Raw genomic sequence first — 57671 nt, 5'->3', positions numbered from 1 at the left:
CGAACGGCCAAGTACGTTGGCTTTCGTGAGGATTGTCGGCGACCACGCAAGCCATTCCTTCTTCAATGAGAATCAGCCGGCCGAATGTTAAACGCAGCTGAGCTGCAAGCTTTGCCGCCAGAGGTCAGTAGCCTGTCCTTCGGCGGCATCAGCTTGGCTTGCGAGCCCTGCGGGAAACCTACAGCTGGCTTGCGCGACAAGCGGCGGATAGTCGGCTTGTCATGCTCGACCCCGACATCCGCGCGGATTTCATAAGCGATGCCGCGCGTTGTCGATCAGACGCTGCGGACCAAAGCATCACGGGGATCAGGTTAATGGTAGGATCGGCACTTCTGCCATGCCAAGGCAGCATAACCGTGCAATCAGGTCCTCAATACTCTGCCGGCACCGCATATACTTCTGCAGACGGATCCGCAAGGAATGAGCGCACCGTCGGCGGCAGGCTGCGCGACGATAGCGGCAGAGGTCCACATCGCAAGAGAAGTTCACGCAGGTCCGGCTCGGCGCCGACATGTCGCCAGATCATCCGTGAGGCATAGGGCAGGTTTTCCCTTCGCCACGAAATCCCCATTGTCGTTCCGCGCAAATAGACACGCTGGTACTCGTCGAATGGCAGGAGGATCGTTTGTGACAACATGGAATTCGGGCCGACGACGCGCTCCGTAATGAATATGCGGTTTCGATAGAACGCCGCCAAACCCACATACTTCGAAAACTGCTGGATGCCGTTTCCAGGGTCCCGCAGACGCTCCATTGATTTAACATGCACCAGCCCGCCCTGCTCCATAAGGCGGCTGCACGAACAGACAACCATTCCAGGCCAGGACGGCGAGCGATGGTAGGTCTGGAAATAGCCGATATGGCGCCGGAGCGCGGTCAGATCTCCGGGGAACGCCTTTAAGAGTTCGGAATTTTGATTAAGGCCTAGGGTTGGTTTGCGAAGCCGCTCCCGAAAGAGTCTGGGAGCGAGACTAAAGTCGGCTGCGTCGAGATCGAAATATTTGGCGATGCGCGCCAGATTATGAGCAGAGGGTCTCGTCTGGCCGTTGATGTATCGATTGAATTGTTGCCGGTTAATATCGATCGCACGGCACAGATGCGAAATTGAACGCTGCGTGGCACAGGCAGCCTTGAGGTTGTCGGCCAGGTGAGGCATCGGCAGCTCCGTCTTGATACCGGCTAGCGTAAACTCGCTTAAAAATGCGTCAAGCCGCGAAATTGCGTGAGCCTGCCCGACCTCTAGGTTGCCTCTTACAAAACTGAAAAGAGGGAACTGTCATGACGCATCAAAAGGATCATTCTTTGCAGCTGAAAATCGACCGCCGCCACTTCCTCGGCGGCGCAGTCGCGCTGGGCGCTTTGCCGGCCCTCACTTCCGGTCTTCTGATGCCGCGCGATGCCCGCGCGCAGGAAGCGAAGCGCGGTGGTCATCTGAAACTCGGCCTCAAGGGCGGCGCCACCAGCGATGCGCTCGACCCCGCCACATACAGCGCTTCTGTCTTGTTCGTCATTGGCCGCCTTTGGGGCGATACGCTGGTCGAATCCGACCCCAAGACGGGTGCGCCCCTGCCGTCACTGGCGACTTCCTGGACGCCATCCGCGGACGCATCCGTCTGGACTTTCAAGATCAGGAACGACGTGCAGTTTCACGACGGCAGCAAGATGACCGTCGCCGACATCGTCGCGACACTGAAGCGCCATGCGGACAAGAAGTCGCAGTCCGGTGCACTCGGCCTGATGGCCTCGATCACCGGTATCGAAGAAAAGGCGGGCGAGCTTGTCCTGACGCTTTCGGAAGGCAATGCGGATCTGCCTCTCCTTCTCACCGACTATCATCTGATCATCCAACCCAAGGGTGGCGTCGGCAATTCTGCAGCCGCCATCGGCACCGGTCCTTACATTCTAAGGAACTTTGAACCCGGCGTTCGTGCTTCCTTTGAGAAGAACCCTGGGGATTGGCGCTCCGACCGAGGCTTTGTCGACAGCGTTGAAATCCTCGTCATCAACGACAACACCGCTCGCATTGCGGCGCTCGCCTCCGGCCAGGTCCATTTCGTCAACAATGTCGACCCGAAGACCGTCCCGATGCTGCAGCGGGCACCGACTGTCGATATCGTGCGGAACGCCGGCAAGGGCTTTTACTGCTTCCTGATGCATTGCGACGCGGCACCCTTCGACAACAACGACCTTCGCCTTGCGCTGAAATATGCCATCGACCGCCAGTCGATCCTGGACAAGGTGCTGGGCGGCTACGGAACGATCGGCAACGACTATCCAGTCAATTCTAATTACGCCCTTGCCCCGACCGACATCGAGCAGCGGCCGTATGATCCGGACAAGGCCGCCTTCCACTTCAAGAAATCGGGGCTCGACCGTCCGGTTCAATTGCTCACCTCCGATGCAGCCTTTCCAGGCGCCGTGGATGCGGCGATCCTATTCCAGCAAAGCGCGCGCAAGGCAGGCATCACGATCGACGTCAAGCGCGAGCCGGAAGACGGCTATTGGACCAACGTCTGGAACAAGCAGCCCTTCTGTGCCTCCTTCTGGGGCGGCCGCCCGACACAGGATTCGCGCTATTCCACCTCCTACCTTTCGACCGCGGAATGGAACGACACGCGTTTCAAGCGCCCTGACTTCGACAAGGTGGTGCTGCAGGCAAGGTCCGAGCTCGATGAGACCAAGCGAAAGGTACTTTATCGGCAATTGGCGCTAATGGTGCGAGACGATGGTGGTCTGATCCTGCCCGTCTTCAACGACTACATCATGGCTTCTTCGAAAACGCTGAAGGGATATGTGGACGACATCGGAAACGATATGTCGAACGGCTACATCGGCAGCCGCGTATGGTTTAGTGCCTAACTCCGCGATATATGAGCATGACGTCGCGCGGCTTCACCACCATCGAGAATGAATGGATCACGCTGAAGGACGGCACGCGGCTTGCGGCGCGCATCTGGATGCCCGACGGCGCCGAGCAGGATCCCGTTCCTGCCGTCTTCGAATTCCTGCCCTATCGCAAACGCGACGGCACCAGTCCTCGCGATCGAGTCGACCTATCCGGTGTTTGCGGCTGCCGGCATTGCCGGCGTGCGCGTCGATATCCGGGGATCGGGCGAATCCGACGGCGTCATCGACGGCGAATATACCGAGCGTGAGCTTGCCGATGCCTGCGAGCTGATCGCCTGGATCGCCGCGCAGCCCTGGTCGAACGGCGCGGTCGGCATGATGGGCATCTCCTGGGGCGGCTTCAACAGCCTGCAGGTCGCAGCCCTGCGCCCACCGGCGCTCAAAGCCGTCATCTCGATTGCCTCGACCGTCGACCGCTACAATGACGATATCCACTACAAGAACGGGTGCCATCTCTCCGCCCAGCTCTCATGGGCGGCGACGATGCTCGGCTACCAGTCGCGCCCGCCCGATCCGGCCCTTGTCGGCGAACGCTGGAAGGAGATGTGGATCGAGCGCCTGGCAGGCGAACCGTTTCTCATGGAGGAGTGGCTGAGCCATCAGCGGCGCGATGATTTCTGGCGGCACGGCTCGATCTCGGAGGATTTTTCCAGCGTCGAGATCCCTACGCTCGTCATTGCCGGCTGGGCCGACGGCTATCGCAATACGCCGCTGATGGCGGTCGAGGGTCTGGGCGAGAAGGCGAAGGCGCTGGTCGGCCCCTGGGTGCACAAATATCCGCACTTCGCATGGCCGAAACCGCGCATGGATTTCCATGCCGAAGCGATCGCCTGGTGGAGCAGATGGCTGCGCGGCGAGGACAATGGCATCGACCGGCTGCCGCAGGCGCGCGCCTATATTCTCGATGCTATCCGCCCGGCTCTCCGCCGCGACAGCGATCCGGGTTTCTGGGTGGCGAAGGACAGCTGGTCGCCGCCGAAGATGCATTGCTTCTATGTCGAGCAATTCGGCAGGCTGACGGAGGGCATGCCGATCCCGCATGCGCCGGAGCATCCCGTCTACCTGCGCTCGCCGCTCGACACGGGCACCGCCTCGGGCGAATGGTTCACGGTGAAGCCGGATGCGGAGCTGGCGATCGATCAGCGCCTCGACGATGCCGGCTCGCTGACCTTCCAGACCGCGCTGCTGGCTGAAGATCATGATTATCTCGGCCGCCCGGTCGTGACGCTGGCGCTCAGATGCGATGCCGAAACCGCCAATCTCTGCGCAAGGCTCGTCGACATCCATCCGGATGGCACGGCGACCCGCGTCTCCTTTGGCGTGCTCAATCTCGCTCATCGCAACGGCAATGCAGCGCCCGCACCGATGAGCAAGGGTGAACGCACGACTGTGAGCCTTACCCTGGATGCCTGCGGCTACCGCTTCCGCAAGGGGCACCGCATCCGCTTGTCGCTGTCGACGGCCTATTGGCCGATGGTCCTGCCGCCGCCGGAAGATCCGGGTCTGACGATTGACATCGCCTCCGTCGGCCTTGGCCTGCCTTTGCTTGGGACACATGAGCTCATCGATGTAAAACAGCCTGACGATCCCGATCCGCTGCCGAAATATATCGAACACGTGCCGGGCTCGACGAAGCGGCATGTCTTGCGCGATCTGTCGGCCGGCCTTACCCGCTATGAAATCCACGAGGATACCGGCCTTTTCGAACATCCTGGCACTGGCCTGTCGACGCGACAGCTTCGCGAGGAAACCTGGTCGATCGCGCGGGATGACCCGATGTCAATGTCCGGCATCTCGACATGGACATGTGACATGCAGCGTTCTGGCTGGTTCGTCCGCACGGTCGCGACGTCATCCATATTCTGTACGGCAAAGGACTGGATCATCAGCGCCTCGGTCATTGCCTATGAAGGCGAGACGGAAATTTTCAGGAAGATGTTCGAAGAGAAGCGCATCGCGCGCGACCTGATGTAGGTCAGCGCTGGCAGACAAATAACGTTGCCGCCGAGTGACACTCGGGTCCCATTGGTGTGTTTCGGCATGCAAATTTGGCTCTGACTTCACTTTTGATGAAATCAAGTGCTGGCCGATGTTGGTTTCACATAAGGAATCAGCACCATGGGTTATTCGCTGCGACCGTCGACGCTCGTTCCTCGCGGCTTTGTAGTCGACAATACAGCCGTTGATGACGAGGTAATGTTGATCGCAGTTCGGCCGGCGAGTAGAGCAAGCCCTTGCCCGGGAACAAGGTCGGAGCGAATCCACAGTTGATATCAACGACGCTTGGCTGACCTGCCCTTGGTGGGAAAGACCGTTCGGCTTGTCATTGAAGCGCGACGGTTCCACTGCGACGCTGTGCCGGAGGACGGGCTTCGTTCCTCATGCCGGCGGGTCCGTCTTCGTCTGGTTATGATAAGGTTTCGGATAGGTGCGGGAGCATTTCCTCTCGAAAGCTTGCTATGGCCAAGCTGACGCGCTCGACCTTCAGCCGCGAATATAATTTGGATACTGGGCTCGGATCACATCGATGATCGACAGCGTGCCCGAAAGATGTTTTCTGAGCGCCGCCGTTGCTGCTTCAGGCTTACCCGACGCGATGGCGTCGACGATTGCTTCATGGTCGGCGAGGACCGTCTGCATCTTGCCCGGCATCGGGAGGTTGAGGCGCCGCAACCGGTCGAGATGCACGCTCTGGCGCCGGACATTCGCCCAAAGCTGCAATATGCCCGCCTTCTCGTAGAGCTTCCGGTGAAAATCGCGGTCAATCTCGTCGAAAGTGTCATAGGTTTCCGGAGATCCAACCGCCTTCTGCCGCGCCAGGATCTCGCGCAGTTCCGCTGCCGTCTCAGCCGGCGTCTCCTCGGTCAGCCGCCGCACCGCCTCAAGCTCGATCGATAGTCGCAGAAACTGCGCCTGCCGCGCATGGTCGGTGTCGATCTTGGCGACCACCGTCGCATATTGCGGATAGACTTCGACTAGTCCTTCTTCCTGAAGCCGCATCAAGGCATCGCGCACAGGGGTCTGACTCACCCCGAATTCCAGCTGCAGCGAGGCGCGCGACAGGACCGTCCCCGGCGCAAGCTCCACCGTCAGTATCCTTGCTCGCAATATCTCGTGGATCTGCAGCGCCACCTGTCGTGACCGATCCAACTGGCTTTCCCGAACCATTCCGCTCATGTCCCTGCCCTGTTTTCGCGTCGTGCAAATCGACTAAATCACATTTTTTGGGTTGATGCACTGATGCATTAGTGCTTCAATGGCAAAATCCGCCTCGGGAAAGGCGGCAGAGGGCTGATGCCCGCATCCTTTGGGAGGACCAGATGCAAATTCTAAAACATTGTCTTGTGGCCGCGGCCGTGACGCTCGGCCTTGCCTCGGCGAGCCAGGCGCAGGAGAAGACCGCTATTTCCATTACCCGCCAGCCGGGCATCCTCTATCTCGCCAGCCATGTGATGGAGACGCAGAAGCTGATCGAAAAGCACGCGGCTGCCGATGGCGTGGCCGATGTGACTGTCGAATGGCGGACCTTCAGCGGCGGCGGCGCTCAGACCGATGCATTGCTTGCCGGCAACGTCGACATCGTCAATACGGGTACCGGCAACCTGCTTCTGCTCTGGGATCGCACCAGGGGAAAGGTGAAGGGGATCATCACCAGCTCCGCGCAGCCGGTAATCATGGTCAGCAATGATCCGCGCATCAAGTCGCTGAAGGACATTACGCCGTCCGACAAGATCGCCGTGCCGACGGTCGGTGTGTCGACCCAGGCGATCCTGCTGCAGATGGCGGCGGCGAAGATGTTCGGTGAGGACAAGGTCAAGACATTCGATTCCAACACCGTTCAGCTTGGACATCCGGACGCGGTTGCAGCAATCGCCAACCCGAACCACGAGGTGAAGAACCATTTCGCAGCGCCGCCTTTCCAATATATCGAACTGAAGCAGCAGGGCGTGCACAGGGTGACCGATTCCAAGGAGATCCTGGGAGGTGCGCTGACGCAAGCGACCTTCTTCACCACCACGACATTCGCCGACGCCAACCCGAAGATCGTCAAGGCGCTGCGCGAAGCGACGGAGGAAGCAGTCGCCTTCATCAAGAAGGACCCCAAGGCCGCCCTCGAAGCCTACAAGACGGTGTCGGGCGACAAGACCGGCCTCGATGATCTGCTCGCCATGCTGAAAGAGCCGGGCATGGACGAATGGCGTACCGACCCGCAGGGCACGATGAAATTTGCCGAGCACCTGCACAACATCGGTACGCTCAAGACCATGCCGAAGGCCTGGACCGACTATTACCTGCCCGACTCCGCCTATCTCCACGGCAATTGACGGCACCAGGGCGGCGGCGCTTTAGACCCGCCGCCCCCTCTTCAAGGAGTAATTCCAATGCTTCAGGCCATTGCCCGCACGGGCAACGAGACCGCACCGGCGGCCGAGAGAGAGCCCCTCCTCAAGGTCGACAATGTGACGCTGCGCTACAAGACCCCAAACCTGCTGGTCACCGCCACCGAGGGCGTCAGCTTTTCCGTCAGCCAATCCGACAGGTTCGTGCTGCTCGGACCGTCCGGCTGCGGCAAGTCAACGCTTCTCAAAGCCGTCGGCGGCTACATGACGCCGTCGGCAGGCTCGATCCATATCAACGGGCGCCAGGTGAAGTGTCCGGGCCCTGACCGCATGATGGTTTTCCAGGAGTTCGACCAGCTGATGCCCTGGAAAACGGTGCTTGAGAACGTCATGTTCCCGCTGCTGGTCGCCCGCAAGCTGCCGAAGGGGGAAGCGGAAGCATTGGCGCGCGAGTATATCGACAAGGTGAAGCTGACCCGCGCCGTCGACAGCTACCCCCACACGCTGTCCGGCGGCATGAAGCAGCGCGTCGCAATCGCCCGCGGCATGGCTATGCAGCCGGATATCCTCCTGATGGACGAGCCTTTCGCAGCGCTCGATGCCCTCACCCGCCGGCAGATGCAGGACGAGCTGCTCCAGCTTTGGGAAGACACCAAGTTCACCGTCATCTTCGTCACCCATTCGATTGCCGAAGCGATCAAGATCTCGAACCGGATCCTGCTCCTGTCGCCGCACCCGGGCAGGGTCAAGGCGGAAGTGGTGGATGTCGACAAGGTCAGCCACCAAGACGGCAACGCCGCAGCGCTCGAGCGTGACATCCATAACCTGCTGTTCTCCTCGGAACCCGGCCACAAGGAATAAAGCCATGTTGTCCGCAAACATCATTCTTGCGCCCGACGTCGAGGCCGCCAAACCCTACGACAACGTCAAACCGGTCGAACAGAGGCTCAGTACATTCGAAACGCTCTGGGGCATCGGCGCACTGCGCAAGACATTGCTGATCGTCATGCTGGCGATCGTCTGGCAGGTTTATGCCTCCTATCTCGACAATCCCCTTCTGTTCCCGACGCTCAGCGACACGATCATCACGCTGATCGACCGTTTCGCCGATGGCACGCTGCCAGCCCGCATCTGGACGACACTGCAGATCCTATTCATGGGATACGCGCTCGGCACGGTGCTCGCCGCACTCCTGACCGTGCTCGCCATCAACACCCGCATCGGCACGGATTTTCTCGAGACGATGACGGCGATGTTCAACCCGCTGCCGGCGATATCGCTGCTGCCGCTGGCGCTGATCTGGTTCGGCCTCGGCGCCTCCAGCCTCGTCTTCGTGCTTGTGCATTCGGTTCTCTGGGCGGTGGCGCTGAATACCCATTCCGGTTTCCTCGGGGTTTCTCGCACCTTGCGCATGGTCGGTGCGAACTACGGACTGACGGGCATTTCCTATGTGCTGCGGATCCTCGTGCCGGCCGCCTTCCCTTCCATCCTCACCGGCCTGAAGATCGGCTGGGCCTTCGCCTGGCGCACGCTGATTGCCGCCGAGCTCGTCTTCGGCGTCTCCTCGGGCCAGGGAGGCCTTGGCTGGTTCATCTTCGAGAACCGCAACCTTCTCGATATTCCGGCAGTCTTCGCCGGCCTCTTGACCGTGATCATCATCGGCCTGATCGTCGAAAACCTGGTCTTCCAGACGATCGAGCGCCACACCATCCAGAAATGGGGAATGAAGGAATAGCCGCGAAAACGGTTTTCCCCATCCCGAGAAGGTATCCTCATGACACACAGAAAAACGCCGGATACTCTGCGAAGCGCGCGATGGTTCGCGCCGGATGACCTGCGCAGCTTCGGCCACCGCTCGCGTATGATGCAGCTCGGTTATGCCGAGGAGGATTTTCGCGACAAGCCGATCATCGGCATCCTCAATACCTGGTCGGAGCTCAATACCTGCCACTCCCATTTCAAGGAGCGCGTGCAGGACGTGAAGCGCGGCGTCTCGCAGGCCGGCGGCTTTCCCGTTGAAATGCCGTCGCTGTCGGTCGACGAAAGCTTCACGAAGCCGACCTCCATGCTCTACCGCAACATGTTGGCGATGGAGACGGAGGAGACGATCCGTTCGCACCCGCTCGACGGCGTCGTGCTGATGGGCGGCTGCGACAAGACCACGCCCGGCCTCGTCATGGGGGGGCTGTCGGCCGGCGTGCCGATGATCTACCTGCCGGCCGGGCCGATGCTGCGCGGCAATTACGCCGGCAAAATCCTCGGCTCCGGCTCGGATGCCTGGAAATATTGGGACGAGCGCCGCGCCGGCAACATCACCGATGCCGAGTGGCTCGGCGTTCAAGGCGGCATCGCCCGCTCAGCCGGCACATGCATGACGATGGGCACCGCCAGCACCATGACCGCGATTGCCGATGCGATGGGCCTGACGCTGCCGGGCGCCTCGTCCATTCCTGCCGTCGATGCCAATCACCAGCGGATGTCGGCCGCCTGCGGCCGCCGCGCCGTCGAAATGGTCTGGGAGGATCTGACGCCCGAGCGGATCGTCACGGAAGCGGCATGCCGCAATGCTGCGATCGTCGCCATGGCCACCGGCTGTTCCACCAACGCCGTCGTCCATCTGATCGCGATGGCCAGGCGCGCCGGCATCAACCTGACGCTCGACGATCTCGACCTGCTGGGGCGGGTGACGCCGCTCATCGCCAACGTCCGCCCCTCGGGGAAGGACTATCTGATGGAGGATTTCTTCTACGCGGGCGGGTTGCGGGCGCTGATGAAACAGCTCGAGGACCGGCTGGACCTGACGGCCATGACCGTCACCGGAAGGACCATGGGCGAAAACCTCATCGGTGCCGAGGTCTATAACGACGATGTCATCCGGCCGCTTTCGAATCCGGTCTATCACGAGGGATCGCTCGCCGTCCTGCGCGGCAATCTCTGCCCGAACGGCGCCGTGATGAAACCTGCGGCCTGCGATCCGAGATTTCATGTGCATCAGGGGCCGGCGCTGGTCTTCGACAGCTATCCGGAAATGAAGAAGGCGATCGATGACGAAAATCTCGACGTCACGCCCGACCACGTCCTCGTGCTGCGCAATGCCGGGCCGCTCGGTGGTCCCGGTTTTCCGGAATGGGGCATGCTGCCGATCCCGAAGGCGCTGATCAAACAGGGGCATCGCGATATGCTGCGCATTTCCGACGCCCGCATGTCCGGCACCTCCTACGGCGCCTGCATTCTGCATGTATCGCCGGAGAGCTATATCGGCGGACCTCTGGCGCTGCTGAGAACCGGTGATATCGTCCGCCTCGATCTGCCCAACCGCCGGCTCGACATGCTGGTCGACGAGGCCGAACTCGTCCGGCGGCAAGATGCCTGGAAGGCGCCGGAGCCGCATTTCCAGCGGGGTTATGGCTGGATGTTTTCCCGCCATGTGACGCAGGCCGACCAGGGCTGTGACTTCGATTTTCTTGAAACGGGTTTCGGCAAAAGCGCCGGCGAACCGGATATTTATTGAGGAGGTATGAGAATGACCGATTACGTGCTGAGCGAGGCGACCCGCGCGAAGTTCAAGAAGATCTCCACCGCATCGATCGCCACCGCCCTCTTCAAGCGCGGCCTTCGAAACCAGTTCATCCAGGGGGTCGTGCCGGTGGCGCCCAAAGCCGAGGCGATGGTCGGACAGGCATTCACGCTGCGCTATATTCCCGCTCGCGAGGACCGCAATCCGATCACGGTTTTTCAAAACCCAAGTCACCCGCAAAGAGTCGCGATGGAAACCTGCCCTCCCGGGCAAGTGCTGGTGATGGATGCGCGTAAGGACGCAAGGGCGGCGACGGCGGGTTCCATCCTGATCACCCGGCTGGCGCTCCGCGGCGCGGCGGGCGTCGTCTCCGACGGCGGTTTTCGTGATGCCGAGGGGATCGGGGCGCTTGACATGCCGGCCTATTACGCCAAGCCATCGGCGCCGACCAATCTCACCTTGCACGAGGCGCTCGATATCAATGTGCCGATTTCCTGCGGCGATGTCGCCGTGTTTCCCGGTGACGTCCTCGTCGGCGACCGCGACGGCGTCATGGTCATCCCGTCCCATCTTGCTGATGAACTCGCGGATGAATGCACGAATATGGAAAGCTACGAGGACTTCGTCCTCGAGCAGGTCAAGGCTGGGGAAACGATCATCGGCCTTTACCCCTGTACCAAGGAAGAACATCAGCAGAAATACCAGGCCTGGCGAAAGGAAAACGGCCGCTGAATTAGCCGGGCGGGGCCGCGTTTCAATCGGCCCCGCCCCCGGGCTATTTTCCGTCGAGCCACTCCTGCAGCTCCGCCTCGGCCCGTTCGAGCGCGCTGTAATTCAGCAGTTTGCGTAACAACGCAACGGTCACGGCGCGGGCGCGCAGGTTGAAGCGGCCGTCTTCGTGGTCGTCGCCGGCCGCCTGATAAACGTCGAGCTTGTCATAGAGCTGCTGCAGCCGGTTCTGCACGCTGCGCAGCGACAGGCCACGGCGTTTGGCGATCGCACGGTCCGTCAGGCCGAGCGCGATATCGACGAGGATTTCGTATTCGGAATCGGTGAAGCCATTCGTCTGGCCGAGGCTCTTCTGCTGCAGGCCCCGCACTTCGCGGTCGATGACGCATTGGCTCTCGATGAAGATCGACCGCAGCGCAAGCTTCAGCCGCTCGTCGGACGCGGATTTCAGCACATAGCCATAGGCGGCGCCATCCGGCACGATGCGCGAAACGCCGCGCACATAAGCCTCGTCCGAATAGTTCGACCAGAACAGGATGCGTGTTTCCGGTCGCTCCTTCCAAATCGTACGCGCCGCCTCTATGCCGTTTCTATTGGCCATTTGCAGGTCCATGACGATATGCGCCGATTTATGGTCGCGGGCGAGCTTCTCGCCGGCCGTTCCATTCTCCGCCTCGATCACGGTATCGCATTCCGGCAGGGCCGCATTGACCGCCTCGTGCAGGTAGGACCGGTGCAGCGGGTCGTCCTCGACGATCAGAACCTTCATTTCGTCTTGCTCCTCAGTTTGGTTCGCCCGCCGGCCCATTTGGCGCTAGAGCATGATGCCGAAAAGTGTGAGCGGTTTTCGGACGACATCATGCTCTAACTCTCTAATTTAGAACAGGATTCAGATTTTAGACCGACCCGGCCTAAAATCATCCTGTTCTAGCGGCAGCACGACGCGGACCGCGGTTCCGCGGTTGTTGTGGCCGGGTCCCGTCGTGAAGCGCGCCGAGATCAGACGGGCGCGGGTCTTCATATTGTCGATGCCGCCGCCGATCCGTCCCCGGACCTTGGAGAGCCCTGTCCCGTCGTCGGAAATTTCGATCGACAGCTGTTCCTTGTCGGCCTCGAGCCGCACCATGATTGCCAGGGGCGCGGCATGGCGCACGGCATTATTGATCGCCTCCTGGGCGATCCGGAACAAGGCGACGCTGACGGTCGGTTCCAGCTGCTCCAGCGCGCCATTCGTCTCATCGGCCAGGCCCCATTCGATCGCCGATCCGGTGTCGCGCGTCGATCGGTCGAGATGATGCTCGATCGCCTGGGCGAGGCCGAAGAGCTGGAGAACGGAGGGTTTGGCCTGCTCGATGATCTGCCGCAGATCCTGCATGCAGTGCTGCAGCGATCGCGAAACTGGCTCCAGCGCCTCGGCCGTCACCTCGCCGTTTCGCGACAGCCGATCGATCCGGCGCGCAAGCCGCGTCAGGTCGGCAAGCGTCTGGTCGTGGAGGTCCATGCCGATCCTCTGACGCTCCTGCTCCAGCGCTTCTGTCAGTTTCAGGGCGCCTTGCCGCAGCCCCTCCTCACGGGCGCGGGCCTCCGCCTCCACGATCGCCGAGCGTTGCGCCTGTTCGGCCGTCTGCAGCGCGAAGAAATAGGGCGTCAGCAGATCGGCGATGATGCGGGCGCGCTCGATATCCTCCATCGTATAGACGCCCGCTTTGTGAGACGAGCAGGACAGCGCTGCAATGATCATGCCCTGCACCTTCATCGGGACATGCAGGCGGCTTCTCAGCGATTGTTCGACGATCGGCCGCTTGAACGCGCCCTCGAAATGGAAGCGCGGGTCCGTCATGGCATCGTCGGCAAGCAGAAAGTCGACCTCGCCCCACAGGAGCGAGCGAATGGGGCTGTTGACCACCGGCGCGCCGGCGATTTCGCCCCAGGCGGTCTCGATCCCGGTCTCATAGGCGGTGTGGTAATTGCCGCCCTCAAGCAGCACGCAGACGTCGAGATGATCGTGCGGGATGATGTGCGCGACCTCGGCCGCCACGGAGCGGATCGCCGAGCGGAAATCGAGCTGGCCGGCAAGCAGCCGGGAAATGCCGAGATAATGGTCGAACAGGGCTGCGGGTGCAAGTTGCAGCATTGTCAGTTCCTCCCCGTCACGACAGGCTCCTCAACCTGCCATGATCCTTTCCCAGTAAGCGCCGCGGAAACGCTGCCGTCTTGCGTAAACCCGCAGCTTGTTGCGCAAAACCCGCAAACGACTTGCCGCCTTGCCCCTGTACAGGCCTGCCGATCTCCCGCATCCTGCCCTTACTGAGAGGAGGAAGCTCAGTGCAAGAACAATTTTCACTCGGACCCTTGGGTCCAACGGGAGTGAAGCGATCGGCCGACCGGCGCGATCATGAGGGAGGAAGACATGACAATTCGTAAGATGCTTCTGGCATCGGCCGCTATTGCTTGCGCCGCGATGCCCGTTTCTGCCCTTGCCGACACTTCGGGCAAGAAGATCGCCCTTTCCAACAACTATGCCGGCAACTCATGGCGTCAGGCCATGCTGACGAGCTGGAGCAAGGTGACGGGCGAAGCCGTGAAATCAGGCGTCGTTGCCGCAGCCGATCCCTTCACCACCGCCGAAAACCAGGCGACGGAACAGGCGGCGCAAATCCAGAACATGATCCTGCAGGGCTATGATGCCATCGTCCTGAACGCCGCCTCGCCGACGGCGCTGAACGGTGCGGTCAAGGAAGCCTGCGACGCCGGCATAACCGTCGTTTCCTTCGACGGCATCGTCACCGAACCCTGCGCCTGGCGCATCGCGGTCAATTTCAAGGAAATGGGCCGTAGCGAGGTGGAATACCTGTCGAAGAAACTCCCGCAAGGGGGCAATCTGCTCGAGATCCGCGGCCTTGCGGGCGTCTTCGTCGATGACGAGATCTCGGCCGGCATCCACGAGGGCGTCAAGCAGTTCCCGCAGTTCAAGATTGTCGGCTCCGTGCATGGCGATTGGGCGCAGGACGTCGCGCAGAAGGCTGTTGCAGGCATCCTGCCGAGCCTGCCCGAAATCGTCGGTGTGGTGACGCAGGGTGGTGATGGCTATGGCGCTGCGCAGGCGATTGCCGCGACCGACCGGAAGATGCCGATCATCATCATGGGTAACCGCGAAGATGAATTGAAGTGGTGGAAAGAGCAGAAGGACGCCAAAGGCTACGAGACGATGTCCGTGTCGATCGCGCCCGGCGTCTCGACGCTTGCCTTCTGGGTGGCCCAGCAGATCCTCGACGGCAAGGAGGTCAAGAAAGATCTCGTTGTGCCCTTCCTGCGGATCGACCAGGACAACCTCGAAGCCAACCTCGCCAATACCCAGGCCGGTGGTGTCGCCAACGTTGAGTACACGCAGGCGGATGCGATCAAAGTCATCGAGTCGGCAAAATAATCTCCCGGCGAATGCCGCGCGGCCGCAAATGGCCGTGCGGCATTCCTTGCGATCAGGTGTGGCGGGCTAGCATGGATGACGTTTTGAAGGCGATGATCGCCGTCGAAGACGCCAAGGTGAGCTTCGGCGCCGTCCGGGCGCTCGATGGCGTCACGCTCCGCGTCATGCCGGGCGAATGCGTCGGCCTGGTCGGGCACAACGGCGCCGGCAAATCGACGATCGTCAGCGTGATCAATGGCGGGCTGACGCCGCATGAGGGAAGCGTGGCGAGTGATGGCGAGCGGCTGGAGCGTTACGGCATCAACGCCGCGCGCGCTCGCGGCGTGCGCTGCGTATTCCAGGAACTGTCCCTCTGCCCCAACCTCTCCATCGCGGAAAATACGCGCATCATGCACCGCCATCTCGGCGGTTTCGGCTGGCGCAGGCGGGCGGCGGGGATTATCGAGAAAAGCCTCGACGCCGTCTTTCCCGGCCACGGCATCGACAGCGGCCGCGCCGTCGGGGATCTTTCGATCGCCGAGCGGCAGATGGTCGAGATATCAATGGCCTTTTCCGATGCCGGTATTGCGCCGCGGCTGGTGATCCTCGATGAACCGACCTCGTCGCTCGACGCAAGCCTCGCCGGCCAGATGCTGGATCATGTCCGCCGCTTCGTCGCCGCCGGCGGCTCCGTCATCTTCATCTCGCATATCCTGCACGAGATCCTCGAAACCGCCGACCGCATCATCGTCATGAAGGACGGCCGCGTCGTTGCCGAACGTCCGGCGCGCGAATTTGACCATCATGGCCTTGTGGAGGCCATGGGCACCGTTGCGAGGGAAGACACCGGCGATCGCCCGGCGCGCGTACAGTCCGACGCCCCTCTCATTCTGTCGCATCAGACGGCAGGCCGGCCTTTCGCCGCCCGCAAGGGCGAAATCATCGGACTGGCGGGTCTGGCCGGCCACGGCCAGACCGAACTTCTCCTCGCCTTGCATGCCGCCCAGGCCGGCAACTGGCTGCCCGAACGCGATCCGCTCGTCACTTTCGTCGCCGGCGACCGCCGACTCAACGGTGTCTTCGAACTGTGGAGCGTCCTGCGCAATTTTTCGATCGCCTCGCTCGGCGATCTGTCGCGACGGGGGCTCATCCTCGCGGACGCAGAGCAGACGAAGGGCGCCGACTGGAAGCGGCGGATCGAAATCCGCACACCCGACATGGCGAACCCTATCCTGTCGCTTTCCGGAGGCAACCAGCAGAAGGTGCTGTTTGCGCGCGCGCTTTCGACGCATGCGCCGGTCGTTCTGATGGACGACCCGATGCGCGGTGTCGACGTCGGAACCAAGCAGGAAGTCTATGCTATCATTCGCGAGGAAGCCTCGCGCGGGCGCACTTTCATCTGGTATTCGACCGAGATGGACGAGGTTCGCCTCTGCGACCGCGTCTACGTCTTCCGCGAAGGCCGTATCACCGCGGAACTCGCCGGCGATGCCGTCAACGAGACGAACATCATCGCAGCCTCTTTCGAAGGGGTCGCCGCATGACATTCCGGCTCTCCTCGGACGCGATGCGTCTTGCCATTCCCGCCCTGTCGCTGACCCTGCTGCTTGGCTCCGTCTTCTGGCTGCAGCCGCGCGCCATGAGCTATGTCGGGCTCAACCTGCTGTTCAATCTGGCCGTGCCGATCGCGCTGGCAACGATCGCCCAGATGCTTGTCATGGCCGTCAACGATCTCGATTTGTCGATGGGCACCTTTGTCAGCTTCGTCGCCTGCGTCAGCGCCACGTTTCTGCGCGATACCCCTGTCATCGGAATCCTGATCCTCGCCGGCGCGATTGCGGCCTATGCGGCGCTCGGCGTCGTCATCCATCTGCGCAATCTGCCATCCATCGTCGTGACCCTCGGCATGAGCTTCGTCTGGGGCGGCCTTGCCGTCATGCTGCTGCCGGCGCCGGGCGGGCAGGCGCCGGACTGGGTACGCTGGCTGATGACCGTCAAGCCGCCGCTGGCGCCGATGGCGATCGTTGCGAGCATCGTCATTGCCGCCGTCGCCCATCTTCTCGTCAGGCGCTCCTCGCTCGGTGTGCTGATCCGCGGCATCGGCGGCAACCAGCGCTCGGTCGAACGCGCCGGCTGGTCGATCGTCGCCGCCCGCGCCGCCGCCTATGGGCTCGCCGGTGTCTTCGCCGTGCTTGCCGGTATCGCCCTCGTCGGCCTCACGACCTCGGCCGACGCCAACATCGCGCTGCGCTACACGCTTCTGTCGATCGCCGGCGTCATCCTCGGTGGCGGCGAGTTCATCGGCGGCCGCGTCTCTCCGATCGGCGCCGTCATCGGCGCGCTGACACTGACGCTCGCCGGCTCTTTCCTGTCCTTCCTGCGCATCTCGCCCGACTGGCAGATCGGCGCTCAGGGCGCGATCCTGATCATCGTGCTGGCGCTGCGCCTGATGCTGAACCGCCTGGAGAAGCGGGAGAAGCGCCGATGACGTCTCGCCTCAACCTTATCGGCAAACCCTGGATCTGGTCATGGCTCGCCGCCTTCGTCGTCTGGTTCCTGACGATCATGGTGACCTTCGGCGCCAGCACGCTTGGTCTGTCGCAGGCAGCACTTACCTTCGCCGCCTTCTCGGTCATCGTCGGCATCGGCCAGATGTTCGTCATCACGCTCGGTCCCGGCAACATCGATCTCTCGGTTCCCGCCACCATGACGCTTGCCGGTACCGTGGCGCTGAAACTGATGAATGTCGAAAACGGGATGATCCTGCCGGGGCTCCTCATTGCCATCGTCATCGGCCTTGCCGTCGGCATCGGCAACTATGTGCTCATCAAGGCGCTCAGGATTCCGCCGATCATCGCCACGCTGTCCATGAGCTTCATCGTGCAGTCCGCGGCGATCTGGACGAACCGCGGACTGCGCATCAAACCCCCGAGCTTGCTTGCGGAATTCACCACGTCGAACACGCTCGGCATTCCGAACGTGGCGATCGTCGCTCTGCTGATCTCGCTGATTGCCTGGTTCCTGCTTGAGAAGACGATCTACGGTCGCTGGATCTCGGCAATCGGCCAGAGCATGCCGGCTGCGCGCATGGCCGGCATACCGGTCGACGGCACGCGCTTCGTCACCTACCTCTTCTGCGCCGTGCTCGCTTCCGTCGCGGGTTATCTGCTTGCCTGCTTCTCCGGCGGCGCGGCGCTCAACATGGGCTCGGAATATCTGCTGACCTCGATTGCCGTCGTCGTGATCGGCGGCACGGCGGTCGCCGGCGGCGATTCCAACGTACCCGGCATCTGGGGCGCATCGCTCTTCATGTTCCTGGTTGTTTCCATGCTCAACACCTACGGGCTCGGCGCCGGCATCCGCCTCATCATGACCGGCCTCATCATCATCAGCGTCATCATGCTTGCCGGCGGCCGGCGGGCCGGTATGCGATAAACGGAAAGACCACCATGGCAGAGGCCAGCATTTACGAAATTCACGCCCCCCGCTTCCGGCAGATGATCGTGACGAGCGCCGGTCTCGACGAACTCTATTCCGGCTGCCGCTGGGCGGAGGGTCCCGTCTGGTTCAACGATGCCAACCAGCTTCTATGGAGCGACATTCCCAACCAGCGCATGCTGCGGTGGACGCCCGAGGGCGGCGTCTCCGTCTACCGGCACCCGTCCAACTTCGCCAATGGCCACACGCGCGACCGGCAGGGGCGGCTAATCTCCTGCGAACATGGCGGGCGCCGGGTGACGCGCACCGAGATCGACGGCTCGATCACCGTGCTTGCCGACCGTTTCGAGGGTGCGAGGCTCAATTCGCCGAACGATGTGGTGGTGAAGTCGGACGGCACGATCTGGTTCACCGATCCCACCTACGGCATCATGTCCGACTATGAAGGCTATCGGGCCGAGCCGGAGCAGGCGACGCGCAATGTCTATCGCCTCGATCCGGCGACCGGCGAGCTTACGGCTGTCGTCACGGATTTCACTCAGCCGAATGGCCTCGCCTTTTCGCCCGATGAGACGGTGCTCTATGTTGCGGATTCGGCAGCAAGCCACGATGAACACCTGCCGCGTCACATTCGCGCCTTCGACGTCGTCGGCGGCAGCATGCTCGCCAACGGCCGCGTCTTCTGCCACATCGATAATGGCATTCCTGACGGTATTCGCACTGACGTGAACGGGAACCTCTGGTCCAGTGCAGGTGATGGCGTGCATTGCTTCGATCCGACGGGAAAGCTGATCGGCAAGATCCGCGTGCCTCAGACCGTCGCGAACCTCACCTTCGGCGGCCCCAGACGCAACCGGCTGTTCATCGCCGCGACACGGTCGGTTTATTCGGTATATGTCGCCACGGCCGGCGCTCAGAGGCCGTGAGCTTGCCGCGCCGATTTAGCGGAGATTGACACATCGGATGCGCGTCTCGACGCAGGCGCTTCGAAGAGCCGCACTCGCGGCGAACTTTCTCATTCGGCGTGGAATCGGACATCAGTTGTTTTGGCGATCATGCCTTGCCGGAACAATCAGCGAGCCTGCTCGCTATTTCCCCACATTCAAACATGGGAGATGACAATGGCGTCCATAACACTCGAAGACCTCTCTTCGCACCTGAAGAAGATCGACTTCTGCATGTTTTCGACGAATGCCGGATCCGGCCGGATCTCAACTCGCCCAATGAGCAACAATGGCGACGTCGAGTACGACGGAGATTCGTGGTTCTTCTCCTACGAGGACAGCCGCAAGATTGCCGAGATCGAAAGCGCGGAGAACGTGTCCCTAACGTTTGCGGCTCCTCCCGGCCTCTTTGGCAAACCCGGCATCTTCATCGCAATCGACGGCGTCGCTTCTCTGGTGCGGGACAAGTCAGTCTTTGAAAAACACTGGATTGCCGATCTCAAGCGCTGGTTTCCCCACGGGATCGACACCCCGGGTATCGTCCTGATCAAGGTGTCGGCGGTCTCAATTCAATATTGGGACGGCGAAGAGAATGGTAAAATCACCCTCGCCGGCTCCGACCCGCGCTCTTAATCATGAGGACCGCAGCAAGGTGTCGATCTCGGCGCGCGAAGGCATGGCGGGGGCCGTGCCTGGCCGGGTCACGGCGATTGCCGCGGTCGCGCAGCCGAAACGGACGGCCTCGATCGGCGCTTGTCCTTCGGAGATCGCCGTGGCGAAGCCACCGAGGAAAGCATCTCCGGCCCCTGTCGTGTCAATGACGTTGCCCGCCGAAAAAGCAGACACAAGCTGGCTCTGCCCGGTGGTGTGGTACAGCGCGCCTCGTGCGCCGAGCGTGATGATCACCGCTCTCGCTCCGCGATCCAGCAGTGTGCTGGCCGCCGCACGCGCCTGCTCATCCGTTTCGATTGCATGTCCCACCAATTCGGCTGCCTCGACCTCGTTGGGGACAATGAAATCGCACAGGCTATAGATACTGTCCGGTATGGCGTGGGCGGGCGCCGGGTTAAAAATGGTCGTGGCCCCTGCCCTTTTGGCCATCGACAACCCATGCATGGCGGCCTCGAGCGGCTGTTCGAGCTGGGTCATGAAGATGGCGGCGCTTTCGATCTCCGCCCGGTTCGCATCGACATCCTCGATGCCGATGAGGCCCGCCGCGCCCGGTGCGACGATGATGGCATTGTCGCCGCTCACCTCGTCGACGAAGATGAAGGCGGCGCCGCTGGAAACGCCGTCCATCTTCATCACATTGGCTTTGACGCCCGCCTCCGAATAGGCTGAAAGCGCCATCGCACCGAACGGGTCGTTGCCGACCCGTGAAATGAACGTCACCTTGCCGCCCGCCTTTGCCGCCGCAATTGCCTGATTGGACCCCTTGCCTCCCGGCCCGAGCGTGAAACCGGAGCCCATCAGCGTCTCGGCAATATGGGGCAGGCGCTTTGCCTTATAGGCAGTGTCGGCAGCAAAAATGCCTAGGATGACGATCCCGCTTTTCTCGCTCATCGGACCGCCTCCTCCGCCGGAATGACGCCCTTGGTCAGAAGGAAGCATCCATAGAACCGCAGTTCCCCCGTTGCGATCACGCAATAGGCCTGCTTCGCAATGTCGTAGAAGGCCATGCGTTCGACGGGATACATCGGCGACGGCTTGCCCTCGGCGCGATCGACAATCGCCTGGACTTCCTGCTGAATCGGCGGAATTTCATCGGGCTTGCCGATCACTTCCATGCGGCCCACCGACGGCTGGATCGGTGTGTCCAGCGGCAAGACCGACAGGACCGCGTCGATCGCCTGCGGCGCGGGAATGTTTTCCATGGTCAGCAATTTACCCAGACGCGTCTGGCGGGCAATTGAATCCGATGGAAAATTCATATCGGAGATGACGAGATAGTCGCCGTGTCCCATGTTGCAAAGTGCTTGCAGAATGTCGCCGTTGAGCTCGGCCCGAATTCCTTTGAGCATTGATCTTCCATCCTTTTCTCGTCGCCGGAGCACCGGCCGTGCCTCAATTGGTATGTCCTGTTATATTCGCTTTGGGTTGCGGGCATGGGCCGCTGGAACCGCGCACGATCAGCGATCCGTCGACCGTTTCGTCTGCCGTGCCCGGCGGCTCCTCGAGCAGTAGACTGACCGCGCGCCGTGCCAGCATGTCGGCCGGCTGGCGTATGGTCGTCAGCCGCGGCACCACCAGATTGGCGAGCGAAATGTCATCGAAACCGGTGACGGATAGTTTTCGCGGCACGTCGATCTTGAGGTCGCGGGCCGCGCGTAATGCCCCGATAGCCTGCTGGTCGCTGGCGGCCGCGATCGCCGTCGGCCGGTCCTGCGCCGGGCGCGAAAGCAGGTTGCGGGCAATTCTTTCGCCGGACTCGTAGTCGAACCGGCCATAAGCGATTTCCAGCTCAACGGCCTCGCCGGTCTTGGCGAATCCGTCCATGCGGCTGACGAAGGCCTCCTTGCGCATGCGCCCTGCTTCGGTGTCGGTCGGGCCGGCAATATAGGCAATGCGCCGGTGCCCCAACCCATAGAGATGATCGGCAATCAGCGTGGCCGCCTGCGCATGGTTAGTCGATACGAGGGGAAAGGTGCCGAAGCGCCGGTCGAGCGATATGACCGGGACCGAAGCGGGCAGCTCAAGACCGGAACCGTCGCTCGAAGCCACGACGATGATGCCGCGCACCGCCCGGTCGAGAAAGGCTGAAACGTGGCTCTGCTCCGCCTCGCTGTCGTTATGCGAGCTTGCCAGCATCAGGCTGTGACCGCATTCGAGCGCCGCCCGCTCGACGCTTGCCGCAAGCTGCGCAAAAAAGGGATTGGTGATGTCGGGAACGACGAGGCCGATGACGTCGGTTCTGCTGGTGCGCAGCGCTCTTGCGGTGACGTTCGGCCGGTAGCCAAGCGCCGAAATGGCGTTGTTGACCTTTTCGCGCAGCACCGGTTTGACCGCGGCTTCGCCCGACAACACGCGCGAAACCGTGCCCACGGATACGCCCGCATGTTCGGCAACGTCCTTGACTGTCGGCATCTTCGCCATTTCTCACATCCCGCCGCTATTTTACGGCGCCCGCGGTCATCCCGGCGATGATATGCTTTTCCAGCACGACGCCAACGACGACCAGCGGCAGGATTCCGGCGGTGGAAAGGGCGGCCATCGACCACCAGTTGATGCCCTGGCTGCCTGTCTGGCTGGCGATCATCACCGGCAGCGTGTTGGTATTGGTGGAGGTCAGCAGCGCGGCGAAGAAATATTCGTTCCAGCACAGGATCAGCGCCAGCAGGAAGGCGGCCACCATGCCCGGCAGAACCAGTGGCACGATGATGCGGGCAAACGCGCCCCAGACCGACAGGCCGTCGACCAGGGCTGCCTCCTCGAGCTCCACCGGTATGGTGGCGAACTGGTCGCGCATGATCCACACGACGATCGGCAGGACCATCAGCGTATAGACGGCGATCATGCCGGCATAAGTGTCGAGCAGCGCCAGTTCCTTGTAGAGAACCAGGAACGGCAGGGCGAGGACGACCGGCGGCATGATGAGCTGCGACAGGAAGAAAAAGGAGATGTCGGAATTGCGCATATGGCCGAACTTGTACGAAAAGCGGCTGAGCCCATAGGCCGCCAGCGATCCGAGCACGACTGCAAGAGCAGATGCCGTGACCGAGATGATGACGCTGTTCCAGAGCCGGCGCATGAATTCGTCGCGCACCGTCGATATCTGTGAAATCGTATCGGGAGAGAGCCCGAGCGAGCGCCAGCCGAGCCAGCTGGGGGTAAAATTGAACCAGGGGATCAGATTGCCGCGCATGACATCTGCGGCTGTTTTGAACGAGGTCGAAACCGTCCAGAACAGCGGGAAGATGCAGACACATGCCCAGACGACGAGCAGGCCGTAGACGGCAAAACGCATCGCCCACCAGCGAATGCGCTGGCCCCGCCCGTATTTTTCGAAATCGATACGAACCATCAGAGCCTTCCTGTCATCCGCTTCACGATACGGTCGGAAATCTTCATCAGCCCCGTCATCCCAATGACGATGATCACCAGATAGACGAGCGCGAGCAGCGTCCCGTAGCCGACATTCGAACGGTCGCGGTATTCGCGATAGATAAAACTGGTGACGGAATCGGTCGCCCCGCCCGGGCCACCCGATGTCACGGTAATGATGATGTCGGCGAGCTTCAGCTTGAAGATAATACGGATCATCACCGCCGTGACCGACACCGGCAGCATGAGCGGGAAAATGACCTGCCAGAAGCGCTGCCAGCGTGTGGCGCCATCGACTTCGGCCGCCTCCAGCACCTCCCTAGACAGGGCCTGCAGTCCGGCAAGCAGCATGATCATCATGAAGGGAATGAAGGTCCAGGCATCCATGATCATGACCGAAAGCCGCGCCGTCAGCGGATCGCCGAAAAAGGAAGGGTTTTCCCAGCCGAGCCAGCGGGCCAGGCGCGCGATCGGGCCGAAACGAGTCTCCAGCATCGATTTGCCGACCATCCAGCTCACCGCGACCGGCGACAGCATCAAGGGGACGAGGAAGGTGACCCGCCAGAATTTCCGGGCAAGGATTTCCTGGTTGAGGAGCAGCGCCAGGCCGAATGCGATCGCATATTCCACGACGATCGCCAGGGAATAAAGGATCATGTTGAGTAGGGCGTTGGCATAGAACGGGTCGGCGATCATCCGTCGCACATTGTCGAGCCCGTTAAAACGCCGCCCGGCAGAAGATGCGAGATTCCAATCGGAAAAGCCGATCCAGAGCGCAAAGAGCAGTGGGAAGACCACCATCGACACGACGAAAAGCGCGGCCGGCAGAACAAAGAGCGCCTTCTTGCCGGCCTCTCCGTAAATGACGACGCGCGTGACGCAAAGAACCGCGGCCCAGAGGAAATAAGCATAGAGGACGGGTCGCCAGTTCGCAAAACCCCATTCGGTCCATCCCAGTTCATGGGCACCCTGCAAGACAAAGGACGCTATGAACCATGCAGCGCTGAGCCACAGAGCCGCGCGGCCCCAGAAACGGCGGCTCGCGGAAATGGAGCCGGCTTCGACCGTGTGCAGCAGGTCGCCTTCGACTGTCGACATGATATTCCTCGCCCGGATAGAAAAGGCGCCGGCGGAATCGCTTCCGATCCGCCGGCGCGTTTGGTCAGAGGGTCAGAGCCCGAGGCTCGCCCGATAGAGTTTCAGCTGGCTGTCGCGGCCGATCTGGTCGGTGATCTTTTCCCAGGCCGCCGCAATTGCATCCGCGGTCTCCTGTGCTGACTTGTACTGTCCGGCAAAACCTTTTGCCAATTCGTCCTCGGCAACGGAGTAATATTGGAAGATGCCGGGGATGCGCGGTTCGATCGCAGCATTTGGGTGGTTATAGCTGTCCGCGTTCGAACCCAGATAGTCCTCGACAAAGGCGCGGTCGTAACCAGCCTTTTCCCATTCGTCGTAGTTGAAGTTGGACTGACGATAGGGCTGGAATCCCGAGGGATAGGCCGAGGTCCAAAGCGATAGATCTTTGCCGCCGAGATGGGCTGCCGCAGACCACGCTGCCTTGCGCTTCTTCTCGTCACTGGAGACCCGCTTGGTGACGTAGATGCCCCAGCCGAGATAGGCCATGTTGGGCGCTTCGTTATACTTCTCTTCCCATTGTCCGGTCTTGCGGTTGTAGACCCGGTTGGAGCCGCGGTTGATACCGAAGCCGACCACATCGCCGACAACTGAGGAGTCCGAAGTGCGCGCGCTGGAGCCGACGTCGCCCCACCACATCAGCATTGCGCCCGTGCCCGCCAGGAACTGCGAGAAGGCCGTTGTGTTAGGATCCGCATTGATCTGATCGGCCGGATAGGCCTTGGCGGCGATCAGATCCAGCACATCCTGGATTGCCTGGACCCAGGCGGGGTTGTTGACCAGCGGCTTCATGTTTTCGGGGTCGAACAACCACGCCGGGTCGCCCGGATATTTGGCATAGGCGGTCGCGCGGTTCTCGATGAAATAGAAACCGAAACCGCCCCAGCCCTTGAGCGGATCGAGATAGCCGTAGGCCGGCTGGCCGGTCAGCGGATCGGTTTTGCCGATCAGCGCCTTGGACGCCGCGTTGACGTCCTGCCAGGTCTTCGGCTCGGCCATGCCGCTGATCGAGCCTTCGCCGAAGTAATCCTTACGGTAGGCGAAGGTGTGGCAATCGCCGTCGATCGTCACGCGATAGGTCTTGCCGTCCCAGGTGCCGACCGGTGGCTTCAGGTAGTTCACCAGGTCGTCGGCTTCGATCTGCTTTGCAGCCCAGTCCGGCATCTCGTCGAGAAGCCCGCGTCCGGCGGTGTCGCCTTCGAAGGGTGCGCCCATTTCCAGAATGTCGTAATCAACTGTGCCGGTGGCGATCGACTGCTGAAGGCGGGCATTGTAGTCGGCCTGGGCAAGGTCGATCCAGTTGATCTTGGCGCCGGTATAGGCTTCCCACGGCTTCAGGAAGCCGCGGAACAGGAAGTTGTGAAGGTTCTGGTTGTTGAGCCCCATGAAGGTCAGCTCGACCCCGGCGAACTCGCCCTGCTTGACGTTGGCCTTGGTCGGACCGAGGCAGAGCTCACCGACCTTCTGCCAGTCTGCATCCGTCGGCGAGCCCTTGCCGACCCCGGGTATCTGCAGGATCTGGGCGCGCAGATCATCGGCAGCGAACGCCATTCCGGGAATTCCGCCGACCGCGCCGGACAGCCCGAGCAGAGCCGCTGCACTTGCCGTTCCGCGCAGAACGTCACGGCGGCTTGCCTGACGGCGCATCAGCGCATCGTATATTTCGACTTTCATATCTTCCTCCTCCACGCTTCGTTGGGCTGGTGCCAGCCGGTCTTTCCGAACTGGTTCCGGTCCGATTTTTGGACTGGTTTCGTGCAGAACTATCTGGTAAGCAAGAAAATGAAACGTTTCATAATTCTTGCTTGAAACCGCTCCTCTCGGTCTCGCCATCGAGCATTAGACGGCAAGCGGCAAAAGTCAATATGAAATGAAACGTTTCATGGAGGAGGTCTCACGGTCTCTCGGACAGCGGCGGAACGCGGTTGCCTCGAGCCCAATGCCGTGGATATTGTCAAGCGACGCATATCCCTTGGGGCCGCCCCTCGGGTGGCCGGAAAGCGATTGGGAGGCATATGGCTGAGGTCAATATTTCGGAGGCGCGCAAGGCCTACGGCGCCTTAAATATTCTGCACGGCGTCGATATCGAAATTCGCGACGGCGAGTTCGTGGTGCTGGTCGGCCCGTCCGGCTGCGGCAAGTCGACTTTGCTGCGCATGGTCGCCGGCCTCGAAAGCATCACCGGCGGCACCATCTCGATCGGCGGAAAGGTCGTCAACAATCTGCCGCCGAAGGACCGCGACATTGCAATGGTCTTCCAAAGCTACGCGCTTTATCCGCACAAGACCGTTGCCGAAAACATGGTCTTTGCGCTGCGCCTGCAGAAGCAGCCGGCCGATGTCATCAAACAACGGCTGCAGGCGGCGGCCGAAACCCTCGACCTCGTGCCCTATCTTGACCGCTATCCGCGCCAGCTTTCCGGCGGCCAGCGGCAACGCGTTGCGATGGGACGCGCCATCGTCAGGTCCCCGCAGGTCTTCCTGTTCGACGAGCCCCTGTCGAACCTCGATGCCAAGCTGCGCGTGCAGATGCGCAAGGAGATCAAGGAGCTCCACCAACGGCTGAAAACCACGACGATCTATGTCACCCATGACCAAGTCGAAGCGATGACGATGGCCGACAAGATCGTGGTCATGCAGGGCGGCAAGATCGAGCAGACCGGAACGCCCCTGGAGCTCTACGATCGTCCGCGCAATACGTTCGTGGCGACCTTCATCGGCTCGCCGTCGATGAATCTGCTGAAAGGCCACTATAAGGCCGATGGTGCGGTGTTCGTCACCGAGACCGGCGACGAGATTGCGCTCGGCTTTGCGCCGGAGGCGTCCGATGGACAGGCCGTGCTTCTCGGCGTGCGGCCGGAACATCTGTCCCTCAGCCCGGGCGGCCTGGAAACGACCGTCAACGTCACCGAACCCACCGGCCACGAGACGATGGTGTTTCTGCGCTACGGGTCCGGCGAGCTTGTCGCGGTGCTGTCCGAACGTCACGATTTCGAGCCGGGGCAGGTCGTGACGATAGCGGCCCGGCCGGGCAAGCTTCATCTGTTCGATGCGGAATCCGGCAAGACGCTCCGGCGGGATTGAATTTTTGGTGTCTCGTCGATCTGCAGGCCTAGCGGTAAAATAGCCCATGGTCTCCGCGGTCTCGACAATGCAGCCCAGCCTTGCTTGATCTTCGCCAAAGCGAGACCGATTTACATCGTGTAAGCTGCTTCTTCACATAAGAGTGGCTGTGGACTTGCGATATGGAATTTCAGCGAGCGGAGGCCTATCATCGGTTTGGAGGCTTAGATGCTTTCGACAGAGCGAGATTTAAAGCGGGGCGGTGAGCGTTTTCCCATTCCTTCGCAAGGCGAAGTCGAAGGCAGGCTTTTGATGTTCGAAGTGGTTGCCGTCACCTGCCTGCAGGAGCTTCTCGCAAAAACGGATTCGCATCTGGTTTTCAGGCTTCGCCGAAAGCTCATTCGCAATCTGAAGGAGAGGTGCTCGCCGTTGAAGCTCTGTGCAGACGACGAAAAGGCAGCAAAAGAGTTCGCGCTCCAGCTGTTCAGCGCCGCTCTGGAAGCGGCAGAAGCCGGGGTGCGAACCGGTAGCCAAAATCCGCAGAAGACCCGCTAGGAATAACTGCTCCAGCTCATCCTCGCCCTACAATCAATAGCGCCGCCTGTGGGGGGAGTCCAGGAAGATGGATTGAAATAGACGGTTGTCACGACATATCGAATAGAAGTCTCCTCGGAGGCCAGACGACTGGCGGTACCTGGATCCGCGCATGATGACATCAATCATGATGGCCGATGCATTCCAACGTCTCAGCCTCGCGCTGGCGATCGGCATTCTCGTCGGTATCGAGCGCGGATGGCGCGGGCGCGAGGCCGCACCGGGCAAGAGGGTGGCCGGTATCCGCACCTATGGCCTCTCAAGCTTCCTCGGCGGCTTTTGCGGTTTCCTGCAGCCCATCAGGGCCGATCCTGCCGACGGCCATCTTCGCATTTTTCTGTATCACGATCCTTGGCTTCAGCGGCGTGCAGGCACTGCGCGAGCGGGACTACAGCGCGACCGGCGCCATCGCCGCGATAACGGTTTTTGCGCTCGGCTTCGGCGCCGTCGTCGCGGACATGACGACCACCGCGGCGAGTGCGGTCGCCATGACGGCACTTTTGGCGGCGCGGGAGCCGCTGCACGGATTTCTGCGGAAGCTGACCTGGCTCGAGCTGAGAGCCGCCTTGATCTTGCTGACGATGACGGTCGTCGTTCTTCCAATTCTTCCCAATGAGGCCGTCGATCCTTGGCAAATGATCAATCCCTTCGAGCTGTGGATGCTGACCATATTCGTGGCAGCGGTTTCATTTGCGGGCTATGTGATGATCAAGCTCAGCGACGCCAGGGCCGGACTGCTGCTGACGGGTGCCTGCGGCGGTATCGTCTCTTCGACGGCCCTGACGCTTTCCTTCGCGCGTCAATCGAAGCAGATGTCGGCGCTCTCACCGCTGCTTTCGGCCGGAGCGATGCTGGCGGGGGCCGTATCCTTGAGCCGGGTGCTATTGATCTGCAGCGTCATCGCACCACCAGCGGTGCTGATGGAGCTTGCGGCATTCCTCGGACCAGCTGCCGCGGTGCTCGCCATCGGCGGCGGCCTCGCCGGCTTCTCGCCGCGCTCCGACGACGGTCCCGACTTTTCACCGAAAAATCCGTTGGAGGTGATGGTCGTATTGCGCTTTGCTCTTCTGCTCGCCGTCGTGACCATCGTGACGCGCGCGACGTTGGCATATTTCGGAACGCAGTCGCTGCTCGCCGTTGCCTTCATCACGGGCCTGGGCGATCTTGACGCGATAACCCTGTCGATTGCGAAGCTCCCGTCGTCAAATGTGCCGGCGGATGCGGCCGCGCATGCGATCGCGGTCGCCGCCTTCGCCAATCTTCTTGCGAAAACCGTTCTCGCGGGGATCGCGGGAAGCTTGGGCTATGTGGTTCGGCTGGGCGTCGTGAGTGGTATTGCAACGCTCGCCGGCGTTGCCGGCTTGCTGCTGACCTAAAGCGCGTCGCATCATTATGATTCATGCGACGCGCTTTACTCTTTACCTCTGCTCGAAACCTTCTCAACCGAGGCCGCTCAAGAACTCTTCCGTCTCCATGAGTTCCAGCTGGACGGAAAATCGATCGTGCAGCAGTTCCAGCGACGCGTCATAAGTGTCGTCGGCGCTGCTGCAGACGGCGTCCTTCAGCACGATAACGCGATAGGCAAGATCGATGGCGCCAAGCGTCGTGGCGAGCACGCAGACATCCGTTTCCCCGCCGGTGATCACAAGGGTGTCGACCCGCTCCGACTGAAGACTCGCATGGAGGCGGCCGTCGATCCAGGGCGAATAGGTGCGTTTGTCGAAGTATCGCGCCGGCGGAACAAGCGAGGCCAGCGAGGAAGCCAGATCGACGAGCTCGGGCGGGAGGTGATCGCCCGTCATCATCCACCATTTCTGGTAATAGTCGCGCCATTTTCCCGGCATCGCATCTGGATGCTGGGGCGGCACGAAGCGGGTAAAAATCGTCCGGGACGGATGCCGGCCGGCAAGCTCCTCGATCTGTGGAGAGATCCGAACCATCCAGGGCACGTGCCATGGGGTGTCTTCGGCAAACATGCGCTGCATGTCGACGCAAAGGTGCCGCCACTCGCCGATCCCACCCATCAGATCCTCCTTTCATCTTCGGGCGTCAACCGCTGCCCGGAACGAAAGTTCCCGCGTGGTGGAAGATCAAAGGCTCTCAAACATGTCGCGCGAAACCGGGCAGCGGTTTTGCGTAAAACAAGAACTAAGGAGAGCGAATCTGAGACGCGTTTTTAGGCAATGGCTCCCGAAGTGATCGTCCGTGATCCGGCGCCGCTCTCCGATTTGGCGAAGCCGTCGAGTTCGTGGAGAGGTACCGGTTTGGAGAAGAAATAGCCCTGGAGATCGGTGCAGCCGAGGGCGGTCAGAAAGTCGCGCTGATATTCGGTTTCAACCCCTTCTGCCGTCGTCGAGATGCCGAGATTGCGGCTGAGGGTGACGATCGCGCCGATGATGGCCGCTCCGTTGGCTTTTGCGCCGAGCTGCGAGACGAAGGAACGATCGATCTTGATGCGGTCGATGTCGAAACGCACCAGATGGCTGAGGCATGAGAAGCCGGTCCCGAAATCATCGAGGGAAATCTGAATGCCCCGGCTGCGCAGTGATTTCAGTACCGTATAGACATCCGAACTATCCTCGATGAGCGAGGACTCGGTGAGCTCGAGCTCGAGGCGGGACGGCGGCAGGCCGGTCTCTTCAAGCACGGCGAAGACTTCTTCGGCGAAATTTGGTCTTCTCAGCTGGGCCGGCGACACGTTGACCGCCACGAAGGTGTCTTCAGGCCATGTGCAGGCGGCCCGGCAGGCTTCGCGCAAGACCCAGAAACCGAGGGCGTCGATGAGGCCGCCCTCTTCGGCTGCGGGGATGAAGCTCGCAGGGGTGAGCAGTCCGCGCTGACTGTGACGCCAGCGCACGAGAGCCTCAGCGCCGGAAGCCGAATATCCGCCCTCGGCGCGATGCACCGTCTGGTAATAGACCTCGAGCGATCCGAAATCCGGCTTGCTGCCGCCTGGGCCGGGTTGGGGATTGCCAGCGGAGGGGGCCGTGCCTTTGGCCAGAACTTCGCGCAATTCGTTCTTGAGAATGTCGCGCGCATTTCTGCCGCCGTCCATGGACGGGGAATAGACGCGCCACTGGCCTCTCCCGCCCATCTTTGCCTCGTAAAGTGCGACGTCGGCATAACGCATGACGTCATCGGCATTTCGCCCGGCATCCGGCACGATGGTGACGCCGATCGAGCCGCCGACCCGGGCGACCGCTTCGCCCCTCAGAAGCGGGAAGGGCCTGCCAAGTTCGGCAACGATCGCGTCGCATATGGACCGCAGGATTTGGTCGTCATCCTTGATGTCCCGGAGAAGCACGGCAAATTCGTCACCTCCGAGCCGGGCGAGCGTATCATCAGGACGAAGGACGGAACGGATCCGCTCGGCGGCCATCCTGATGAGTTCATCACCGGCGGCATGGCCGAACGTGTCGTTCACCGCTTTGAAGCGGTCGAGGTCGAGAAGTGCTACGGCCGAGCGCTCGGTCGAATGCCGCGTGTCGGTCAGACATTCCTCGAACCGCATGGCGAACAAAGCGCGGTTGGGAAGGTCGGTCAGCACGTCATGCAAGGCAAGCTGCCGTGCATGCAGCTCGCTTCTCTTCAATTCGCCGAGACTGCTCCGCAGCCGTACCAGCAGCACCGAAAGCAGCACGGCGATCACCAGGGCGGCAATCGAAAGCGCCGGCATCAATCGGCCGATCACCCGTGAACCTGGAAGATCGGGTCGCCATACGATGAAGCCGATCGGTTCACCATTTGCCGTCGCGTCGATTTGGAAAGCGACCTCATTTTCGTCGGCATCGGCCGTGCGGGCAAAGCGCGCGCCGTTGAGGCCCTGCTGCCGGCTCAACTCGTCGAGGGCCGCACCATCGAGAAACCGCACGACGATCAGGAATTGCCGCATCGGCTGCGGCTGTCCATCGGGAGCTTCGTTGATGGCGACGATGCCGACGATCGTCGGCCGGCCTTCCAGCCGCATCAGATTGGCCAGCGCATGGTTGGGGCGAACCGCGCTCGCCCGACGGCTTTCCAGCGAGGATGGCGTTCGGTCGCTGAAAGTCGGACTTTGGCGTGCCGAAAGACGGCTATCCTTGAGGAGCGGCAAAAACAGAGGCTTCATCCAGCGATAGCGTTTTTCCGTTTTCGCGTCGGTCAGCATGCTCAGCTGAGCCTTTTCGTCCACGACAAAGGCCTGATCATATCCGAAGGCGGACATTGCGGTTTCGCTGATTGCGCTGCCGGCCGCCCCGGTCAGAACCGTATCGAGGCTGGAGGAGACACCTGCCGACCGGGACGCGGGATAAACGCGGGCGAGATAGCCGTTGCCGAACTGACCGATGACATGGGCGACCTGATCGACCTGTTCGCGCAGACGCGCATTCACCAGCTGACGCTGGCGATCAAGGGCCGCAGCGTCGCTTTCGGCTCCGGCCCAGAGCGCCGATAGCACGACGAGTCCAATCGCTCCGAGCCCGCTGATGGCGATCAGAAAGAGAATTCTTCCCGAGGCGATCCAGGACTTCTGGAACGTGTTGGAGCTGGATGGAACAACTATATGCAAGCCTGGACCCCTGGACACCACGATACGGGCGCATTCGTCAACGCTAACAAATAAGCGTTCACGTAGAATTAAAGGCTGCGGCGCACTATAGGACGAGATCGATCACGCCCAGGGAGTTCCGGCGATGTTGCGAATATCCATTCAGACTTTATTGCGCGGCGCGCTGATGGTGGGCGGGGTGGGTGTCGTATTGGCGGCGGTCTCGCCGCTGCCGGTGGCCGCGCAAGAGCGAATGCCGCTGAGAGTTGCCGTCGAAGGTGCATTTCCGCCCTTCAACTATCTCGATGCGAATAACAAACTTCAGGGTTTCGACATCGATATTGCCAATGCCCTTTGCGAGACCGGCAAGTTCGAATGCCAATTCATCATCGAGAAGTGGGACGACATGATCCCCGATCTCGTTGCCGAAAAATACGACGCGATCATTTCATCGATGTCGATGAGCCTCGAGCGGCGCCAGAAAGTCGCCTTCACTGAGAAATACTACAACAGTCCGTCAGTGTTCATCGCTCGGAAGGATTCGCCGATCAGTGACGTCAGCCCCGCCGCCCTCAGTGGTAAGAAGCTCGGGGTGACCTCTTCGACGGCGCAGGAATCTTACGCCAACCATTACTATCCCGACATGAGGAAGACGGTATTCCGGTCATCGCCGGAATTGTACAAAGGCCTGTCGGATGGGCGCGTCGACATTATCCTGGAGGATAAGCTCGCCATTTACGACTGGATCGCCAATACGAAGGCGGGAACCTGCTGCGCGTTCAAGGGGCCGGATCTGGTCGACGGCACGTATTTTGGCGAAGGTGCCGGGATTGCGGTGCGTCTGGACGACAAGGAGCGTCTTGCACGACTGAACGAGGCGTTGAAGACGATCAAGGAAGACGGGACTTATGACATGATCAATGCCAAATATTTCCCGTTCAGCATCGAGTAGCAGGCAACAATATTTTCGTGTGACTGATGCGAGATGGCCGGTTCTTCCGGCCATCTCCGTTTTGAGCAAAAGCGCGCTGCGGCACACTCTTGCACGATATGCTTTATCGTCAGGCGGCTTTCGCGACCTCTCCATGCGGGTCGAGAACAAATTTCGTCGCCGCACCGTGGTCGAAGCTCTCATATCCCTGGACGGCTTCGTCGAGCGGGATGACCTTGGCGTTGACGATGTCGGCGATCGGCAAGCGGTCGTGGAGGATCGCCTGCATGAGCTGGCGATTATATTTGAGCACCGGCGTCTGGCCGGTGTGGAAGGACTGCGCCTTGGCCCAGCCGAGGCCGAAGCGAAGCGAAAGATTACCGTGTTTGGCGGCATTGTCGACGGCGCCGGGATCCTCGGTGACGTAGAGGCCGGGAATGCCGATCGAGCCTGCGGCGCGGGTGATCTCCATCATCTGGTTGAGCACGATCGCCGGCTGTTCGCCGCCCGAATGGCCGCGTGCCTCGAAGCCGACCGCGTCGATGGCGCTGTCCACCTCGTTGCTGCCGACGACCTCAGCGATCATGTCGCCGAGACGATCGCTCTTGGAAAGGTCGATCGGTTCGAAACCGACCTTGGCCGCATGCGCCAGGCGGTCCTTGTTGAAATCACCGATCATGACGACGGCGGCGCCGAGGATGCGAGCCGAAGCCGCAGCCGCAAGACCGACGGGGCCGGCGCCGGCGATGTAGACGGTCGAGCCGACGCCGACGCCGGCGCGCACTGCGCCATGAAAGCCGGTCGGCAGAATATCGGAGAGCATGGTCAGATCGCGGATCTTCGCCATTGCCTTGTCGCGATCCGGGATTTTCAGCAGGTTGAAATCGGCATAGGGGATCGTGACGTAGCGCGCCTGGCCGCCGATCCAGCCGCCCATGTCGACATAGCCGTAAGCGCCACCGGCGCGGGCTGGGTTCACGGTCAGGCAGACGCCGGTGTCCTGGGATTTGCAGCAGCGGCAACGGCCGCAAGCGACGTTGAACGGTACCGAGACGATATCGCCGATGTCCAGCATCTCGACGTCGATCCCTTTCTCGATGATCTCGCCGGTGATTTCGTGACCGAGGACCAGGCCCGGCATCGCCGTCGTGCGGCCGCGGACCATGTGCTGGTCGGAGCCGCAGATGTTGGTCGAGATTACTTTCAGAATGACGCCGTGTTCGATGCGGCGACCGTCGGGCGCTTCCAGCTTCGGGTCGTCGATGTCGCGAACTTCGACCTTGCCCGGCCTCAGATAAACGACGCCTCTATTCTTGCTCATGGATTCCTCCCATTTGTTGAGTGCCTCGATCTGCAGCCGATGCAGCCGATGGCAATGCTTTCCTCCGGTCTGCCTCCTCTGCAGTCCGGTATTCACACGCCGCATCGGGCGATGTTCGAATTTCGCAGATAGGCGGGGACAGACTGGATCGAGGAGAGAGTGAGTACGATAGGGCTGGCCTGCCGCGCTGCTCTCGTCATCGCCGCCGCAATCCGTAGATCTGCTGCGAAAAGAGCTGATTTAGGGCTACAGAACCTCCTTTCGATCCTTCTGGATATCTTTCCGGATAACTATCCGGTCGTTCCTGAGGATTTCAGTCCTTTACCACCGTGGCGGCGTGCCGGCGGCCTGCCTGCCATACTTCATGTCGCTCGCTGGCGCGGCAGCGCCGTGAACGTGACAAGAAAACCATGCCTGACGAAAAACAGAGCCCGGAAAAGCGACACGGGTGCCCCTCAAGACGACAATCGGCAAAGTCGTCGCCCGCGGTCTCCGGTAATCATATCTGTTCGGCGCGGCAGATGCCGTTTCCAATCGTGATTGGACATCGGCTGCGTCCTGAGCCACGCTGTTTTTGGGAGCGGACCGTCTATTTTTCCGAAGATAGGAGGCCGGAATGGAACAGCATGCACTGGAGCAGCTGAAAACAGTTGCGAAAATCAGCACGAGCATAAAGCCCCTTGAACTGACACGGCGCGAACGCATTGAACGCTGGGCCGAATGTCTCGAACGCAGCCCCAAACAGTTTTTGAGGACGCTTCACGAGACAGAGTATCAGCCGATCGCAGATCGGCTTGCCCTGAGGGGTGACGACACCCCGATCTCCGTTGCGTTCGCTGATCCCATTCTGCGGGCGGCCGGAATGGAAAATGACAGCTATGGAGAAGCCAAACGGTTCTTCGAACTCGGTGACGAACAGTTGCACGAGCTTGTCTGCTTCTGTCATTTTGGCGAAAGCGTCAGCGCGGCAGCAGTCGCTCGCCGCGTGCGAAGGATCGCAGATCCCAGACCAAGCGGGTTTTTCGCTCAGCTTCGTGCGTTCTTTGGCTAAAAAGGCCATGACGCTGTAAGGCTGGCATTCGCTGCGACGTGAAGCGGCCTGCCACGGCAGTCGGCAGGTCACCCGCCTCGGCAAACGCGTACAGGACCAGCGCAAAACGGTTGTTCCGGTGGAACCGAGGATAGGCCTCGCGCTTTTCCCGGCAAACCGCTACGCGCTTCGCTGGAATTGCCCTAGCCGTCGTAAGACCGCCGGCCTCGGTTGAAGTCGACCGCGGTATGCCAGAACACAGCGCCGAGGATGATCGCGCCGCCGAAATAGGTGGCGACGGGCGGCTGTTCTGAAAACAGCAGCCAGACCCAGAAGGGCGTCAGCACGATTTCCATCGTGCCGATCAGCGCGGCTTCCGCCGGCGGCATCCGCTTTGCCCCGGCGAGGAAGAGCACCAGCGCCAGCGAGAAATTGGTGGCGCCGAAGGCGGCAAGGACGATCCAGTTGTGCAGGTCGAGCGAGCCGACCGAACCGAACGGCGCGAAGATGACGAGGGTCAGGAAGGCGCTGACGACGGTCGGCGGCAGGCTCGGCACGCTGGGATCGATGCGCGGAATGATGATAACGAGCGCGAAGGACGCGGTCATGCCGAGCGCCAAGAGGTCGCCCCAGCCGGTGCCGCCGCCGATCGACGAGGCGACGATGACGCCGACGCCGAAGAGGGACACGGCGCCGGCAATCATCGTCCGCCTGGCAACCCTCTCCTTGAGGATGAGCCAGCCGAACAGAGCCGCGATGAAGGGCGTCGTCGCATAGATCATCGTCACATTGGCGACGGTGGTCATGTAGAGCGCCCCGATGAAACATCCCTGACTGAACGTCTGGCATGCGATCATCGCAAGACCGGACGGATGGAAGACGGAACGCCATTGCCGCCGCGAGATGCCCCCTTCGAGGAAAAGGCAGGGGATCAGCAGGAACAGGCCGCCGAACAACGACCGCCAGGCGATCGCCGTCCATACGTCGGTCGTGAGTAGCCGCGAGTAAACGCCGCTCGCGCTCCAGGCGAGCGTCGCGGCAACGGTGAGAAGCACACCCTTCTCGTGCTCGCTGCCTGCGAGGCGTGCAGTCGGATTTTCAATGGTCACGCAGAGATTCTCAAAGAAGGAAGTCGAACGCAGCTCATTTCTGCGCTACGAATTGACATTAGACAAACGAATAGTAGTGATAGCTATCATCGATTTTTTCTATGGCTGCCATGCAAGAACCGATCGAAAGCGACCTTCTCAGAACCTTCCTTGTTGTCGCCGAGACGTCGAACTTTTCGGCGGCCGCGCAGCGTATCGGGCGGACGCAATCTGCCATCAGCACGCAGATCAAGAGGCTCGAGGCGACAATCGGCGAAACTCTTTTTGAGCGCGGCGCCCGCGGCGTGCTGCTGACGCGTCAGGGTATCCAGCTCGTGCCCTATGCTCGCAGGGTCATCGATCTCCTGAACGAGGCGGCCGCGACGATCCGCAGCAAGCCGCTCGACGGGCCGGTGCGCATCGGCATTCCGGAGGAATACAGCCAGACGGTGCTGCCGGCAGCGCTTGCGGCTTTCGCGGTTCGCCATCCGGCAGTCGAAGTCACCGTCTCCTGCGATTATACGGTCCGCAACCTCGCCGCCCTGGAACGGGACGAACTCGATCTCGCCGTCGTCTTCGACTGGAGCGATCAGAACAAGGGCGAGGTTCTCTGCGTCGATCCGACCGTCTGGGTCACATCGATGGTGCATCGGCTGCACGACATCGATCCCCTGCCGGTTGCGACCTACCGCAACTCCACCTGGTCACGCGATTTTGCGCTGCGCTCGCTGGAGCAGATCGGCCGCAGCTACCGGATCGCCTTCATCGCTGATACCGGTTCGGGGCTGAGGAATGCCGTGACCGCCGGCCTTGCCGTCACGACGCTTTCCCGCAGCAGCATTCCGCCCGGCTGCCGCGAACTGACCGCCGAGGATGGCTTTCCGCCGGTCGATTCCTCGAAGGTCGTACTGCGCCGCAATAGTTTCCGCTCCAGCGAGGCCGTGCGGGAATTGGCCGAAATGCTGCGGGACGCATTCCAGCCTATGTCGGTGCCGATGATATGACGCGGCGGTGCAAACGGCGCCGCGTCTCCGACGGGCTTTCGGAAAAACTTGCCCGGTAGCTTCTCGCAAAGGCCGAGGCCGAATTGAAGCCGGTCGCCGCCGCGATGTCGGCGAAGGAGGCTGTCGTCTCGATCACCTTGCGTCGCGCCGTGTTCAGCCGCAGCGCCAGATAATGCACATGCGGCGGCGCGCCGATGCTCTGCTGGAAAAGATCCTGCAGGTGGCGGGCGCTGATGCCCACCCTGCGGGCGAGCCGCGCCAAAATCAGCGGCTGCTCGATATGCTCTTCCATCAGGTGCACCGCCTGCGTCACGCGGGGGTCATGCAGGCGCAGTCCCGCCGACGCGGCGGAAAGCATTTCGTCGGCGTGGAAGGAAGGCTGCTCATAACGGAACAGCCGGCTGACTTCGAGCGCCAGCGAATAACCCTGCCGCCTCCGGATCACCTCCAGCATCAGGTCGACGGTCGGCAGCGAACCTGATGTCGTCAGCCGCTTGCCGTCGATGACGAAACGATCCTTGACGGCCCTGACCTCGGGATAGGCCAGGGCGAAATCCTCGTAGTCTTCCCAGTGGACGGTCGCCGGCAGTCCGTCGAGCAGGCTTGCTTCGGCGAGCAGCCACGTGCCGGACTCAATGCCGGCAATGATGGTGCGGTAGCGGGCTGCCTGCGAGAGCTGCATCTTCAGCGCCGGCGTGGCGCTGCGGCGCCAGTTGTAACTGGCCAGCACGAACAGCGGCGTCTCCTCGGTCGTCGCCCGGAAACTTCCCTCAGCCGGGACGGCGATATGGCTGGTGGTCGGGACCGGCGCTCCATCCGGCGTCAAGAGCCGCCAGCGATAGAGTTCGCTGCCGGCGATGCGGTTGGCGCCACGCAGCGGCTCGATGACCGACGCAATCAGGATCAGGTTCGTCTCCGGCAGGACGAGAAGATCGATATCGAGCCGTTCCGTCGACCGCTGCAGCAAGGTCGCCTCCCATTGTTCCGATAATGTATCAGCAACTTCCGAGAATGCAAAGCATCGTCGGCCAACCTGTCGCGTAATGCCCGACAAGACGGGGAGAACAAAAACATGCCTCTAGCGATGAATCGCGATGTTTTCATCACCTGTGCCGTCACCGGCGCCGGCGATACGGTTTCCAAATCCAGCCATGTTCCCATCACTCCCAAGCAGATCGCGGATTCCGCGATCGACGCCGCCAAGGCTGGGGCGGCTGTTGTTCACTGCCATGTCCGCGATCCGGAAACGGGGGCTGCCAGCCGCCGCAACGAGCTCTACAGGGAGGTCACCGATCGCATCCGCTCGGCCGATATCGACGTCGTCCTCAATCTCACGGCCGGCATGGGCGGGGACCTGATCTTCGGGGATGTCGAAAGGCCCCTCCCCCTCAATCAGAAAGGCACTGATATGGCGGGCGCCAGCGAGCGCGTCAGCCATGTCGCCGAATGCCTGCCCGAAATTTGCACGCTCGACTGCGGCACGATGAACTTCAACCTCGGCGACTATGTCATGACCAACACGCCGGCCATGCTGCGGGCGATGGCGAGGAAGATGACGGATCTCGGCGTGCGGCCGGAGATCGAAGCCTTCGACACCGGCCATCTCTGGTTCGCCAAGCAGCTTGCCGAGGAAGGCCTGATCGAAGACCCGGTGTTAATCCAGCTCTGCATGGGCATTCCCTGGGGAGCGCCCGACGACCTCAACACCTTCATGGCGATGGTCAATAATGTGCCTGAGAGCTGGACCTTCTCGGCCTTTTCGATTGGCCGCAACGCCATGGCCTATCCAGCGGCGGCGGTTCTCGCCGGCGGCAATGTGCGCGTCGGACTTGAAGACAACCTCTTCGTCGGTAAGGGCCAGCTCGCCACCAATGCGCAGCTCGTCGAAAAGGCCGTGCAGGTGGTGGAAGGCATGGGCGCGCGCATCATCGGACCGGAAGATGTGCGCAAGAAGCTGAAGCTGACGAAGCGCTGAGGATATCATGACCAAGATCAGCAAGGCGGCCTGTATCGGCGGCGGCGTCATCGGCGGCGGGTGGATCGCCCGTTTCCTGCTCGCCGGCATCGACGTCGATGTGTTCGACCCGCATCCGGAAGCGGGCCGCATCGTCGGCGAGGTGATCGCCAATGCCGAAAAAGCCTATGCCATGCTGACCGGCGCGCCCCTGCCGCCGCGCGGCAGGCTCCGTTTCTGCGAGACGCTGGCAGAAGCCGTCACTGACGCCGACTGGATCCAGGAAAGCGTGCCGGAAAGGCTCGATCTCAAGCGCGGCGTGCTGACCGAGATCGATGCCGCGGCGCATCAGGATGCGCTGATCGGTTCCTCCACCTCGGGCCTGTTGCCGACCGATCTGCAGCGCGACATGACGCATCCCGAACGCCTCTTTGTCGCCCATCCCTATAATCCCGTCTATCTGCTGCCACTTGTCGAAATCGTCGGCGGCGAGAAGACTTCGGCGGCAACCATCCGGGCGGCGATGGAAAGACTGCCGCCGATCGGCATGAAGGGCGTACATATTGCCAAGGAGATCGAGGCCTTCGTCGGCGACCGGCTGCTCGAAGCGCTCTGGCGCGAGGCGCTCTGGCTCATCCACGACGACATCTGCACCGTCGAGACGCTCGACGACGTCATCCGCTATTCCTTCGGCCTGCGCTGGGCGCAGATGGGCCTGTTCCAGACCTACCGCATCGCCGGCGGCGAGGCCGGCATGCGCCATTTCCTCGCCCAGTTCGGTCCCTGCCTCGCCTGGCCCTGGTCCAAGCTCACCGATGTCGTCGATCTCGACGATGCGCTGATCGAAAAGATCGGCCGGCAATCCGACGAACAGGCGGCGGGCCTTTCGATCCGCCAGCTTGAGCGCATCCGCGACGAAAATCTCGTCGGCATCCTGCAGGCGCTGAAGGGCGGCGATGGCGGCAAGGGCTGGGGCGCCGGCAAGCTGCTGAAGGACTTCGAGCAATCGCTTTGGGCGCAAGGCGGAGGCGAGACCATGCCCGCCGATCCTTCGAAGCCGTTGCGGCTTGTCGAAACCAAGGTGAGCCCTGCCTGGGTCGACTATAACGGCCATATGACCGAGCACCGCTATCTGCAGGTGTTCGGCGATACGTCCGACGCGCTGCTGCGCCTGGTCGGCGTCGACCTTGCCTATGTCGAGGCGGGGCACAGCTATTACACGGTGGAAAGCCATATCCGCCATCTCGGCGAGGCGAAGCTTGGGCAGGCGATCCATTCGGCCTGCCAGATCCTGACCGCCGACGAGAAACGGCTGCATGTCTTCCACACCCTGCACGAGGCGGCGACGGGCGAGCTCATCGCAACCGCCGAGCAGATGCTGCTGCATGTCGACAGCAAGGCGGGCAAGGCGGTGGCGGCCCCGGCTGCGGTGCTCGACAGGGTAAAGGCGATTGCCGCGTCCCATGCGGAACTGGCGCTGCCCGAAGGCGCCGGCCGTCACGTCGGCCAGAGGCGGTAGGAGGACGGTATGGATTTTGGTCTCAGCCAGGAACAGGAAATGATCGTCGAGACGGTCCGCGCCTTCGTCGAGACCGAAATCTATCCGCATGAGAACGAGGTCGAGCGGACCGGGATCGTCCCGCCGGAGCTTGGCCGCGAGATCCAGCGCAAATGCATCGATCTCGGCTTTTACGCCTGCAATTTTCCCGAGGAGATCGGCGGCGCCGGCCTCGACCATGTCACCTTCACGCTGGTCGAACGGGAGCTTGGGCGCGGTTCGCTCGGGCTGACGGTTTTCTTCGGCCGGCCTTCCGGCATCCTGATGGCCTGCGAGGGCGAGCAGCGCGAGCGCTATTTACTGCCGGCGGTACGCGGCGAGAAGATCGACGCGCTTGCCATCACCGAGCCGGATGCCGGTTCCGATATGCGCGGCATGAAATGCGCCGCCCGCCGCGACGGTGGCGATTTCGTCCTCAACGGCACGAAACACTTCATCTCGCATGCCGATGTCGCCGATTTCGTCATCGTCTTTGCCGCCACCGGCGAGGAGGACACGCCGAAGGGCATCAAGAAAAAGATCACCGCCTTTCTCGTCGATCGCGACACGCCTGGATTCGAGATCCTGAAAGGCTACGATTCCGTTTCGCATCGCGGCTACCACAACTCTACCCTCAGCTTTACCGATTGCCGGATCCCCCAGGCCCAGGTGCTGGGCGAGGTGCATCGCGGCTTCGATATCGCCAATCAATGGCTCTACGGCACGCGGCTGACGGTTGCCGCCACCTGTGTCGGCCGGGCGCGGCGTGTTTTCGAGATGGCCCTGCCCTATGCCGCCGCACGCAAGCAGTTCGGCAAGCCGATCGGCGCCAATCAGGGCGTCTCCTTCAAGCTTGCCGATATGATCACCGAGATCGACGCGGCCGACTGGCTGACGCTTGCAGCCGCCTGGCGGCTCGATGCCGGCCTTGCCGCCGACCGGCAAATTGCCTCGGCCAAGCTCTATGCCTCGGAAATGCTGGCCCGCGTCACGGATGAGGCGATCCAGATCTTCGGCGGCATGGGCCTGATGGACGACCTGCCGCTCGCCCGCTTCTGGCGCGATGCGCGCGTCGAGCGCATCTGGGACGGCACCTCGGAAATCCAGCGGCATATCATCAGCCGCGACCTGCTCCGGCCGTTGGGAGCATGAGCCGATGACATCTAGCCCGCTCGACCGCCTGCTCAGACCGCAAACGATCGCCGTCTTCGGCGGCCGCGAGGCGCGCAAGGTGATCGAGCAGTGCGACCGAATGGGCTTTTCCGGCAAGATCTGGCCCGTTCATCCCAAATTGGACGAGGTGCTCGGGCGGCCCTGCTATCGCTCTCTCTCCGATCTGCCCGCCGCACCGGACGCCGCCTTCGTCGGCGTCAACAGAACGCTGACCGTCGAGATCGTGCGCGGCCTTTCGCGCGCCGGCGCCGGCGGCGCGGTCTGTTACGCATCGGGCTTCAGCGAGGCGACGGCGGAACTAAATGATGGCGCCGAGCTGCAGCAGGCCCTGCTTTCGGCAGCCGGCGATATGCCGATACTCGGGCCGAACTGCTACGGGCTGATCAACGGTCTCGACGGCGCGCTGCTCTGGCCCGATCAGCACGGCATGCAGCGCATCGAGCGAGGTGTGGCGATCCTCACGCAATCCTCCAATATCGCCATCAACCTGACCATGCAGACCCGGGGGTTGCCGATCGCCTATATGGTCACCGCAGGCAACCAGGCGCAGACATCGCTTGCCGATGTCGCCTGTGCATTGATCGACGACCCGCGTGTCACGGCGGTCGGCCTTCATGTCGAAGGGTTCGGGAACCTCGCTTCCCTCGAACGCCTTGCCGCTATGGCCCGGCGGGCGTGGAAGCCGGTGGTGGTTCTGAAGGTCGGCCGATCGGATCAGGCAAAACGTGCGGCGGTGTCGCACACGGCCTCGCTTGCCGGCAGCGATGCCGTGGCGGACGCCGTGCTCGCCCGCCTCGGCATCGGCCGTGTCCAGAGCCTGCCGGCGCTGCTCGAAACCCTGAAACTGCTGCATGTCGCCGGTCCGCTCGCCAGCCATTCGATCTCATCGATGAGCTGTTCCGGAGGCGAAGCCTCGCTGATGGCCGACGCCGCCGTCGGCCGCAATGTGGAATTCGCAGCTCTGCAGCCGCAGCAATTGCCGCGGCTGCGGCGGGTCCTCGGCGAGATGGCGACGCTTTGCAATCCGCTCGATTACCACACTTTCGTCTGGGGCGATGCCGCCCGCCAGAGCGAAGCCTTCAGCGCCATGTTCGAAGGCGGCTACGCCCTCAATCTCGTTGTCCTCGATTTTCCGCGCGGAGACCGCTGCGATGCGGCCGAATGGTCGATGACGGCAGACGCGGTGGTGGCGGCGGCCTCTGCCACCGGTGCGCGGGCCGGGATTCTGGCGACACTTCCGGAAAACATGCCGGAGCCGGTCGCCGATCGGCTGATGGCCAACGGCATCGTTGCTTTCTCGGGCATCGACGAAACCATCATCGCGGCGGAGGTCGCCGCCGGCATCGGCCGGGCCTGGGATCTCCCGCCTCCTCTGCCGCTGCTCGACATGCCTTGCATGGACGGCGAGATCGAGACGCTGACGGAAGCTGATGCGAAGACGGAGCTTGCTGCCTGCGGCCTCCCTGTTCCCTGGGGGCTGCAGGCTTTTTCTCCCCGCGAAGCCGCCGAACAGGCCGAGCGGCTGGGTTTTCCCGTCGTGCTGAAGGCTCTCGGCATTGCCCACAAGACCGAAGCCGGGGCTGTCGCGCTCAACCTTAGGAATAGTGAGGCGGTTGCGAATGCAGCGGCGGCAATGCCACCGAATGCCGGGTATCTCGTCGAAAAGATGATCGATCCGCCGGTCGCCGAGCTCATTGTGGGGGCCATCCGCGACCCTATCTTCGGATTGTCGCTCACGCTTGGAGCGGGCGGTATTTTCGTTGAATTGCTTGAAGATTCCACCATCCTGCCACTTCCGGCGACGAAAACCGAGATTCACGCTGCGATTTCGCGTCTCAAACTTGCAAAATTGATCTATGGCTATCGGGGGCGGCCAAAAGGTGATCTCGAAGCCGCTGTCGACGCTGTCTCAGCAGCGGCAGATTATGTCGTAAGGAACGCGGCATGCCTGGAGGAACTGGACATTAATCCATTGATGGTTCTTCCCGAAGGGCGCGGCGTTGCCGCAGTCGATGCCCTGATACGGCGGAGGAGGTAGCATAGGTTGAGCGACCACATTCGCACACGACATGACGGCGGAGTGCTCGAAGTCGTCATCGACCGGCCGAAGGCGAACGCCATCGACCTTGCGACCAGCCGTGCCCTGGGGTTGCTCTTCCGAGACTTCCGCGATGATCCAACGCTGCGAGTCGCCATCGTGTCGGGCGCGGGTGAGAAGTTTTTCTGCGCCGGCTGGGATCTCAAGGCGGCGGCATCAGGCGATGCGGTCGACGGGGATTACGGTGTCGGCGGATTCGGCGGGCTGCAGGAATTGCGCGACCTCAACAAGCCGGTCATCGCAGCCGTCAACGGCATCTGTTGCGGCGGTGGATTGGAGATCGCGCTTTCGGCCGATCTGATCATCGCCGCCGATCATGCGACTTTCGCCCTGCCGGAAATCCGCTCGGGCACGGTTGCCGACGCCGCCTCGATCAAGCTGCCGAAGCGCATTCCCTATCATATCGCCATGGACATGCTTTTGACCGGACGCTGGCTCGATGTGCACGAGGCGCATCGCTGGGGTTTCGTCAACGAGGTTCTGCCGGCCAGGCGGCTGATGGAAAGAGCCTGGGAGCTTGCCCGCCTGCTCGAAAGCGGGCCGCCGCTCGTCTATGCGGCCATCAAGGAAATCGTGCGCGAAGCGGAGGGTTCGACGTTCCAGACTGCTATGAACAAGGTCACCAAGCGGCAGTTTGCGACCGTCGACAGGCTCTATTCGAGCGAAGATCAATTGGAAGGCGCCCGCGCCTTCGCCGAAAAGCGAAACCCGATTTGGAAAGGACAATGAAGAGGCGGCGGCAACCGCAGCATTTTCCCGCATGATGCGGGCACCGGAGGTGGAGAGGAAACCGCCTGCGGACCAGCCCGGAAGTTCTGTCAACGCACCACAAAGAAGGAACAGGGGAATGAACGACTATAGCAAATATCTCACAAGCCGCGTCACCGCCGGCGGGCTCAGCCGCCGCGAATTCATGGGACGCGCCATGGCGGCCGGCATCACACTTGCTGTCGCCGACAAGCTCTTCACCGAAAGCGCCGAAGCCGCCGAACCGAAGCGCGGCGGCCACCTGAAGCTCGGCCTCGAAGGCGGCGCCGCCACCGATTCCAAGGATCCGGCGAAGTTCCTGTCGCAGGTCATGTTCTGCATCGGCCGCTGCTGGGGCGACATGCTGGTTGAATCCGATCCGCTGACGGGTGCCGCCGTGCCGGCGCTCGCCGAATCCTGGGAGCCATCGAAGGACGCTGTGACCTGGACCTTCAAGATCCGCAAGGGCGTCAAGTTCCACGATGGCAAGGAACTGACGATCGACGACGTCGTCGCGACGCTGAAGCGTCATACCGATGCGAAGTCGGAATCAGGCGCGCTCGGTGTCCTCGGTTCGATCAAGGAGATAAAGGCCGACGGCGGCAATCTCGTGCTGACGCTTAGCGAAGGCAATGCCGACATGCCGCTGCTGCTGTCGGACTACCATCTGGTCATCCAGCCGAATGGTGGCGTCGACGATCCGCTGGCCTCGATCGGCACCGGCCCCTACAAGATGACGAGCTTCGAGCCCGGCGTCCGGGCGACATTCGAAAAGAACAAGGACGACTGGCGCAGCGACCGGGGCTATGTCGACTCGATCGAGATCATCGGCATGAACGACGCCACCGCCCGTATCGCCGCACTGTCGTCCGGCCAGGTGCACTACATCAACCGCGTCGATCCGAAGACCGTCAACCTCCTGAAACGCGCCCCCAACGTCGAGATCCTCTCGACTGCCGGGCGCGGCCATTACGTCTTCATCATGCATTGCGACAAGGCGCCGTTCGACAACAACGATCTGCGCCTGGCGCTCAAATACGCCATGGACCGCGAGACCATGGTGGAAAAGATCCTCGGCGGCTACGGCAAGGTCGGCAACGACTTCCCGATCAACTCCACCTATGCGCTGTTCCCCGAGGGCATCGAGCAACGCGTCTACGATCCCGATAAGGCGGCCTTCCACTACAAGAAGTCGGGCCATAGCGGCTCGGTGCTGCTGCGCACCTCCGAAGTCGCCTTTCCCGGCGGCGTCGATGCGGCCGTTCTCTATCAGGAAAGCTGCAAGAAGGCCGGCATCGAGATCGAGGTCAAGCGCGAACCGGGCGACGGCTACTGGACCAATGTCTGGAACGTCCAGCCGTTCTCGACCTCCTATTGGGGCGGCCGTCCGACGCAGGATCAGATGTATTCCACCGCCTATCTCTCGACGGCGGACTGGAACGACACCAAGTTCAAGCGTCCTGACTTCGACAAGCTGCTGCTGCAGGCCCGCTCCGAGCTTGATGAAGCCAAGCGCAAGGAGATGTATCGTACCATGGCGATGATGGTGCGCGATGAAGGCGGCGTGATCCTGCCGATGTTCAACGACTTCGTGAACGCCTCCACCAAGCAGGTGAAGGGGTATGTCCACGACATCGGCAACGACATGTCGAACGGTTACGTCGCAACCCGCGTCTGGCTGGACGCCTGATGGCAAGGGGCGCAGCGCCCCTCCGATCTCCGACGAAGCTGGGACCGTGGGAAGAAAACCCGCGGTCCTCCCGACGTTTTAGCCAAAGGCATTTGCCATGACCAACCCTGCCCCCAGCAATATCTTGCCGGGCCTGAGGCTCCGGCAGCGTTTTCCGTTGCTTGCCCTCATCCTCGAGCGCTTCGTGCTCAGCATTATTCTTCTTTTTGCCGTTTCCATCCTGATCTTCGGCGGGCTCGAAGCCCTGCCTGGCGATTTTGCCACCACCTATCTCGGCCAGTCGGCAACGCCGCAGGCCGTTGCCAACATCCGCCAGGATCTCGGGCTGGACCGGCCGGTGACGACACGTTACGTCGAGTGGCTCGGCAATGCCGTCCAGGGCGACTTCGGCACCTCCTGGGCCAGCAAGAATTCGGTGAGCGAACAGATCGGCAAGCGCCTCGGCAATTCGCTCTTTCTGGCGGGGTTCGCCGCGGCGATTTCGGTGCCGCTCGCTGTCGGCCTCGGCATGTTCTCTGTGCATTTCCGCAACCGCATGCCGGATAAGATCATCAACGTGATCTCGCTTGCGGCGATCTCGCTGCCGGAATTCTTCATCGGCTACCTGCTGATCCTCTTCTTCGCCGTGAAGCTCGGCATGGCGACCTTTCCCGCGACCGTCTACGACAGTATGGGTTTCGTCGAGCGGTTGAAGGCGATCGCGCTGCCGACCGCGACCCTCGTCCTTGTCGTGCTCGCGCATATGATGCGCATGACGCGGGCGGCGATCCTCTCCGTCATGTCTTCGGCCTATATGGAGACCGCCGAGTTGAAGGGCCTCAGCGCCTTCCGCGCGATCGTCAAGCATGCCGCCCCCAATGCGCTGGCGCCGATCATCAATGTCGTCGCATTGAACCTCGCCTATCTCGTCGTGGGCGTCGTCGTCGTCGAGGTGGTCTTCGTCTATCCCGGCATGGGGCAATATATGGTCGATGCGGTCACCGTGCGCGATATGCCCGTCGTGCAGGCCTGCGGCCTGATCTTCGCGGCCGTCTATATTTTCCTCAACATGATTGCCGATATCCTCGCGATCGTCGCCAATCCCCGGCTGAGGCATCCGCGATGAGAGCAAGAGACATCCCCATCACCGCCTGGATCGGCATGACAGGCATCGCCATCGCCTTTATCTTCGCGCTCTTCGCTCCCTGGCTCGCTCCCTATGGCGAAACGCAGGTCGTCGGCGACGTCTGGCAGCTGCCGGACGATCAATATATGTTCGGCCTCGACAATCTCGGCCGCGACATCCTCTCACGCCTGATCTACGGCGCCCGCACGACGCTCTTGGTCGCCTCCGCCGCCACGATCATCTCCTTCTCGCTCGGTGTGATCCTGAGCTTCACCGCGGCCGTCTCACGCGGCCTCATCGACACGGTGTTTTCGCGCTTCAATGATTTGATGATGTCGATCCCGACGCTGATCTTCGCGCTGGTGGTGCTGGCGGTGCTGCCGCAAAACCTGGTCGTGCTGATCCTCGTCATGGCGATCCTCGATTCCACCCGCGTCTACCGCCTCGGCCGTGCTGTGGCGCTCGATGTCGCGGTGATGGAATTCGTCGAGGCGGCCAAGCTGCGCGGCGAAGGCAAGCTCTGGATCATCTTCCGCGAGATCCTGCCGAACACGCTGTCGCCTCTGCTGGCCGAGTTCGGGCTGCGCTTCGCCTTCTCGATCCTCTTCCTCTCCACCCTGTCCTTCCTCGGCCTCGGCATTCAGCCGCCGGCGGCCGACTGGGGCGGCATGGTCAAGGATAATAAGGACGGCATCATCTTCGGCATTTCAGCCGCGCTGGTGCCGGGCACGGCGATCGCCGTGCTCGCCATCTGCGTCAACCTCGTCGTCGATTGGCTGCTGAAACGCACATCCAGCCTCAAGGGAGGGCGTGGCGATGCCTGAGCTTCTTTCCGTTCGCAATCTCAAGATCGAAGCGACCAGCTATCCGCCCGGCGAAGCGCCCAGGCGGGTAACGATCGTCGACGGCGTGTCCTTCGACCTTGAGAAGGGCAAGGTTCTCGGCCTGATCGGAGAATCGGGCGCCGGCAAGTCGACGATCGGTCTGTCGGCGCTGGCCTACGGCCGCGGCGGCGCCGAAATCACCGGCGGCGAGGTGCGGCTCGACGGCACCGATATTCTGACGCTCGGCAAGGATGGCATCCGGAAAATCCGCGGCGCCCGGGTCTGCTACGTCGCGCAATCGGCCGCTGCCGCCTTCAATCCGGCCCACAGGCTCGGCGACCAGGTGATCGAAGCCTCCGTCAAACATGGATTGATGAGCCGGGAGGAGGCGCGCAAACGGGCGCTTTATCTGTTCCGCGTGCTCGGCCTGCCCAATCCTGAGACCTTCGGCGAGCGCTTCGCCCACCAGGTCTCCGGCGGTCAGCTGCAGCGCGCCATGACGGCGATGGCGCTCTGCTCGAACCCTGAACTCATCGTCTTCGACGAGCCGACCACGGCGCTTGACGTCACCACGCAGATCGACGTGCTGGCGGCGATCAAGCATGCGATCGAGGAAACCCATACGGCAGCCCTCTACATCACCCATGACCTTGCCGTCGTCGCCCAGATCTCCGACGACATCATGGTCCTGCGCCACGGCAAGCAGGTGGAATATGGCAGCGTCCAGCAGATCATCGAAGCGCCGCGGGAAGATTATACCCGCGCGCTGGTCAATGTTAGGCAGGCCTATCGCGAGGAAGCCGCCGACCAGTCTGCGGCGCTTCTGAAGGTAGAGAATGTCAGCGCCGAATATTCCAACGGCTTCAAGGTGCTGCATGATGTCTCGCTGCATGTGCCGAAGGGGCAGACACTCGCCGTTGTCGGCGAATCCGGTTCCGGTAAATCGACGCTGGCACGCGTCATTACCGGCCTGTTGCCGCCAAGCAGCGGGCGTGTCGTCTTTGCCGGCAAGGCGCTGATGCCCGGTCTCAAGAGCCGGCCGAACGATGATCTGAGGCGCATCCAGCTGATCTATCAGATGGCCGATACGGCGATGAACCCGCGCCAGACGGTGCGCGACATCATCGGCCGGCCGCTGACCTTCTATTACGGCCTGAGAGGTGGGGAGAAGACCGCCAGAGTGAAGGAGCTGCTCGACCAGATCGAAATGGGCAACGGCTTCGTCGATCGTTATCCGGCCGAACTCTCCGGCGGTCAGAAGCAGCGCGTGGCAATAGCCAGAGCCCTTGCCGCCAAACCCGAGCTCATCCTTTGCGACGAGCCGACTTCGGCGCTCGATCCGCTGGTCGCGGAGGGCATCCTCAAACTGCTGCTGCGGCTGCAGGAGGAAGAGCAGCTATCCTATGTCTTCATCACCCATGACATTGCGATCGTCCGGGCGATCGCCGACAGCGTGGCGGTGATGCATCGCGGGAAGCTGGTGCGGTTCGGGCCGAAATCGACGGCGCTATCGCCGCCCTTCGACGACTACACCGATCTGCTGTTGAAATCGGTGCCGGAAATGGAAATCGGCTGGCTGGAACGCGTGCTTGCGACCCGGCGCATGGAAAGCGCCGGTCACTGAAAGACCGGTGTCTGAAAGGAATGAGCATGACGTCGCGCGGCTTCACCACCATCGAGAATGAATGGATCACGCTGAAGGACGGCACGCGGCTTGCGGCGCGCATCTGGATGCCCGACGGCGCCGAGCAGGATCCCGTTCCTGCCGTCTTCGAATTCCTGCCCTATCGCAAACGCGACGGCACCAGTCCTCGCGATGAGTCGACCTATCCGGTGTTTGCGGCTGCCGGCATTGCCGGCGTGCGCGTCGATATCCGGGGATCGGGCGAATCCGACGGCGTCATCGACGGCGAATATACCGAGCGTGAGCTTGCCGATGCCTGCGAGCTGATCGCCTGGATCGCCGCGCAGCCCTGGTCGAACGGCGCGGTCGGCATGATGGGCATCTCCTGGGGCGGCTTCAACAGCCTGCAGGTCGCAGCCCTGCGCCCACCGGCGCTCAAAGCCGTCATCTCGATTGCCTCGACCGTCGACCGCTACAATGACGATATCCACTACAAGAACGGGTGCCATCTCTCCGCCCAGCTCTCATGGGCGGCGACGATGCTCGGCTACCAGTCGCGCCCGCCCGATCCGGCCCTTGTCGGCGAACGCTGGAAGGAGATGTGGATCGAGCGCCTGGCAGGCGAACCGTTTCTCATGGAGGAGTGGCTGAGCCATCAGCGGCGCGATGATTTCTGGCGGCACGGCTCGATCTCGGAGGATTTTTCCAGCGTCGAGATCCCTACGCTCGTCATTGCCGGCTGGGCCGACGGCTATCGCAATACGCCGCTGATGGCGGTCGAGGGTCTGGGCGAGAAGGCGAAGGCGCTGGTCGGCCCCTGGGTGCACAAATATCCGCACTTCGCATGGCCGAAACCGCGCATGGATTTCCATGCCGAAGCGATCGCCTGGTGGAGCAGATGGCTGCGCGGCGAGGACAATGGCATCGACCGGCTGCCGCAGGCGCGCGCCTATATTCTCGATGCTATCCGCCCGGCTCTCCGCCGCGACAGCGATCCGGGTTTCTGGGTGGCGAAGGACAGCTGGTCGCCGCCGAAGATGCAATGCTTCTATGTCGAGCAATTCGGCAGGCTGACGGAGGGCATGCCGATCCCGCATGCGCCGGAGCATCCCGTCTATCTCAGTTCTCCCCTCGATACCGGCACGGCATCCGGTGAATATTTCACGCTGAAGCCCGATGCCGAAATGGCGATCGACCAACGCTCGGACGATGCCGGCTCGCTGGTCTTCGATACGATGCCGCTGGCGCGGGATCACGACTATCTCGGGCGGCCGGTGCTGACGCTTGCGCTGCGCTCCCGGGCATCGAGCGGAAATCTCTGCGCCCGGCTCGTCGATGTTCATCCCGATGGCACGGCGACGCGGGTCACCTTCGGCGTCGTCAACCTCACCCATCGCGACGGCAACGCCGATCCGAAGCCGCTGACCGCGGGCGAGACGGTGTCGCTCCGGCTCGTGCTCGATGCCTGCGGCTATCGCTTCCGCAAGGGACATCGCATCCGCCTTTCGCTTTCCACCGCCTATTGGCCGATGATCCTGCCGCCGCCGGAAGACGGGGGGATCGATATCGATATCGCCTCACTTGGTCTTGGGCTGCCGATGCTTGGCGAACACGAGAGGATTGAAATCGACGAACCGGCCAATCCCGATCCTTTGCCGAAATATATCGAGCATGCCGCCGCCGCGACCAAAAGACAGGTTGTTCGTGATCTTTCGTCGAACCGCACGAAATACCGCATTCATGAGGATACCGGGCTCTACGAACATCCTGAGACCGGCCTGTCGACCCGGCAGTTGCGGGAGGAAGTCTGGTCGATCTCGCCCGATGATCCGCTATCGATGACGGGGATTTCGACCTGGACCTGCGACATGCGCCGTCCCGGCTGGTTCGTCCGCACCGTCGCGACGGCGCGGATTGCCTGCACGGCGACCGATTGGATCATCAGCGCCATCGTCACGGCTTTCGAGGATGACGTGCAGATCTTCGAAAAGGTCTTCGCGGAAAAGAAGATCGCCCGCGACCTGATGTGATCGTCAGGCGCTCGCAAAATGCCGGACGGCCTCGCAGACCGCGCGGAAGCCGTCCTTGGCGCCGTCACTCATGTGGCGGGCGCGCAGCCAGGCATGCACCATCTGCGGCTCCTCCCGGAACGAGACCTCGATGCCCTCCGCAGCCAGCCGGGCGGCATATTGCCGGCCGTCGTCGCGGAGCGGATCGAAATGCGCGACCGTGATGAAGGCCGGCGGCAGCCCGGCAAGCGACGGCGCCTGCAGCGGCTCGGCGATCTCATTGTTGTCAGGCGCCTGCAGGATCGTGCGATAATAGGTGACATCTGCCGTTGTCAGGCCGGGCGCCGCAGCCATTTCGACATAGGAACCTGCGGCAAGGTCGCCGCCGAGCGCCGGGTAGATCAGCACCTGGCCGACGACGCCTGATAGCTCCTCATTGCGTGCGCGCAAGGCAAGGCCGGCCGCGAGATTGCCGCCGGCGCTGTCGCCGATCAGCACGACCTTGCTCCCGGCGGAAAGCAGATGTTTCAGCACGGCAAAACCGTCATCCGTCTGCGCCGGCCAGCGATATTCGGGCGCGAGCCGATAATCGACCGATACGAGTTCCGCACCGGCGAAATCGGCGATCTCGGCGCAGATGGCATGATGGCTCTCAAGCGAACCGACGGCGAAACCGCCGCCATGAAGATAGAGCAGAATGGTGCGGGTAACGATTTTGCGCGGACGGTAGCGCCGGATCGGTACGCGCTGGACCATGCCGTCCGCAAAGATCATATCCGGGGGCAGCGGACGGTCGAAGCGCGCGCAAAGGGCATCGTACCAATGCCGCTGCTGTTCGACCGATGCCTCAATCGCATCCGGCGGATAAAAAGCATCGCAAATTGCGAGAAATTGCAGGATGCCCTTTTCGGTGGGGACAGGCGTTGGAGCGGACATTGGGGGTCCTTTCGATTTGGAACATGCAGATCCATGTCCCTGGCCAACTCTGCCGTCATCTTGCGCCTTTGCGATGGAACCGATCTGTCCGGCAGCGACCCGTTTATGTCGCGGCGCTCGATTATTTTGAGCCCAATTCAAAATTCGCCAAAATTTTTTTGGCGTCGACCCAAGGAAAGCCATCGGAGAAACGTCTCAATCCCGAAATAGCATCTTGCTTGATAGCTTGGGGGTAGGTGCGCATTGGATGCGGAGCTCATAGAACGAGCGCAGGGGGGTGACCGGGAGGCCTTCGGGCAACTGGTCTCGCGCCATTATGATTTCGTCCACGCGACGGCATGGCGATGGTCAGGCAGTTCCACCGACGCCGACGATATCGCCCAGGAGGTCTGCGTCAAGCTCGGCGCGGCCATCCGCGGCTTTCGCGGCGCCAGCCGCTTCAGGACATGGCTCTACACGCTGACGCTCAACGCCGCCCGCGACCATAGACGCAAACTTGCGCGGGAAGCGCACACATTCCGCGCTTACGCGGCCGAACCGCAGCCGGATGCGCCGGGCGGAAACGACGACGAGCTGTCGAGCGCATTATGGGCGGCCGTGCGCGCCTTGCCGGAACGGCAATGCGACGCAGTGCTGCTCGTCTACGGCGAAGGCCTCAGCCATTCGGCGGCCGCCGATGTCATGGGCTGCTCGGAGGCGACCGTGTCCTGGCAGGTCCACGAGGCGCGCAAGAGGCTGAAAGCCATGCTCGGCAAGGAAGAGGTATGATGGACAAGGAACTCGAAAAGCTCTCCCGCCTCGCACCGCCGGCAGCCGATCCGGAGGCGCGGGCACGCGCCCTTGCCGCGGCGATGCAGGCCTTCGACAGCGCCGAAAATAATGCAGCGGCAGCCCAAGGAATTGCGAAAGGCTGGCGTCCAAGCTCCATCATCAACTGGATATGGAGCCCTGCCGTGAATAAGAAATTCCTCGCCGGTTCAGCGCTTGCGACGCTGCTCGTTATTCCCGCCGCCGGCTATCTCACCCTCGAGCTAACCCGCAACCAACCTATTATCGATCAGGAAAGGATAGCCGGCACCGTTTCGAAAAAGGAAGCGCCGATACCGACTGCCCGGCCGGCCGCGCCCACGCTTTCCGAAGCGGTGACTGAAGAGAAGCGGCCGGCTCAATTGTCGGCGGCTGAGAGCGCTCAAGTCTTGCAGGACAAGGAGCAGGCGATCGCCGCGCGGAAATCTGATCTCAATTCCGACGACGTCTCCGCCCTCTTAAATAAGTCGGGGGGTACAATGTCCGAAGGGGCCAAACGCTCTGTTGCATCAGGTGCCGCTGTTCCCCAGCAGCAGCTGGCGGAGCCGATGGCCGTCGCCCCCTCGCCTGCTCCGCCGACGGAAAGTCGTATGCAGGTTCAAGTCGATCCCAGCCGCGAGCGCTTTGCCAATGCCGCCGCAAATCCGATCAAGAATGTCGCGACCGATCCGGTCTCGACCTTCTCCGCCGATGTCGATAGCGCCTCCTATTCCTTCGTCCGCCGGTCACTGACCGGCGGGGCGATGCCCGATCCGCAATCGGTGCGCGTCGAGGAGATGATCAATTACTTCCCCTATGACTGGCCGCGTCCCGACAAGGCCGACCAGCCCTTCAAGGCGACCGTGACCGTGATGCCGACGCCGTGGAACCACGACACGGAACTGATGCATGTGGCGATCAAGGGTTATGACATCGCGCCGGCGGCTGCGCCGCACGCCAATCTCGTCTTCCTGATCGACGTCTCGGGCTCGATGGACGAGCCGGACAAGCTGCCGCTGCTGAAGAGCGCCTTCCGTCTATTGGTCAACCGGCTGAAGCCAGACGATACCGTCTCGATCGTCACCTATGCCGGCAATGCCGGCACGGTGCTCGAGCCGACGCGGGTGTCGGAGAAATCGAAGATCCTCTCGGCAATCGACAGGCTGGAGGCTGGAGGCTCGACCGGCGGCGCCGAGGGCATCGAGGCGGCCTACGATCTTGCCAAAAAGGCCTTCGTCAAGGAGGGCGTCAACCGGGTGATGCTGGCGACGGACGGCGACTTCAATGTCGGCCCGTCGAGCGACGAGGATCTGAAGCGCATCATCGAGGACAAACGCAAGGAGGGCATCTTCCTCACTGTTCTCGGCTTCGGCCGCGGCAATCTCAACGAATTCCCTGATGCAGACGCTGGCGCAGAACGGCAATGGCAGCGCCGCCTATATCGACACGCTGGCGGAGGCGCAGAAGACGCTCGTGGAAGAGGCCGGATCGACGCTGTTTCCGATCGCGAAGGACGTCAAGTTCCAGGTCGAATTCAACCCGGAACGGATCGCCGAATACCGGCTGATCGGCTACGAGACACGCGCTCTCAAGCGTGAGGACTTCAACAATGACCGTGTCGACGCCGGCGATATCGGCTCCGGCCACAGCGTCACGGCAATCTACGAGATTACCGCCAAGGGAAGCCCGGCGGTGATGAATGACGACCTGCGCTATGGCGCAGCCAACAAGGTGCCGGCCGAGGCCTCCGACAGCGCCCATCACGGCGAACTTGCCTTCGTCAAGATGCGCTACAAGCGGCCGGGCGAGGACAAGAGCGCCCTCATCACCACGCCTGTCGACGACCGCAATATGGTCGCCACCGTTGACGCCGCTCCTCAGGATGTCCGCTTCTCGGTGGCCGTCGCCGCCTTCGGCCAGAAACTAAGCCGCACCGGTGCCCTCGATGCCTATTCCTATCAGGCGATTGGCGATCTCGCCGCGGCATCGCGGGGGGCAGACCCCTTCGGCTACAGATCGGATTTCCTCGGGCTCATCCGGCTGGCTGACGGCCTCAGTCAATGACGAAAGCATTGCGAAGCAGATGCCGCCTGGGAGGGCGGCCTCTGTTGCTGGCGTTTGAAGATTAAGCTGGATTTTCAGTGGAGCGAGGAGCTCCGCGTTCAGCTGCGGGCAAACTCGAGAAGGGAACCGATGTCGTGGTTGTCGGCGGCCTGAAGTGCTGCGACATAGCGCATGCGTAGATCGCCCATGTCGCTGAGGCTCCCGCTCCCCCAACTGAAGGGCTCTTTGTTCAGCTTTTCCACGAGAAGATCGGCCGCCAGTCGCGCATGGCGCCCGTTGCCGTTTGGGAACGGATGGATGGCGACCAGACGATGGTGGAATCGGATTGCAATCTCGTCCGCGGCGAAGGTCTCATGCTCGATCCAGTATCGCACGTCGGCAAGCAACGCCGCGAGCTCGACCGGGATGCGATAGGCCTGAATACCAATGTTCCGCTCCGTCGCCCGGAAGCGACCTGCCCATTGCCAGACCTCGCCGAGCATGCGTCGGTGCAATGTGCGCATAAAGTCTTCCGTCAGCACCTTGTCGACCGGCATACGCCGTCGTCCGCGGCCCCAGGCTGCGCCCTTGACGATGTTCTCCTGTTCGGCCTCGTTGAGGTCGTTTCGATGCGTGATCCAGCTTTGAAGCAGGCCCTCGCGTTCCTGCGGTTCAAGCGGTGTTGCGTCCTCGGGTTCCTGGAAGAGGTCGGTCATTTCTCTGACCAGAGATCGCGCTCGGAAAGCTGGTCACGGATGTAGGCCTGGATACGGGATTCAAGATCGGCGTCATCGGTGCCCTGTGCCTCCAGGCGCATCGTATGCGCGACCCGCTGAAGTTCGCGCAACGCGATCTTTCTTGCCTGGCCGTTGAGTGCGGCCTCGAGCGACGTATTCGGGACCAGTGCGTAGACAAGCGTGCAGTCGAGCGCTTCGGCTGCGCGGCGCAAAGTGCTAAGCTGGATCGTTCCTGATGCCTCCGACTTCTCGATCGTTTCCACTGTCTGCGGCCGGATCCCCATCCGGGAACCGAGTTGCGCTCCGGTCATGCCGAGTGCGTCTCGCAATGCGCGAACCCATCCTTTAGGGGGAGCTCTGAAGTTCTCCGCAGGCTGCAGTGCATGAAGGCGTT

General features: G+C 62.0%; 46 protein-coding genes and 3 pseudogenes (1 of these 49 cut by a window edge). 31 read left to right on the top strand and 18 right to left on the bottom strand.

Annotation, left to right across the window (positions count from 1 at the left end):
* Nucleotides 1-370 precede the first annotated feature (370 nt).
* Nucleotides 371-1156, bottom strand: a complete 786-nt coding sequence (locus MHI61_RS31945) for a helix-turn-helix transcriptional regulator (RefSeq protein ID WP_239793471.1) — start codon at nucleotides 1154-1156, stop codon at nucleotides 371-373.
* A 122-nt stretch (nucleotides 1157-1278) separates the two neighbouring features.
* On the opposite strand from MHI61_RS31945, the gene MHI61_RS31940 reads away from it, so the two are divergent.
* Both MHI61_RS31940 and MHI61_RS31935 read left to right on the top strand, forming a co-directional pair.
* Complete coding sequence (locus tag MHI61_RS31940; RefSeq protein ID WP_239793470.1) at nucleotides 1279-2859, top strand: ABC transporter substrate-binding protein; 1581 nt, start codon at nucleotides 1279-1281, stop codon at nucleotides 2857-2859.
* 17 nt (nucleotides 2860-2876) lie between these two features.
* A pseudogene (locus MHI61_RS31935) lies at nucleotides 2877-4881 on the top strand (CocE/NonD family hydrolase).
* A 510-nt stretch (nucleotides 4882-5391) separates the two neighbouring features.
* Here MHI61_RS31935 and MHI61_RS31930 read toward each other — a convergent pair.
* On the bottom strand, nucleotides 5392-6084 hold the full coding sequence (locus MHI61_RS31930; protein ID WP_239793469.1) for a GntR family transcriptional regulator: 693 nt from the start codon (nucleotides 6082-6084) through the stop codon (nucleotides 5392-5394).
* A 143-nt stretch (nucleotides 6085-6227) separates the two neighbouring features.
* Between MHI61_RS31930 and MHI61_RS31925 the strand changes: the two genes are divergently transcribed.
* The 5 genes from MHI61_RS31925 to MHI61_RS31905 are packed head-to-tail and all read left to right on the top strand — an operon-like array spanning nucleotide 6228 to nucleotide 11496.
* Entirely contained in the window at nucleotides 6228-7232 is a 1005-nt protein-coding gene (locus MHI61_RS31925; protein WP_239793468.1) for an ABC transporter substrate-binding protein, read from the top strand.
* Between the two features lie 57 nt (nucleotides 7233-7289).
* Nucleotides 7290-8108, top strand: coding sequence for an ABC transporter ATP-binding protein (locus MHI61_RS31920; RefSeq protein ID WP_239793467.1), 819 nt, complete (start codon nucleotides 7290-7292; stop codon nucleotides 8106-8108).
* Between the two features lie 4 nt (nucleotides 8109-8112).
* A complete protein-coding gene (locus MHI61_RS31915) occupies nucleotides 8113-8982 on the top strand; it encodes an ABC transporter permease (RefSeq protein WP_239793466.1) in 870 nt (289 codons plus the stop codon).
* A 39-nt stretch (nucleotides 8983-9021) separates the two neighbouring features.
* Complete coding sequence (araD, locus tag MHI61_RS31910) at nucleotides 9022-10758, top strand: L-arabinonate dehydratase (RefSeq protein ID WP_239793465.1); 1737 nt, start codon at nucleotides 9022-9024, stop codon at nucleotides 10756-10758.
* A 12-nt stretch (nucleotides 10759-10770) separates the two neighbouring features.
* Nucleotides 10771-11496 (top strand): ribonuclease activity regulator RraA, encoded by a 726-nt coding sequence (locus MHI61_RS31905; RefSeq protein WP_239793464.1) that lies wholly within the window; start codon nucleotides 10771-10773, stop codon nucleotides 11494-11496.
* Nucleotides 11497-11539: 43 nt separating this feature from the next.
* On the opposite strand, the gene MHI61_RS31900 is transcribed toward MHI61_RS31905, so the two are convergent.
* Entirely contained in the window at nucleotides 11540-12262 is a 723-nt protein-coding gene (locus tag MHI61_RS31900) for a response regulator transcription factor (RefSeq protein WP_064686541.1), read from the bottom strand.
* Nucleotides 12263-12382: 120 nt separating this feature from the next.
* Entirely contained in the window at nucleotides 12383-13627 is a 1245-nt protein-coding gene (locus MHI61_RS31895; RefSeq protein WP_239793463.1) for a sensor histidine kinase, read from the bottom strand.
* A gap of 276 nt (nucleotides 13628-13903) precedes the next feature.
* Between MHI61_RS31895 and MHI61_RS31890 the strand changes: the two genes are divergently transcribed.
* The 6 genes from MHI61_RS31890 (at nucleotide 13904) to MHI61_RS31865 (ending at nucleotide 19914) form a co-directional block, all read left to right on the top strand.
* A complete protein-coding gene (locus tag MHI61_RS31890) occupies nucleotides 13904-14920 on the top strand; it encodes an ABC transporter substrate-binding protein (protein ID WP_064686539.1) in 1017 nt (338 codons plus the stop codon).
* Between the two features lie 71 nt (nucleotides 14921-14991).
* Nucleotides 14992-16443, top strand: a complete 1452-nt coding sequence (locus MHI61_RS31885) for a sugar ABC transporter ATP-binding protein (protein ID WP_239793462.1) — start codon at nucleotides 14992-14994, stop codon at nucleotides 16441-16443.
* Complete coding sequence (locus MHI61_RS31880; protein WP_239793461.1) at nucleotides 16440-17387, top strand: ABC transporter permease; 948 nt, start codon at nucleotides 16440-16442, stop codon at nucleotides 17385-17387. The genes MHI61_RS31885 and MHI61_RS31880 overlap by 4 nt, the downstream gene beginning before the upstream one ends.
* Complete coding sequence (locus tag MHI61_RS31875) at nucleotides 17384-18334, top strand: ABC transporter permease (protein WP_064686536.1); 951 nt, start codon at nucleotides 17384-17386, stop codon at nucleotides 18332-18334. The genes MHI61_RS31880 and MHI61_RS31875 overlap by 4 nt, the downstream gene beginning before the upstream one ends.
* 14 nt (nucleotides 18335-18348) lie before the next feature.
* Entirely contained in the window at nucleotides 18349-19263 is a 915-nt protein-coding gene (locus MHI61_RS31870) for an SMP-30/gluconolactonase/LRE family protein (RefSeq protein ID WP_239793460.1), read from the top strand.
* A 195-nt stretch (nucleotides 19264-19458) separates the two neighbouring features.
* A complete protein-coding gene (locus tag MHI61_RS31865; RefSeq protein ID WP_239793738.1) occupies nucleotides 19459-19914 on the top strand; it encodes a pyridoxamine 5'-phosphate oxidase family protein in 456 nt (151 codons plus the stop codon).
* Here the strand turns inward: MHI61_RS31865 and rbsK are convergent, their stop codons facing one another.
* From rbsK to MHI61_RS31835, 6 genes are all read right to left on the bottom strand, one after another.
* Nucleotides 19915-20844 (bottom strand): ribokinase, encoded by a 930-nt coding sequence (gene rbsK, locus MHI61_RS31860; protein ID WP_239793459.1) that lies wholly within the window; start codon nucleotides 20842-20844, stop codon nucleotides 19915-19917. It lies immediately after the preceding gene.
* The gene (locus tag MHI61_RS31855) at nucleotides 20841-21302 is read right to left on the bottom strand and encodes an RbsD/FucU domain-containing protein (protein ID WP_183842021.1); all 462 of its coding nucleotides are present in this window, start codon (nucleotides 21300-21302) and stop codon (nucleotides 20841-20843) included. The genes rbsK and MHI61_RS31855 overlap by 4 nt, the downstream gene beginning before the upstream one ends.
* 43 nt (nucleotides 21303-21345) lie before the next feature.
* Nucleotides 21346-22374: a LacI family DNA-binding transcriptional regulator gene (locus MHI61_RS31850; protein WP_239793458.1), complete on the bottom strand. Its 1029-nt coding sequence runs from the start codon at nucleotides 22372-22374 to the stop codon at nucleotides 21346-21348.
* Between the two features lie 16 nt (nucleotides 22375-22390).
* Nucleotides 22391-23302, bottom strand: coding sequence for a carbohydrate ABC transporter permease (locus MHI61_RS31845; protein ID WP_064686393.1), 912 nt, complete (start codon nucleotides 23300-23302; stop codon nucleotides 22391-22393).
* Nucleotides 23302-24420 carry a sugar ABC transporter permease gene (locus MHI61_RS31840; RefSeq protein ID WP_239793457.1) on the bottom strand — a complete coding sequence of 373 codons (1119 nt, stop codon included), beginning with the start codon at nucleotides 24418-24420 and terminating at the stop codon, nucleotides 23302-23304. The genes MHI61_RS31845 and MHI61_RS31840 overlap by 1 nt, the downstream gene beginning before the upstream one ends.
* Before the next feature lie 72 nt (nucleotides 24421-24492).
* On the bottom strand, nucleotides 24493-26130 hold the full coding sequence (locus tag MHI61_RS31835) for an extracellular solute-binding protein (protein ID WP_239793456.1): 1638 nt from the start codon (nucleotides 26128-26130) through the stop codon (nucleotides 24493-24495).
* Nucleotides 26131-26471: 341 nt separating this feature from the next.
* Here MHI61_RS31835 and ugpC point away from each other — a divergent pair, with 341 nt between their 5' ends.
* From ugpC to MHI61_RS31820, 3 genes and pseudogenes are all read left to right on the top strand, one after another.
* Nucleotides 26472-27539, top strand: coding sequence for a sn-glycerol-3-phosphate ABC transporter ATP-binding protein UgpC (gene ugpC / locus MHI61_RS31830; protein WP_239793455.1), 1068 nt, complete (start codon nucleotides 26472-26474; stop codon nucleotides 27537-27539).
* Between the two features lie 207 nt (nucleotides 27540-27746).
* Nucleotides 27747-28073, top strand: a complete 327-nt coding sequence (locus MHI61_RS31825) for a hypothetical protein (protein ID WP_239793454.1) — start codon at nucleotides 27747-27749, stop codon at nucleotides 28071-28073.
* A gap of 151 nt (nucleotides 28074-28224) precedes the next feature.
* Nucleotides 28225-29488: pseudogene (locus MHI61_RS31820) on the top strand (DUF4010 domain-containing protein).
* Between the two features lie 63 nt (nucleotides 29489-29551).
* Here the strand turns inward: MHI61_RS31820 and MHI61_RS31815 are convergent.
* Together MHI61_RS31815 and MHI61_RS31810 are read right to left on the bottom strand one after the other, a co-directional pair.
* Nucleotides 29552-30136, bottom strand: coding sequence for an isochorismatase family cysteine hydrolase (locus MHI61_RS31815; protein ID WP_239793453.1), 585 nt, complete (start codon nucleotides 30134-30136; stop codon nucleotides 29552-29554).
* 152 nt (nucleotides 30137-30288) lie between these two features.
* Nucleotides 30289-32661 carry an EAL domain-containing protein gene (locus MHI61_RS31810; RefSeq protein WP_239793452.1) on the bottom strand — a complete coding sequence of 791 codons (2373 nt, stop codon included), beginning with the start codon at nucleotides 32659-32661 and terminating at the stop codon, nucleotides 30289-30291.
* A gap of 124 nt (nucleotides 32662-32785) precedes the next feature.
* On the opposite strand from MHI61_RS31810, the gene MHI61_RS31805 reads away from it, so the two are divergent.
* A complete protein-coding gene (locus tag MHI61_RS31805; protein ID WP_239793451.1) occupies nucleotides 32786-33592 on the top strand; it encodes a transporter substrate-binding domain-containing protein in 807 nt (268 codons plus the stop codon).
* Between the two features lie 109 nt (nucleotides 33593-33701).
* On the opposite strand, the gene fdhA is transcribed toward MHI61_RS31805, so the two are convergent.
* The gene (gene fdhA, locus MHI61_RS31800; protein ID WP_004674667.1) at nucleotides 33702-34892 is read right to left on the bottom strand and encodes a formaldehyde dehydrogenase, glutathione-independent; all 1191 of its coding nucleotides are present in this window, start codon (nucleotides 34890-34892) and stop codon (nucleotides 33702-33704) included.
* Between the two features lie 616 nt (nucleotides 34893-35508).
* On the opposite strand from fdhA, the gene MHI61_RS31795 reads away from it, so the two are divergent.
* Nucleotides 35509-35943 (top strand): hypothetical protein, encoded by a 435-nt coding sequence (locus MHI61_RS31795; RefSeq protein ID WP_239793450.1) that lies wholly within the window; start codon nucleotides 35509-35511, stop codon nucleotides 35941-35943.
* Nucleotides 35944-36125: 182 nt separating this feature from the next.
* Here the strand turns inward: MHI61_RS31795 and MHI61_RS31790 are convergent, their stop codons facing one another.
* On the bottom strand, nucleotides 36126-37031 hold the full coding sequence (locus tag MHI61_RS31790; RefSeq protein ID WP_239793449.1) for an EamA family transporter: 906 nt from the start codon (nucleotides 37029-37031) through the stop codon (nucleotides 36126-36128).
* Nucleotides 37032-37141: 110 nt separating this feature from the next.
* Here MHI61_RS31790 and MHI61_RS31785 point away from each other — a divergent pair, with 110 nt between their 5' ends.
* On the top strand, nucleotides 37142-38014 hold the full coding sequence (locus tag MHI61_RS31785) for a LysR substrate-binding domain-containing protein (RefSeq protein WP_345774882.1): 873 nt from the start codon (nucleotides 37142-37144) through the stop codon (nucleotides 38012-38014).
* On the opposite strand, the gene MHI61_RS31780 is transcribed toward MHI61_RS31785, so the two are convergent.
* Nucleotides 37992-38981 carry a GlxA family transcriptional regulator gene (locus MHI61_RS31780; RefSeq protein WP_239793447.1) on the bottom strand — a complete coding sequence of 330 codons (990 nt, stop codon included), beginning with the start codon at nucleotides 38979-38981 and terminating at the stop codon, nucleotides 37992-37994. The two genes, MHI61_RS31785 and MHI61_RS31780, sit on opposite strands and share 23 nt — an antisense overlap.
* Before the next feature lie 105 nt (nucleotides 38982-39086).
* Here MHI61_RS31780 and MHI61_RS31775 point away from each other — a divergent pair, with 105 nt between their 5' ends.
* The 10 genes from MHI61_RS31775 to MHI61_RS31730 all read left to right on the top strand — a co-directional run bounded on the left by MHI61_RS31775 (nucleotide 39087) and on the right by MHI61_RS31730 (nucleotide 52796).
* Complete coding sequence (locus tag MHI61_RS31775; RefSeq protein ID WP_239793446.1) at nucleotides 39087-39989, top strand: 3-keto-5-aminohexanoate cleavage protein; 903 nt, start codon at nucleotides 39087-39089, stop codon at nucleotides 39987-39989.
* A gap of 7 nt (nucleotides 39990-39996) precedes the next feature.
* Entirely contained in the window at nucleotides 39997-41487 is a 1491-nt protein-coding gene (locus MHI61_RS31770; protein ID WP_239793445.1) for a carnitine 3-dehydrogenase, read from the top strand.
* A gap of 9 nt (nucleotides 41488-41496) precedes the next feature.
* Nucleotides 41497-42657: an acyl-CoA dehydrogenase family protein gene (locus tag MHI61_RS31765; RefSeq protein ID WP_239793444.1), complete on the top strand. Its 1161-nt coding sequence runs from the start codon at nucleotides 41497-41499 to the stop codon at nucleotides 42655-42657.
* A 4-nt stretch (nucleotides 42658-42661) separates the two neighbouring features.
* A complete protein-coding gene (locus tag MHI61_RS31760; RefSeq protein ID WP_239793443.1) occupies nucleotides 42662-44716 on the top strand; it encodes an acetate--CoA ligase family protein in 2055 nt (684 codons plus the stop codon).
* Nucleotides 44717-44722: 6 nt separating this feature from the next.
* Complete coding sequence (locus tag MHI61_RS31755) at nucleotides 44723-45505, top strand: carnitinyl-CoA dehydratase (protein ID WP_239793442.1); 783 nt, start codon at nucleotides 44723-44725, stop codon at nucleotides 45503-45505.
* Between the two features lie 118 nt (nucleotides 45506-45623).
* Nucleotides 45624-47213, top strand: a complete 1590-nt coding sequence (locus MHI61_RS31750; protein WP_040143081.1) for an ABC transporter substrate-binding protein — start codon at nucleotides 45624-45626, stop codon at nucleotides 47211-47213.
* Nucleotides 47214-47310: 97 nt separating this feature from the next.
* Complete coding sequence (locus MHI61_RS31745; protein ID WP_097584583.1) at nucleotides 47311-48318, top strand: ABC transporter permease; 1008 nt, start codon at nucleotides 47311-47313, stop codon at nucleotides 48316-48318.
* On the top strand, nucleotides 48315-49142 hold the full coding sequence (locus MHI61_RS31740; protein ID WP_239793441.1) for an ABC transporter permease: 828 nt from the start codon (nucleotides 48315-48317) through the stop codon (nucleotides 49140-49142). Before MHI61_RS31745 ends, MHI61_RS31740 begins: the two co-directional genes overlap by 4 nt.
* The gene (locus MHI61_RS31735) at nucleotides 49135-50766 is read left to right on the top strand and encodes an ABC transporter ATP-binding protein (RefSeq protein WP_239793440.1); all 1632 of its coding nucleotides are present in this window, start codon (nucleotides 49135-49137) and stop codon (nucleotides 50764-50766) included. The genes MHI61_RS31740 and MHI61_RS31735 overlap by 8 nt, the downstream gene beginning before the upstream one ends.
* 26 nt (nucleotides 50767-50792) lie before the next feature.
* Nucleotides 50793-52796 (top strand): CocE/NonD family hydrolase, encoded by a 2004-nt coding sequence (locus MHI61_RS31730; RefSeq protein WP_239793439.1) that lies wholly within the window; start codon nucleotides 50793-50795, stop codon nucleotides 52794-52796.
* A 3-nt stretch (nucleotides 52797-52799) separates the two neighbouring features.
* Here the strand turns inward: MHI61_RS31730 and MHI61_RS31725 are convergent, their stop codons facing one another.
* Nucleotides 52800-53711 (bottom strand): alpha/beta hydrolase, encoded by a 912-nt coding sequence (locus MHI61_RS31725; RefSeq protein ID WP_239793438.1) that lies wholly within the window; start codon nucleotides 53709-53711, stop codon nucleotides 52800-52802.
* 243 nt (nucleotides 53712-53954) lie between these two features.
* Here MHI61_RS31725 and MHI61_RS31720 point away from each other — a divergent pair, with 243 nt between their 5' ends.
* Nucleotides 53955-54479, top strand: coding sequence for an RNA polymerase sigma factor (locus MHI61_RS31720; RefSeq protein WP_239793437.1), 525 nt, complete (start codon nucleotides 53955-53957; stop codon nucleotides 54477-54479).
* A pseudogene (locus tag MHI61_RS31715) lies at nucleotides 54476-56561 on the top strand (von Willebrand factor type A domain-containing protein). Before MHI61_RS31720 ends, MHI61_RS31715 begins: the two are co-directional and overlap by 4 nt.
* Nucleotides 56562-56659: 98 nt before the next feature.
* Here the strand turns inward: MHI61_RS31715 and MHI61_RS31710 are convergent.
* Nucleotides 56660-57256, bottom strand: a complete 597-nt coding sequence (locus MHI61_RS31710) for a mobile mystery protein B (protein ID WP_239793436.1) — start codon at nucleotides 57254-57256, stop codon at nucleotides 56660-56662.
* Nucleotides 57253-57671: the 3' portion of a mobile mystery protein A gene (locus MHI61_RS31705; RefSeq protein ID WP_239793435.1), read on the bottom strand. Its footprint extends 43 nt past the window's final position; 419 of the gene's 462 nt are visible here — the last part of the coding sequence; its start codon lies beyond the right edge, outside the window; the stop codon is at nucleotides 57253-57255. The genes MHI61_RS31710 and MHI61_RS31705 overlap by 4 nt, the downstream gene beginning before the upstream one ends.

The organism is Rhizobium sp. K102 (assembly GCF_022385315.1).
Lineage (GTDB): Bacteria > Pseudomonadota > Alphaproteobacteria > Rhizobiales > Rhizobiaceae > Rhizobium > Rhizobium croatiense.
This window is presented reverse-complemented; position numbering and strand designations above follow the sequence as displayed.

Coding starts and splice junctions, on each gene's coding strand:
- MHI61_RS31815 (WP_239793453.1), bottom strand. CDS start 30,136: ATGGGTGGGATCGGCGAGTGGCGGCACCTTTGCGTCGACATGCAGCGC.
- MHI61_RS31890 (WP_064686539.1), top strand. CDS start 13,904: ATGACAATTCGTAAGATGCTTCTGGCATCGGCCGCTATTGCTTGCGCC.
- MHI61_RS31875 (WP_064686536.1), top strand. CDS start 17,384: ATGACGTCTCGCCTCAACCTTATCGGCAAACCCTGGATCTGGTCATGG.
- MHI61_RS31895 (WP_239793463.1), bottom strand. CDS start 13,627: ATGCTGCAACTTGCACCCGCAGCCCTGTTCGACCATTATCTCGGCATT.
- MHI61_RS31885 (WP_239793462.1), top strand. CDS start 14,992: ATGGATGACGTTTTGAAGGCGATGATCGCCGTCGAAGACGCCAAGGTG.
- MHI61_RS31905 (WP_239793464.1), top strand. CDS start 10,771: ATGACCGATTACGTGCTGAGCGAGGCGACCCGCGCGAAGTTCAAGAAG.
- MHI61_RS31900 (WP_064686541.1), bottom strand. CDS start 12,262: ATGAAGGTTCTGATCGTCGAGGACGACCCGCTGCACCGGTCCTACCTG.
- MHI61_RS31850 (WP_239793458.1), bottom strand. CDS start 22,374: ATGGCGAAGATGCCGACAGTCAAGGACGTTGCCGAACATGCGGGCGTA.
- MHI61_RS31735 (WP_239793440.1), top strand. CDS start 49,135: ATGCCTGAGCTTCTTTCCGTTCGCAATCTCAAGATCGAAGCGACCAGC.
- MHI61_RS31785 (WP_345774882.1), top strand. CDS start 37,142: ATGCAAGAACCGATCGAAAGCGACCTTCTCAGAACCTTCCTTGTTGTC.
- MHI61_RS31855 (WP_183842021.1), bottom strand. CDS start 21,302: ATGCTCAAAGGAATTCGGGCCGAGCTCAACGGCGACATTCTGCAAGCA.
- fdhA (WP_004674667.1), bottom strand. CDS start 34,892: ATGAGCAAGAATAGAGGCGTCGTTTATCTGAGGCCGGGCAAGGTCGAA.
- MHI61_RS31760 (WP_239793443.1), top strand. CDS start 42,662: ATGACATCTAGCCCGCTCGACCGCCTGCTCAGACCGCAAACGATCGCC.
- MHI61_RS31725 (WP_239793438.1), bottom strand. CDS start 53,711: ATGTCCGCTCCAACGCCTGTCCCCACCGAAAAGGGCATCCTGCAATTT.
- MHI61_RS31930 (WP_239793469.1), bottom strand. CDS start 6,084: ATGAGCGGAATGGTTCGGGAAAGCCAGTTGGATCGGTCACGACAGGTG.
- MHI61_RS31795 (WP_239793450.1), top strand. CDS start 35,509: ATGGAACAGCATGCACTGGAGCAGCTGAAAACAGTTGCGAAAATCAGC.
- MHI61_RS31765 (WP_239793444.1), top strand. CDS start 41,497: ATGGATTTTGGTCTCAGCCAGGAACAGGAAATGATCGTCGAGACGGTC.
- MHI61_RS31805 (WP_239793451.1), top strand. CDS start 32,786: ATGTTGCGAATATCCATTCAGACTTTATTGCGCGGCGCGCTGATGGTG.
- MHI61_RS31845 (WP_064686393.1), bottom strand. CDS start 23,302: ATGGTTCGTATCGATTTCGAAAAATACGGGCGGGGCCAGCGCATTCGC.
- MHI61_RS31730 (WP_239793439.1), top strand. CDS start 50,793: ATGACGTCGCGCGGCTTCACCACCATCGAGAATGAATGGATCACGCTG.
- MHI61_RS31945 (WP_239793471.1), bottom strand. CDS start 1,156: ATGCCTCACCTGGCCGACAACCTCAAGGCTGCCTGTGCCACGCAGCGT.
- MHI61_RS31775 (WP_239793446.1), top strand. CDS start 39,087: ATGCCTCTAGCGATGAATCGCGATGTTTTCATCACCTGTGCCGTCACC.
- MHI61_RS31925 (WP_239793468.1), top strand. CDS start 6,228: ATGCAAATTCTAAAACATTGTCTTGTGGCCGCGGCCGTGACGCTCGGC.
- MHI61_RS31750 (WP_040143081.1), top strand. CDS start 45,624: ATGAACGACTATAGCAAATATCTCACAAGCCGCGTCACCGCCGGCGGG.
- MHI61_RS31745 (WP_097584583.1), top strand. CDS start 47,311: ATGACCAACCCTGCCCCCAGCAATATCTTGCCGGGCCTGAGGCTCCGG.
- araD (WP_239793465.1), top strand. CDS start 9,022: ATGACACACAGAAAAACGCCGGATACTCTGCGAAGCGCGCGATGGTTC.
- MHI61_RS31840 (WP_239793457.1), bottom strand. CDS start 24,420: ATGTCGACAGTCGAAGGCGACCTGCTGCACACGGTCGAAGCCGGCTCC.
- MHI61_RS31740 (WP_239793441.1), top strand. CDS start 48,315: ATGAGAGCAAGAGACATCCCCATCACCGCCTGGATCGGCATGACAGGC.
- MHI61_RS31870 (WP_239793460.1), top strand. CDS start 18,349: ATGGCAGAGGCCAGCATTTACGAAATTCACGCCCCCCGCTTCCGGCAG.
- MHI61_RS31880 (WP_239793461.1), top strand. CDS start 16,440: ATGACATTCCGGCTCTCCTCGGACGCGATGCGTCTTGCCATTCCCGCC.
- MHI61_RS31710 (WP_239793436.1), bottom strand. CDS start 57,256: ATGACCGACCTCTTCCAGGAACCCGAGGACGCAACACCGCTTGAACCG.
- MHI61_RS31770 (WP_239793445.1), top strand. CDS start 39,997: ATGACCAAGATCAGCAAGGCGGCCTGTATCGGCGGCGGCGTCATCGGC.
- ugpC (WP_239793455.1), top strand. CDS start 26,472: ATGGCTGAGGTCAATATTTCGGAGGCGCGCAAGGCCTACGGCGCCTTA.
- MHI61_RS31825 (WP_239793454.1), top strand. CDS start 27,747: ATGCTTTCGACAGAGCGAGATTTAAAGCGGGGCGGTGAGCGTTTTCCC.
- MHI61_RS31940 (WP_239793470.1), top strand. CDS start 1,279: ATGACGCATCAAAAGGATCATTCTTTGCAGCTGAAAATCGACCGCCGC.
- MHI61_RS31835 (WP_239793456.1), bottom strand. CDS start 26,130: ATGAAAGTCGAAATATACGATGCGCTGATGCGCCGTCAGGCAAGCCGC.
- rbsK (WP_239793459.1), bottom strand. CDS start 20,844: ATGAGCGAGAAAAGCGGGATCGTCATCCTAGGCATTTTTGCTGCCGAC.
- MHI61_RS31920 (WP_239793467.1), top strand. CDS start 7,290: ATGCTTCAGGCCATTGCCCGCACGGGCAACGAGACCGCACCGGCGGCC.
- MHI61_RS31915 (WP_239793466.1), top strand. CDS start 8,113: ATGTTGTCCGCAAACATCATTCTTGCGCCCGACGTCGAGGCCGCCAAA.
- MHI61_RS31865 (WP_239793738.1), top strand. CDS start 19,459: ATGGCGTCCATAACACTCGAAGACCTCTCTTCGCACCTGAAGAAGATC.